General features: G+C 67.5%; 55 protein-coding genes (2 of these 55 running past the window's edge). 20 read left to right on the top strand and 35 right to left on the bottom strand.

The genetic code is table 11. From position 1 onward, the window contains the following. The 5 genes in view from NWF34_RS06215 to NWF34_RS06235 are tightly spaced (at most 1 nt apart) and all read left to right on the top strand, a layout consistent with a single transcriptional unit that may run on beyond the window. Window positions 1-858, top strand: the 3' portion of a protein-coding gene (locus NWF34_RS06215; protein ID WP_024500476.1) for a nitrite/sulfite reductase. It extends 885 nt beyond the left edge of the window; only the last 858 of its 1743 coding nucleotides appear in the window; its start codon lies off the left edge, out of view; the stop codon is at window positions 856-858. Beyond that, entirely contained in the window at window positions 855-1607 is a 753-nt protein-coding gene (locus tag NWF34_RS06220) for a phosphoadenylyl-sulfate reductase (protein ID WP_024500477.1), read from the top strand. The genes NWF34_RS06215 and NWF34_RS06220 overlap by 4 nt, the downstream gene beginning before the upstream one ends. Continuing rightward, window positions 1589-2545 (top strand): sulfate adenylyltransferase subunit CysD, encoded by a 957-nt coding sequence (gene cysD / locus NWF34_RS06225; RefSeq protein ID WP_375295626.1) that lies wholly within the window; start codon window positions 1589-1591, stop codon window positions 2543-2545. Before NWF34_RS06220 ends, cysD begins: the two co-directional genes overlap by 19 nt. Before the next feature lies 1 nt (window position 2546). Then, window positions 2547-3842, top strand: coding sequence for a sulfate adenylyltransferase subunit 1 (locus tag NWF34_RS06230; protein WP_258324407.1), 1296 nt, complete (start codon window positions 2547-2549; stop codon window positions 3840-3842). Further along, a complete protein-coding gene (locus NWF34_RS06235) occupies window positions 3839-4585 on the top strand; it encodes a sirohydrochlorin chelatase (RefSeq protein ID WP_024500480.1) in 747 nt (248 codons plus the stop codon). The genes NWF34_RS06230 and NWF34_RS06235 overlap by 4 nt, the downstream gene beginning before the upstream one ends. An 86-nt stretch (window positions 4586-4671) precedes the next feature. Here NWF34_RS06235 and NWF34_RS06240 read toward each other — a convergent pair whose 3' ends face one another. Beyond that, window positions 4672-4872 (bottom strand): hypothetical protein, encoded by a 201-nt coding sequence (locus tag NWF34_RS06240; RefSeq protein WP_006434857.1) that lies wholly within the window; start codon window positions 4870-4872, stop codon window positions 4672-4674. A gap of 95 nt (window positions 4873-4967) precedes the next feature. On the opposite strand from NWF34_RS06240, the gene NWF34_RS06245 reads away from it, so the two are divergent. Then, entirely contained in the window at window positions 4968-6989 is a 2022-nt protein-coding gene (locus NWF34_RS06245) for a glycoside hydrolase family 15 protein (protein WP_024500481.1), read from the top strand. 33 nt (window positions 6990-7022) lie between these two features. Here the strand turns inward: NWF34_RS06245 and NWF34_RS06250 are convergent, their stop codons facing one another. The 7 genes from NWF34_RS06250 to lepA all read right to left on the bottom strand — a co-directional run bounded on the left by NWF34_RS06250 (window position 7023) and on the right by lepA (window position 15988). Further along, a complete protein-coding gene (locus NWF34_RS06250) occupies window positions 7023-8018 on the bottom strand; it encodes a sulfate/molybdate ABC transporter ATP-binding protein (RefSeq protein WP_243828938.1) in 996 nt (331 codons plus the stop codon). Window position 8019: 1 nt separating this feature from the next. Beyond that, window positions 8020-8958, bottom strand: a complete 939-nt coding sequence (gene cysW, locus NWF34_RS06255) for a sulfate ABC transporter permease subunit CysW (protein WP_024500483.1) — start codon at window positions 8956-8958, stop codon at window positions 8020-8022. Then, window positions 8955-9851 (bottom strand): sulfate ABC transporter permease subunit CysT, encoded by an 897-nt coding sequence (gene cysT, locus NWF34_RS06260; protein WP_258324408.1) that lies wholly within the window; start codon window positions 9849-9851, stop codon window positions 8955-8957. The genes cysW and cysT overlap by 4 nt, the downstream gene beginning before the upstream one ends. Continuing rightward, a complete protein-coding gene (locus NWF34_RS06265) occupies window positions 9848-10978 on the bottom strand; it encodes a sulfate ABC transporter substrate-binding protein (protein WP_024500485.1) in 1131 nt (376 codons plus the stop codon). The genes cysT and NWF34_RS06265 overlap by 4 nt, the downstream gene beginning before the upstream one ends. A 152-nt stretch (window positions 10979-11130) precedes the next feature. Next, complete coding sequence (locus tag NWF34_RS06270) at window positions 11131-12036, bottom strand: cation diffusion facilitator family transporter (protein WP_258324409.1); 906 nt, start codon at window positions 12034-12036, stop codon at window positions 11131-11133. A 13-nt stretch (window positions 12037-12049) separates the two neighbouring features. Beyond that, on the bottom strand, window positions 12050-14101 hold the full coding sequence (locus NWF34_RS06275; RefSeq protein WP_258324410.1) for a M3 family metallopeptidase: 2052 nt from the start codon (window positions 14099-14101) through the stop codon (window positions 12050-12052). After that, window positions 14102-15988 carry a translation elongation factor 4 gene (gene lepA, locus NWF34_RS06280; RefSeq protein ID WP_006434838.1) on the bottom strand — a complete coding sequence of 629 codons (1887 nt, stop codon included), beginning with the start codon at window positions 15986-15988 and terminating at the stop codon, window positions 14102-14104. Window positions 15989-16047: 59 nt separating this feature from the next. Between lepA and NWF34_RS06285 the strand changes: the two genes are divergently transcribed. Both NWF34_RS06285 and NWF34_RS06290 read left to right on the top strand, forming a co-directional pair. Then, a complete protein-coding gene (locus NWF34_RS06285) occupies window positions 16048-16749 on the top strand; it encodes an alpha/beta fold hydrolase (RefSeq protein WP_375295627.1) in 702 nt (233 codons plus the stop codon). A 13-nt stretch (window positions 16750-16762) separates the two neighbouring features. Next, window positions 16763-17227, top strand: a complete 465-nt coding sequence (locus NWF34_RS06290; protein WP_024500489.1) for a type II toxin-antitoxin system PemK/MazF family toxin — start codon at window positions 16763-16765, stop codon at window positions 17225-17227. Here the strand turns inward: NWF34_RS06290 and NWF34_RS06295 are convergent. The 4 genes from NWF34_RS06295 to NWF34_RS06310 all read right to left on the bottom strand — a co-directional run bounded on the left by NWF34_RS06295 (window position 17224) and on the right by NWF34_RS06310 (window position 22093). Then, window positions 17224-18072: a transglutaminase family protein gene (locus NWF34_RS06295; RefSeq protein WP_159405906.1), complete on the bottom strand. Its 849-nt coding sequence runs from the start codon at window positions 18070-18072 to the stop codon at window positions 17224-17226. The genes NWF34_RS06290 and NWF34_RS06295 overlap by 4 nt on opposite strands. Next, complete coding sequence (locus NWF34_RS06300) at window positions 18069-19046, bottom strand: alpha-E domain-containing protein (RefSeq protein ID WP_159405905.1); 978 nt, start codon at window positions 19044-19046, stop codon at window positions 18069-18071. Before NWF34_RS06300 ends, NWF34_RS06295 begins: the two co-directional genes overlap by 4 nt. Continuing rightward, the gene (locus NWF34_RS06305) at window positions 19043-20863 is read right to left on the bottom strand and encodes a circularly permuted type 2 ATP-grasp protein (RefSeq protein WP_024500492.1); all 1821 of its coding nucleotides are present in this window, start codon (window positions 20861-20863) and stop codon (window positions 19043-19045) included. The genes NWF34_RS06300 and NWF34_RS06305 overlap by 4 nt, the downstream gene beginning before the upstream one ends. Window positions 20864-20941: 78 nt before the next feature. Then, window positions 20942-22093 carry a hypothetical protein gene (locus tag NWF34_RS06310; protein ID WP_024500493.1) on the bottom strand — a complete coding sequence of 384 codons (1152 nt, stop codon included), beginning with the start codon at window positions 22091-22093 and terminating at the stop codon, window positions 20942-20944. A gap of 230 nt (window positions 22094-22323) precedes the next feature. On the opposite strand from NWF34_RS06310, the gene rpsT reads away from it, so the two are divergent. Next, window positions 22324-22584 (top strand): 30S ribosomal protein S20, encoded by a 261-nt coding sequence (gene rpsT, locus NWF34_RS06315; RefSeq protein ID WP_006434830.1) that lies wholly within the window; start codon window positions 22324-22326, stop codon window positions 22582-22584. Between the two features lie 224 nt (window positions 22585-22808). Here rpsT and holA read toward each other — a convergent pair whose 3' ends face one another. Continuing rightward, window positions 22809-23777: a DNA polymerase III subunit delta gene (holA, locus tag NWF34_RS06320; RefSeq protein WP_024500494.1), complete on the bottom strand. Its 969-nt coding sequence runs from the start codon at window positions 23775-23777 to the stop codon at window positions 22809-22811. Between the two features lie 188 nt (window positions 23778-23965). On the opposite strand from holA, the gene mgtA reads away from it, so the two are divergent. Continuing rightward, window positions 23966-26590 (top strand): magnesium-translocating P-type ATPase, encoded by a 2625-nt coding sequence (gene mgtA, locus NWF34_RS06325; RefSeq protein ID WP_024500495.1) that lies wholly within the window; start codon window positions 23966-23968, stop codon window positions 26588-26590. Between the two features lie 4 nt (window positions 26591-26594). Here the strand turns inward: mgtA and NWF34_RS06330 are convergent, their stop codons facing one another. The 13 genes from NWF34_RS06330 to NWF34_RS06390 all read right to left on the bottom strand — a co-directional run bounded on the left by NWF34_RS06330 (window position 26595) and on the right by NWF34_RS06390 (window position 39544). Further along, window positions 26595-28151 carry an HD domain-containing phosphohydrolase gene (locus NWF34_RS06330; RefSeq protein WP_024500496.1) on the bottom strand — a complete coding sequence of 519 codons (1557 nt, stop codon included), beginning with the start codon at window positions 28149-28151 and terminating at the stop codon, window positions 26595-26597. A 24-nt stretch (window positions 28152-28175) separates the two neighbouring features. Continuing rightward, entirely contained in the window at window positions 28176-29021 is an 846-nt protein-coding gene (gene mddA, locus NWF34_RS06335; protein ID WP_024500497.1) for a methanethiol S-methyltransferase, read from the bottom strand. Further along, a complete protein-coding gene (locus NWF34_RS06340; RefSeq protein WP_258324412.1) occupies window positions 29018-29764 on the bottom strand; it encodes a hypothetical protein in 747 nt (248 codons plus the stop codon). The genes mddA and NWF34_RS06340 overlap by 4 nt, the downstream gene beginning before the upstream one ends. Before the next feature lie 59 nt (window positions 29765-29823). After that, the gene (locus NWF34_RS06345) at window positions 29824-31212 is read right to left on the bottom strand and encodes a ComEC/Rec2 family competence protein (protein ID WP_258324413.1); all 1389 of its coding nucleotides are present in this window, start codon (window positions 31210-31212) and stop codon (window positions 29824-29826) included. Between the two features lie 4 nt (window positions 31213-31216). Next, window positions 31217-32218 carry a ComEA family DNA-binding protein gene (locus tag NWF34_RS06350; protein ID WP_258324414.1) on the bottom strand — a complete coding sequence of 334 codons (1002 nt, stop codon included), beginning with the start codon at window positions 32216-32218 and terminating at the stop codon, window positions 31217-31219. A gap of 104 nt (window positions 32219-32322) precedes the next feature. Continuing rightward, the gene (locus NWF34_RS06355) at window positions 32323-33183 is read right to left on the bottom strand and encodes a DegV family protein (RefSeq protein ID WP_258324415.1); all 861 of its coding nucleotides are present in this window, start codon (window positions 33181-33183) and stop codon (window positions 32323-32325) included. Window positions 33184-33242: 59 nt separating this feature from the next. Beyond that, window positions 33243-33992 (bottom strand): diglucosylglycerate octanoyltransferase, encoded by a 750-nt coding sequence (gene octT, locus NWF34_RS06360; RefSeq protein WP_258324416.1) that lies wholly within the window; start codon window positions 33990-33992, stop codon window positions 33243-33245. Next, window positions 33989-34702 carry a histidine phosphatase family protein gene (locus NWF34_RS06365; protein ID WP_024500503.1) on the bottom strand — a complete coding sequence of 238 codons (714 nt, stop codon included), beginning with the start codon at window positions 34700-34702 and terminating at the stop codon, window positions 33989-33991. Before NWF34_RS06365 ends, octT begins: the two co-directional genes overlap by 4 nt. Continuing rightward, the gene (gene rsfS / locus NWF34_RS06370; protein ID WP_024500504.1) at window positions 34699-35061 is read right to left on the bottom strand and encodes a ribosome silencing factor; all 363 of its coding nucleotides are present in this window, start codon (window positions 35059-35061) and stop codon (window positions 34699-34701) included. The genes NWF34_RS06365 and rsfS overlap by 4 nt, the downstream gene beginning before the upstream one ends. A 15-nt stretch (window positions 35062-35076) precedes the next feature. After that, the gene (gene nadD / locus NWF34_RS06375) at window positions 35077-35910 is read right to left on the bottom strand and encodes a nicotinate-nucleotide adenylyltransferase (protein ID WP_258324417.1); all 834 of its coding nucleotides are present in this window, start codon (window positions 35908-35910) and stop codon (window positions 35077-35079) included. A gap of 30 nt (window positions 35911-35940) precedes the next feature. After that, window positions 35941-37338 carry a VWA domain-containing protein gene (locus NWF34_RS06380; protein ID WP_258324418.1) on the bottom strand — a complete coding sequence of 466 codons (1398 nt, stop codon included), beginning with the start codon at window positions 37336-37338 and terminating at the stop codon, window positions 35941-35943. Continuing rightward, window positions 37338-38261: a MoxR family ATPase gene (locus NWF34_RS06385; RefSeq protein ID WP_258324419.1), complete on the bottom strand. Its 924-nt coding sequence runs from the start codon at window positions 38259-38261 to the stop codon at window positions 37338-37340. Before NWF34_RS06385 ends, NWF34_RS06380 begins: the two co-directional genes overlap by 1 nt. Beyond that, the gene (locus tag NWF34_RS06390) at window positions 38261-39544 is read right to left on the bottom strand and encodes a glutamate-5-semialdehyde dehydrogenase (protein WP_159405901.1); all 1284 of its coding nucleotides are present in this window, start codon (window positions 39542-39544) and stop codon (window positions 38261-38263) included. Before NWF34_RS06390 ends, NWF34_RS06385 begins: the two co-directional genes overlap by 1 nt. Window positions 39545-39927: 383 nt before the next feature. On the opposite strand from NWF34_RS06390, the gene NWF34_RS06395 reads away from it, so the two are divergent. Then, on the top strand, window positions 39928-40164 hold the full coding sequence (locus NWF34_RS06395; RefSeq protein ID WP_024500508.1) for a DUF2892 domain-containing protein: 237 nt from the start codon (window positions 39928-39930) through the stop codon (window positions 40162-40164). A gap of 113 nt (window positions 40165-40277) precedes the next feature. Here the strand turns inward: NWF34_RS06395 and NWF34_RS06400 are convergent, their stop codons facing one another. Further along, window positions 40278-40568, bottom strand: a complete 291-nt coding sequence (locus NWF34_RS06400) for a metal-sensitive transcriptional regulator (protein ID WP_375295628.1) — start codon at window positions 40566-40568, stop codon at window positions 40278-40280. A gap of 135 nt (window positions 40569-40703) precedes the next feature. Here NWF34_RS06400 and NWF34_RS06405 point away from each other — a divergent pair, with 135 nt between their 5' ends. The 3 genes from NWF34_RS06405 (at window position 40704) to NWF34_RS06415 (ending at window position 43997) form a co-directional block, all read left to right on the top strand. Continuing rightward, the gene (locus NWF34_RS06405; RefSeq protein WP_159405900.1) at window positions 40704-42866 is read left to right on the top strand and encodes an MMPL family transporter; all 2163 of its coding nucleotides are present in this window, start codon (window positions 40704-40706) and stop codon (window positions 42864-42866) included. Between the two features lie 76 nt (window positions 42867-42942). Further along, the gene (locus tag NWF34_RS06410; protein WP_159405899.1) at window positions 42943-43347 is read left to right on the top strand and encodes a DUF302 domain-containing protein; all 405 of its coding nucleotides are present in this window, start codon (window positions 42943-42945) and stop codon (window positions 43345-43347) included. Between the two features lie 44 nt (window positions 43348-43391). After that, window positions 43392-43997: a DsbA family protein gene (locus NWF34_RS06415; RefSeq protein WP_159405898.1), complete on the top strand. Its 606-nt coding sequence runs from the start codon at window positions 43392-43394 to the stop codon at window positions 43995-43997. A gap of 10 nt (window positions 43998-44007) precedes the next feature. On the opposite strand, the gene NWF34_RS06420 is transcribed toward NWF34_RS06415, so the two are convergent. The 3 genes from NWF34_RS06420 to NWF34_RS06430 all read right to left on the bottom strand — a co-directional run bounded on the left by NWF34_RS06420 (window position 44008) and on the right by NWF34_RS06430 (window position 48840). After that, window positions 44008-44796: an HNH endonuclease family protein gene (locus NWF34_RS06420; RefSeq protein ID WP_159405897.1), complete on the bottom strand. Its 789-nt coding sequence runs from the start codon at window positions 44794-44796 to the stop codon at window positions 44008-44010. Between the two features lie 148 nt (window positions 44797-44944). Continuing rightward, window positions 44945-47194, bottom strand: coding sequence for an ATP-dependent DNA helicase RecG (recG, locus tag NWF34_RS06425; protein WP_159405896.1), 2250 nt, complete (start codon window positions 47192-47194; stop codon window positions 44945-44947). Continuing rightward, window positions 47191-48840 (bottom strand): DAK2 domain-containing protein, encoded by a 1650-nt coding sequence (locus NWF34_RS06430; RefSeq protein ID WP_159405895.1) that lies wholly within the window; start codon window positions 48838-48840, stop codon window positions 47191-47193. Before NWF34_RS06430 ends, recG begins: the two co-directional genes overlap by 4 nt. A gap of 276 nt (window positions 48841-49116) precedes the next feature. On the opposite strand from NWF34_RS06430, the gene rpmB reads away from it, so the two are divergent. Further along, complete coding sequence (rpmB, locus tag NWF34_RS06435) at window positions 49117-49308, top strand: 50S ribosomal protein L28 (RefSeq protein WP_004023092.1); 192 nt, start codon at window positions 49117-49119, stop codon at window positions 49306-49308. 111 nt (window positions 49309-49419) lie between these two features. Beyond that, the gene (locus NWF34_RS06440) at window positions 49420-50247 is read left to right on the top strand and encodes an enoyl-CoA hydratase/isomerase family protein (RefSeq protein ID WP_258324420.1); all 828 of its coding nucleotides are present in this window, start codon (window positions 49420-49422) and stop codon (window positions 50245-50247) included. Window positions 50248-50421: 174 nt separating this feature from the next. Here the strand turns inward: NWF34_RS06440 and NWF34_RS06445 are convergent, their stop codons facing one another. Genes NWF34_RS06445 through NWF34_RS06460 form a run of 4 tightly spaced genes read right to left on the bottom strand, consistent with a single transcriptional unit; the run spans window position 50422 to window position 54166 of the window. Beyond that, window positions 50422-51105: a uracil-DNA glycosylase gene (locus NWF34_RS06445; protein WP_159405893.1), complete on the bottom strand. Its 684-nt coding sequence runs from the start codon at window positions 51103-51105 to the stop codon at window positions 50422-50424. A 40-nt stretch (window positions 51106-51145) separates the two neighbouring features. After that, complete coding sequence (locus NWF34_RS06450; protein ID WP_159405892.1) at window positions 51146-51667, bottom strand: gamma carbonic anhydrase family protein; 522 nt, start codon at window positions 51665-51667, stop codon at window positions 51146-51148. A gap of 50 nt (window positions 51668-51717) precedes the next feature. Then, window positions 51718-53082 carry a glutamine synthetase family protein gene (locus NWF34_RS06455; RefSeq protein ID WP_159405891.1) on the bottom strand — a complete coding sequence of 455 codons (1365 nt, stop codon included), beginning with the start codon at window positions 53080-53082 and terminating at the stop codon, window positions 51718-51720. Between the two features lie 58 nt (window positions 53083-53140). Next, window positions 53141-54166, bottom strand: coding sequence for a thiamine-phosphate kinase (locus NWF34_RS06460; RefSeq protein WP_159405942.1), 1026 nt, complete (start codon window positions 54164-54166; stop codon window positions 53141-53143). 229 nt (window positions 54167-54395) lie between these two features. Here NWF34_RS06460 and NWF34_RS06465 point away from each other — a divergent pair, with 229 nt between their 5' ends. Together NWF34_RS06465 and NWF34_RS06470 are read left to right on the top strand one after the other, a co-directional pair. Continuing rightward, complete coding sequence (locus tag NWF34_RS06465; RefSeq protein WP_159405890.1) at window positions 54396-54641, top strand: Lrp/AsnC ligand binding domain-containing protein; 246 nt, start codon at window positions 54396-54398, stop codon at window positions 54639-54641. A gap of 57 nt (window positions 54642-54698) precedes the next feature. Beyond that, window positions 54699-55331: a DUF3515 domain-containing protein gene (locus NWF34_RS06470; protein WP_006434799.1), complete on the top strand. Its 633-nt coding sequence runs from the start codon at window positions 54699-54701 to the stop codon at window positions 55329-55331. Window positions 55332-55340: 9 nt separating this feature from the next. Here NWF34_RS06470 and NWF34_RS06475 read toward each other — a convergent pair whose 3' ends face one another. Continuing rightward, window positions 55341-56348 (bottom strand): NAD(P)H-dependent glycerol-3-phosphate dehydrogenase, encoded by a 1008-nt coding sequence (locus tag NWF34_RS06475; protein ID WP_159405889.1) that lies wholly within the window; start codon window positions 56346-56348, stop codon window positions 55341-55343. 125 nt (window positions 56349-56473) lie between these two features. Between NWF34_RS06475 and cofC the strand changes: the two genes are divergently transcribed. After that, the gene (gene cofC / locus NWF34_RS06480; RefSeq protein WP_159405941.1) at window positions 56474-57223 is read left to right on the top strand and encodes a 2-phospho-L-lactate guanylyltransferase; all 750 of its coding nucleotides are present in this window, start codon (window positions 56474-56476) and stop codon (window positions 57221-57223) included. Window positions 57224-57337: 114 nt separating this feature from the next. Continuing rightward, window positions 57338-57671, top strand: partial view of an RNA degradosome polyphosphate kinase gene (locus tag NWF34_RS06485; protein ID WP_159405888.1) — the start only. The gene runs 1865 nt beyond the window's last position; 334 of the gene's 2199 nt are visible here — the first part of the coding sequence; it begins with the start codon at window positions 57338-57340; its stop codon lies off the right edge, out of view.

Raw genomic sequence — 57671 nt, forward strand, 5'->3', positions numbered from 1 at the left:
GAGGCCGTGGTCTCGATCTTCCGCGACTACGGATACCGACGTCTCCGCGCCAAGGCCCGTCTGAAGTTCCTCATCAAGGACTGGGGCATCGAGAAGTTCCGTCAGGTGCTCGAGGACGAATACCTCGGCCGCAAGCTGATCGACGGCCCGGCTCCGGAACAGCCCGAGCGCCCGATCGACCACATCGGTGTGCAGAAGCTGCGCAACGGACTGAACGCGATCGGCTTCTCCCCCATCGCCGGCCGCGTCTCGGGCACCATCCTGACCAAGACCGCCGAGGCCGTCGCCGCGGTCGGTTCCGACCGCGTCCGCTTCACCCCGTATCAGAAGCTGATCGTGCTCGACGTCCCCGACGACAAGGTGGACTGGCTGATCGACGAGCTCAAGCCGCTCGGCCTGCACGGCCGCCCGACGCAGTGGCGCCGGAATCTCCTGGCCTGCAGCGGTATCGAATTCTGCAAACTCTCGTTCACCGAGACCCGCAAGCGGTCGCAGGTCCTCGCCCCCGAGCTGGACGAGCGGCTCGCGGACATCAACTCGAAGCTCGACGTGCCGATCACGGTGAACATCAACGGCTGCCCCAACTCGTGTGGACGGTCGCAGATCGCCGACATCGGGTTCAAGGGGCAGCTCGTCGAGGACGCCGACGGCAACCAGACCGACGGCTTCCAGGTCCACCTGGGCGGCAGCCTCGGCCTGGACTCGGGTTTCGGTCGCAAGCTGCGTCAGCACAAGGTGATGGGGACCGAGCTCGGCGACTACATCGAGCGCGTGGTCCGCAACTTCGTGGACCAGCGTCAAGAGGGTGAACGGTTCGCGCAGTGGGCCGTTCGTGCCGACGAGGAGGCTCTCCGATGACCATCAGTACCTCTGCCCCGGACACCGGCCGGCGGTACAGCGAGGAAGAACTCCGCGCGATCGCGGCGAAGGGCGCCGCCGACCTCGGCCCCGATGCCACCCCGGAGGAACTCATCCGGTGGACCGCAGAGACCTTCGGCACCAACTTCGTTGTTGCGTCGAACATGCAGGACGCCGCCCTCGTCGACCTCGCGGTCAAGAACGTCGACCGCGAACTCCTCGGCGGCGACCCGGTCAAGGTCCTGTTCCTCGACACCGGCTACCACTTCGCCGAGACGATCGGCACCCGTGACGCCGTCGAGCAGGTGTACGGCGTGGACATGGTCAACCTGACCCCCGAGCACACCGTCGCCGAACAGGACGAACTGTTGGGCCGCAACCTCTTCGCACGCGACCCCGGCGAGTGCTGCCGGTTGCGCAAGGTCGTCCCGCTCAAGGCGGGTCTGGCGGGTTACGACGCCTGGATCACCGGCATCCGCCGCGTCGAGGCGCCGACCCGGGCCAATGCGCCGCTCATCTCGTTCGACGAGGGCTTCGGGCTCGTCAAGATCAACCCGATCGCACCGTGGTCCGACGAGACGATGCAGGACTACATCGACTCCAACGGAGTGCTGGTCAACCCGTTGGTCGACGAGGGCTACCCCTCGATCGGTTGTGCACCGTGCACCGCCAAACCCGAACCCGGATCCGATCCGCGCAGTGGCCGCTGGGCCGGCCGCGCCAAGACAGAATGTGGGCTCCACGCATGACCGTCACCGAACCCGTCCACGACACAACCGTCTCCGCCGAGGCCGACGACTTCACCACGCTCGATGCCCTCGAATCCGAGGCCATTCACGTCTTCCGTGAGGTGGCAGGCGAATTCGAGCGCCCGGTGATCCTGTTCTCCGGCGGCAAGGACTCCACCGTCCTGCTCCACGTCGCACTCAAGGCGTTCTGGCCTGCGCCGCTGCCGTTCTCGCTGCTGCACGTCGACACCGGCCACAATCTGCCCGAGGTCCTCGAGTTCCGCGACAACGTCGTCGAGCGTCACAACCTGCGCCTGCACGTCGCCAAGGTCGAGGACTACCTCGCCGACGGCCGGCTGACCGAGCGCCCCGACGGCGTCCGCAACCCGCTGCAGACCATCCCGCTGCTCGACGCGATCACCGAGAACCGCTTCGACGCGGTCTTCGGCGGTGGCCGCCGCGACGAGGAGCGGTCGCGCGCCAAGGAGCGGATCTTCTCGCTGCGCAACGCCTTCGGCCAGTGGGACCCGAAGCGTCAGCGTCCCGAGTTGTGGAACCTCTACAACGGCCGGCACGCACCGGGCGAGCACGTGCGCGTGTTCCCGCTGTCGAACTGGACCGAGCTCGACATCTGGCGCTACATCGCCCGCGAGCAGGTTCTGCTCCCCTCGATCTACTACGCCCATGAACGTGACGTCTTCCTCCGGGACGGCATGTGGATGACTCCCGGCGTCTGGGGTGGACCCCGTGAAGGCGAAGAGCTGCAACGCCTCTCGGTGCGCTACCGCACCGTCGGCGACGGCTCGTCGACCGGCGCGGTGCTCTCCGACGCCGCCGACAACGAGGCCGTGCTCGACGAGGTGGCCGCGTCGCGGCTGACCGAGCGCGGCGCCACCCGCGGCGACGACCGGGTCTCCGAGGCCGCCATGGAAGACCGCAAGCGCGAAGGATATTTCTGACATGAGGCACGCACCCGACCTTCTCCGCATCGCCACCGCGGGCAGTGTGGACGACGGCAAGTCGACGCTCGTCGGCCGCCTGCTGTACGACACGAAGTCCGTTCTGGCCGATCAGATCGACGCAGTGACCAAGGCGTCGGTCGACCGCGGACTCGAGGGGCCCGACCTGTCGCTGCTCGTCGACGGCCTGCGGGCCGAGCGCGAACAGGGCATCACCATCGACGTGGCGTACCGCTACTTCGCAACGCCCGCACGCTCTTTCGTGCTCGCCGACACCCCCGGACACGTGCAGTACACGCGTAACACGGTGTCCGGCGCCTCCACCGCGCAGCTGGTGATCCTGCTCGTCGACGCCCGCAACGGCCTCGTCTCGCAGACCCGTCGCCACGCCGCGGTGATGGCCCTGCTCGGTGTTCCGCAGCTCGTGCTGGCGGTCAACAAGATCGACCTCGTCTCCGATCAGGCGTCGGTGTTCGCCGAGATCTCGGCCGAGTTCGCCGAGCTGACGCGCTCGCTGGGCTGGTCGGACGAGCAGGTCACCGCGATCCCCGTGTCGGCGCTGCACGGCGACAACATCGCGAACCGTTCGGAGAACACGCCGTTCTACGATGGCCCGACCCTCATCGAGCACCTCGAGACGGTGCCGAACCTCACCGAGCGTGCGCCGGTGGGACTGCGTTTCCCGGTGCAGTACGTGATCCGTCCCCGCACCCCCGAGTACCCCGACTACCGCGGTTACGCGGGTCAGATCGCGGCCGGCCGGGTGTCGGTCGGTGACGAGGTCGTCGTCCTGCCGTCGGGTCAGCGGACCACCGTCAGCCAGATCGACACCGCCGACGGACCGTTGGAGACCGCGCACACCGGACGCAGCGTCACGATCCTGCTCGCCGACGACGTCGACATCTCGCGCGGCGACCTGATCGCGGCTGCGGCTGACGCTCCGGAGCCGGTGCAGCAGTTCACCGCCACCGTGTGCTGGCTCGCCGAGAAACCGTTGCGCCCCGGTGCCCGCCTGCTCCTCAAGCACGGCACCAAGACCACGCAGGCCATCGTCGGCGGGCTCGACGCGCTTTTCGACGAACAGAACCTCGCGCTGGAGCAGGCTCCGGAATCGGTGGAACTCAACCAGATCGTGCGGATCTCGGTGCAGACCGCCGAGCCGATCCCGGCCGACGACTATCAGGTGAACCGCGAGTCGGGCAGCTTCCTGCTGATCGACCCGCAGGGTGGCAACACCCTCGCAGCCGGCCTGGTCGGTGACGCGCTCGCGCCGCTGCACCTCAAAGAGTTGGTGTGAATCCGGCTCTCGTCCTCGTCGCACACGGCAGTCGCGATCCGCGCTTCGGCGCGACCGCACGCCGTGTGCGCGACGCCGTCGCGGCGACCCTGCCGGGCGTCGAGGTGGTCCTGTCCTATCTCGACCTCGACGAGCCGCTCGTCGGCGATGTCCTCGGTCGGACCGGGAACGAAGCCGGCGGGGATGGTACGGGCGGGGATCCTGTTGTGGTTCCGTTGCTGCTGTCCGCGGGTTATCACCACAAGATCGACCTGCCGGCGATCATCGCCGAGCACCGGCCGTTCGCGCATCAGACCGATGTCATCGGAACGCGGTCGTTCACCGCGGCCCTCGCCGACCGTCTGCTCGAAGCCGGCCTCGACGAGCGCGACGGCGTGATCCTGTCGGCGGTGGGTTCCTCCGACGAGTCCGCCGACCGTCACGTCCGGCGGAGGGCCCTCGAGCTCTCGACCCACCTGCATCGACCGGTCGAGGTGGTCTTTGCGACCAAACTCGGTGCCGGTGACCGCGCGGTCGCCTCGGCTGTCCGCCGGCTCCGCGCCGCCGGTGCCGAGCGCGTCGCGCTCAGTCCGTACTTCCTGTCGGCGGGTCTGCTGATCGAGCGGGTCGAGACCGCTCTCGACGCGCTGGTCGAGGAGATGCTCGTGGCCGGCCCGCTCGGCGCGCACCCCGATGTCATCGGGGGCATCTGCAGCCTCTATCGCGCGGCCGCACGGGATCGGGCGGTCACCGCGTCACGGTGACGACTCCTAGATCGTGACGAGCCAGGCGATCACGACGAGGACCAGCAGCGCCAGCAGCGCGAGGGTGACCGGCGAGCGCAGTAGTTTCACAGTCCGGTCCCATCGTCGTCGGCGAAGCGTCTGCGGTCGAACAGCGTCGCCGCCAGATCGACCATGAGACTGAGAACATAGGCGATCAGGATCGCGACCGGAATCACCACGGCGACGGTGACCAAGAGCTGCGGAACGAAGGAAAGGCCGGTCAGCCACTCCTCCACACCGTCCCACCAGGCGAAGAACGCCGTCACCTCATCACCTCGTCCGTCCGATTCGGATCATCCGTCTGCCCGGCCCCGTCGAGGCCGACTGGCGTCGGACAGCGCCCGTCGCAATGATAGATCCCATGTCTGTTGCAGATGACTCCACCGTAACGTCCCTGCCGACGGCGACCTCCGCACCGGGCGCCGGCACCGACGCCGCACGAGTCAGCGTCCCGGGACCGGCGCCGATGCCCCCGACCAACCCGGCGCACGGGAGCGCCTTCCCACCCATCGGCGACTACGCGTTCCTGTCCGACACCGAGACGAACTGCCTGATCGCCCGCAACGGTTCGGTCGAGTGGATGTGCGTGCCGCGACCCGATTCGCCGAGCGTCTTCGGGGCGGTGCTCGATCGGAGCGCCGGCCACTTCCGCCTCGCGCCGTACGGCGTGAACGTGCCCGTCGATCGCCGGTACCTGCCGGGCAGCCTGATGGTCGAGACGACCTGGCAGACCGACACCGGCTGGATCATCGTGCGCGATGCCCTGGTCATGGGCCCGTGGCACGACAACGACCGACGCTCCCGTACCCATCGCCGCACGCCCACCGACTGGGATGCCGAGCACATCCTGCTCCGCACGGTGCGCTGTGTATCCGGCACTGTCGAACTGCACATGAGCTGTGAGCCGGCGTTCGATTACCACCGCGGGACGACCAAGTGGGAGTACTCGGGTCCGGCGTACGGCGAGGCCATCGCCACCGCCCGGGACACCGACGCCGACACCCCGACCCTCAAGCTCACGACCGACCTCCGCCTCGGGCTCGAGGGCCGAGAGGCACGTGCCCGCACCCGCCTCGTCGAGGGCGACAACCGGTTCGTCGCGTTGAGCTGGTCTCGGTTCCCGGCACCGCAGAACTGGGACGAGGCGGCCCAGAAGATGTGGTCCACGGCCGAATCGTGGCGGCAGTGGATCAACATCGGAACCTTCCCCGACCATCCGTGGCGCTCCCATCTGCAGCGCTCCGCGCTCACCCTCAAGGGACTCACCTACTCCCCGACCGGCGCCCTGCTGGCCGCCGCGACCACTTCGCTGCCGGAAACCCCTCAGGGCGAACGCAACTGGGACTACCGCTATGCGTGGGTGCGAGATTCGACGTTCGCCCTGTGGGGTCTGTACACGCTGGGCCTCGACCGTGAGGCCGACGACTTCTTCTCCTTCATCGCCGATGTCTCGGGCATCACCAACGGTGAACGCCATCCGCTGCAGGTGATGTACGGGGTCGGCGGCGAGCGGACCCTCGAGGAGGAGGAACTCACCCACCTCTCCGGCTACGACGGCGCACGCCCGGTCCGGATCGGCAATGGCGCGTACAACCAAGCGCAGCACGACATCTGGGGCACGATGCTCGACTCGGTGTACCTCAACATCAAGTCCCACGAGTCCGTCCCCGAGACCCTGTGGCCCGTCCTCAAGGCGCAGGTCGAGGAGGCGATCGAGCACTGGCGCGACCCCGATCGCGGCATCTGGGAGGTCCGCGGCGAACCGAAGCACTTCACCTCGTCGAAGGTGATGTGCTGGGTGGCACTGGATCGCGGTTCCCGCCTCGCCACCATGCACGGCGAGGACACCCATGCCCGGGAGTGGGCGGCGATCGCCGACGAGATCAAGGCCGACGTCCTGGCCCATGGCGTCAACGACCGCGGGGTCTTCACCCAGCGCTATGGCGACGACGCCCTCGACGCCTCACTGCTCCTCGTACCCCTCCTACGGTTCCTGCCGCCCGACGACTACCGCGTCCGCGCAACGGTTCTCGCGATCGCCGACGAACTCACCGACAACGGTCTCGTACTGCGCTACAAGGTCGAGGAGACCGACGACGGCCTCACCGGCGAGGAGGGCACCTTCACGATCTGTTCGTTCTGGCTGGTGTCGGCACTGGTCGAGATCGGTGAGCTGGAGCGGGCCAAGACGCTGTGCGAACGTCTCCTGTCGTACTCGAGTCCGCTCAAGCTGTACGCGGAGGAGATCGACGCGAAGACCGGTCAGCAGCTCGGGAACTTCCCGCAGGCGTTCACCCACCTGGCGCTGATCAACGCGGTCATGCACGTCATCCGCGCCGAGGAGGCCGAGCACCAGCACACGTTCCAGCCGGCGAATCACTGAGAACCGGCCGGTGTGCTCTTACCGGGCCAGGTCTCAGACCTCGGTCAGGGCAGCGACCTTGGTGGCCCGCGCGTACACGGTCTCGCCGGTCTTCAGGTTGAGGGCGTTCTGGTCTCCTCGGGTGATCTGGGCCGCGAACTCGTCACCCGTCGTCGCGGCGACGAGCTCAACCCGGGTCTCGAAGCCGAGGTTGACCACACGCAGGACGGTTGCCTTGATCACACCGGTGTCGAGGGACGCGTCGGCCGCCGGCGACGCCATCTCCGGGGTACGTCCGATCCGGATGTCGTGTGGACGGACGAGTTCGCCGTTCAGACGCACCGTGGATCCGAGGAACGACGCGACGAACTCGTTGGCCGGTCGGTCGTAGAGGTCGTCGGGAGTGCCGACCTGCTCGATGCGCCCCTTGTTGAGGACGGCGATGCGGTCGCTCACATCGAGCGCCTCCTGCTGGTCGTGGGTGACCAGCACGGTGGTGACGTGGACCTCTTCATGCAGTCGACGTAGCCAGCGGCGCAGGTCATCTCGCACCTTCGCGTCGAGCGCACCGAACGGTTCGTCGAGGAGCAGCACTTTGGGGTCGACGGCGAGTGCGCGGGCCAGCGCCATACGCTGCCGCTGACCGCCCGACAGCTGTGCCGGGAACCGCTGCTGGAAGACGGTCAGTCCGACCACCTCGAGCAACTGGTCGACCTTCGCGTCGATCTCCTTCTTGGACCGCTTGCGGATCTTGAGGCCGAAGGCGATGTTGTCGCGCACCGTGAGGTGTTTGAACGCGGCGTAGTGCTGGAACACGAATCCGATGTCACGCTTCTGCGGCGACTTCTGCGACACGTCGTTGTCGTTGATGCGGACGATGCCCGAGTCCAGTGTGTCGAGGCCGGCGATCGCGCGCAGCAGGGTCGACTTCCCCGAACCCGACGGACCCAGCAGCGAGGTCAGCTGCCCGTCCGGGATGTCGATGGAGACGTTGTCGAGGGCGGCGAAGTCGCCGTAGCGCTTGTTCGCACCGATCACCTGGATGGACATGTCACACGCCTTCCTTGTTGTGGGCGTTCGAGTGGACGACCTGCTTGGCGTCGACGGACTCCGGCCCGTGCGGCGGGGTGAGGTCGACTTCGGTGAGTTCGGCGTCGCCCGAGGTGGATTCACTGGCGTCGACGAGACGGGACTTGGCGCGGCGCTCGATGAGCGACATGAGCACGAGCACCAGGATGGCGACGAACATCAGCAGCGTCGCCGCCGCGTAGGCGCCGAACTCGTTGTAGTCGTCGGTGTAGCGGGAGTGAACCAACAGGGTCAGCGTCTGGGAGACACCGGGATAGTTCGACGAGACCATGGTCACCGCACCGTATTCACCGAGCGCTCGGGCGACGGTCAGGACGATGCCGTAGGTCAGACCCCAGCGGATCGCCGGAAGGGTGATCCGCCAGAAGACCTGCCACGAGTTCGCTCCCAGCGTCGCGGCCGCCTCCTCCTGTTCGGTGCCGATCTCACGCAACACCGGTTCGACCTCACGGGCGACGAACGGCAGGGTGACGAACAGCGTGGCCAGCACCAGGCCGGGGAAGCCGAAGATGATCCGGAATCCGAGACTCTCGACGCCGCCGAACCAGCCCCCGTGGCCCCACAACAGGATCAGCGCGACACCGGCGACCACCGGCGACACCGCGAACGGCAGGTCGACGACCGCCTGCAGGAGACCCTTGCCGGGAAACCGGCCGCGGGCCAGGGCCAGCGCCGTGATCACCCCGAACACCACGTTGAGCGGCACCACGATCGCGACGATCAGCAGACTGAGCTGGAGCGCCGAGATGGCCGCCGGGGTGGTGATCCACTCCCAGAACTGGACGATGCCGTGTTCGAAGGAGCGATAGAAGATGGTGCCGACCGGGACGACCAGCAGGATGAACAGGTAGACCAGCGCGACGGTGCGCAGCCCGTACCTGGTCAGCGGTGAAACCTTCATCGGTCTGCGTCCTCCCGCGTGGACTGCCACCGGCCCGCGACACGCAGGACGAGCAGGGTGACGAAGGCGATCAGCAGCAGTACCACCGAGATCGCGGCCGCGTCGACCGGTGCGTCGATCTCGACCTGCTGCTGGATGTACTGCGACGCCACCTGGGTGTCTCCGGGAATGTTGCCGCCGATGAGCACCACCGAACCGAATTCACCGATCGCACGGGTGAACGCGAGGCCGGCACCGGTCAGGATCGCCGGGAGCAGTGCCGGCAGGACGATCTTGCGGAAGATCGTGGCGTTGTTGGCGCCGAGCACCGCAGCGGCCTCCTCGACATCGACGTCGAGTTCGATGAGCACCGGCTGTACCTGGCGCACCACGAACGGCAGGGTGACGAAGGTCAGCGCGATCACCAGTGCCGGCTTGGTGGCGTTGAGCTGGATGTCGATGGGACTGTTCGGCCCGTACAGCGACAGCAGCACGAGGCTGGCGACGATCGTCGGCAGTGCGAACGGCAGGTCGATGATCGCGTTGACGAATCCCTTACCGGGGAACTCGTCGCGCACCAGCACCCACGCGATCAGGGTGCCGAACACGACGTTGATGAGCGCGGCCACCACGGACACGAGGACCGTGATCCAGATGGCGTCCACCGCGACGGGCGCGGAGATGGCCGCCCAGAAACCGCTCCAACCGTCGTCGAAGGACTGCACCGTGATCGCGGCCAGTGGGAGCAGCACGATGATGCTGAGCCAGAGCCAGGCGATGCCGATGGTCATCGGGCTCACGCCGGCGAACGTCCGCGAGCGTCCGAGGAATCCGCGCGGCGGTCCGGCATCGGGGACCGGCGAGCCGGTGTCCGGGGCCGTGACCGGTGTTCCGACAGGATCGACCGAGGTCACTGCTTACCCCCTGAGTCGTAGATCTTGGTGATGGCGCCCTTTTTCCCGAACAGGGCGTCGTCCACGGCTTTCCAACCCGTCAGGTCCTTGCCGTCGTTCTCCTCGGCGGTTCCCTCCCCGAGTACCTTGCCGAGTTCGGCGATCGTCCACAGCTTCGCGATGTCACCCGGGAACAGGTTCCGGGTCTCGGCGATGACCGCCGGGTCGACGGGCCGGAAGCCCTGCTCGGCCCAGATTCGTTGCGCCTCCGGGGTGAACAGGAAGTCCACGAACGACCGCGCGCCGGCGAGGTCGTCGGAGGTGTTGATCACCGCGACCGGGTTCTCGATCTTGAACGTCTGGGGCGGGATCACGTACTCGACCTCATTGTCCGGACCGGCGGTGGCGTTCGCCCGGTCGAGCATGATCGCCTCGTTCTCGTAGCTGATCAGCACATCGCCCTGGCCCTGCTCGAAGGCCGTGGTGGCTTCGCGACCCGACTTGGGGACCACCTTGATGTGGTCACGCACCAGTTCGGCCACGTAGTCGAGGCCTGCCTGCGGGTTGCGACCGCCGTCGCTGATCGCGGCGTACGGTGCCAGCAGATTCCACTTCGCCGAGCCGGAGCTGCCCGGATTCGGGGTGACCACCTGCACGCCGGGCTTCAGCAGATCCGCCCAGTCGCGGATGTTCTTCGGGTTGCCCTTGCGGACCACCAGCGCGACGACCGACCCGAACGGGGTGCTGTTGTTGGGAGCTTGCTTCTTCCAGTCCTCGTCGACCAGACCCGCCTTCACCAGTCGGGTGATGTCGGGCTCGACCGAGAAGTTCACCACGTCGGCCGGAACACGACGCGCCACCTTGCGCGACTGGTCACCGGACGCGCCGTACGACGCCGAGAAGCCGATGTCACGACCTTCCGGCGTTTCGCGGAAGGCCGGGATGATCTCGTCGAAGCCGATCTTGGGGACTGCGTAGGCGACCAGATCGAGGTGTCGATCACCGCTCGAGATGTCCACTCCGCCGGGTTCGTCGGTCGATCCGCCACCGCAGCCCGCTACGACCACCATCACCGCAGCCAGCAAGGTCACCAGCACAGCGGTGCTCGCCCGACGGATGCCGCGCCGTGTGGCTGGACCAGCGCTCACTCTTCCTCCAAGACTCAACGGGACCGGTCGGTACGGGCTGTGACCGGCGGACCGAACCACGCTAGCAACCAGCGTGATCGTCATCGGATTTCAAATCAGTGAGATCGAAACTCTGCCCAGGCCACACCTGCGGGCGGCCGGCACACGTCGCGCTACTCCAGCCGCCAGTCCTCGTAGGCCCGCGGATCGTTGACCGGTTCGAGGTGTGTCGTGATGTTCAGATCGGGGACCGCGGCATGCAGATCGTCTTCGACGACCTCGGTGAGGTCGTGGGCGCGCTGTACCGACCAGTCCCCCGGCACCAGCATGTGCAACTGCACGAATCTCTGGTGACCGGCCTCGCGCGTGCGGATGTCGTGGAAGACGATGCCGTCGGCGCGGTGCCGGTCGAGCACGTCGTTGATCGCGCTGCGCTGTTCTGCCGGTAGTGCGGAATCCATAAGACCGGCGCCCGACCGCCACACGAGTTGGGTGCCGACGACCATGATGTTGACGGCGACCGCGATGGCGATCAGCGGATCGAGCGGGAGCCAACCGGTCCACGCGACCAGGAACACGCCCACGACGACGCCCACCGTCGTCCACACATCGGTCATCAGGTGCTTGCCGTCGGCCTCGAGGGTCAACGATCGATGTTTCCGGCCGGTGCGGATGAGAATCCAGGCCACCACCGCGTTCAGGACCGTGGCTCCCACGGATATGCCGAGGCCGAGTCCGACTTCCTCGAGCTCACGCGGGTTGATGAGCCGGTCCACCGCGGTTGCCACGATGATGACCGCTGCGACGACGATCAGCACACCCTCGAAGACCGCCGAGAAGTACTCGGCCTTGGTGTGCCCGAAGTTGTGACGCTGGTCCGGCGGTTTCGCCGCGACCCGTAGGGCGACGAACGCACCCACCGCGGCGATGACGTTGACGATCGACTCGAGCGCGTCGGACAACAGCCCCACGGACCCGGTGACCCACCAGGCGAGCAGTTTGAGTCCGAAGACCGCGACGGCGGTCACGATGCTGAGCATTGCGAACCGTGACAGGTTCCGGCGATGGTTGCTCGTCATGATCGGCCCCGACTCAGGCCGCGAGGCCACGACGACGCAGCAGCGGCTCGATCTGCGGCTTGCGGCCGATCAGCGTCTCGTGCGACACGAGCGGGTCGACGCTGTCGCCGCGCGACAGCGTCGCCTCGGCGAACCGCCGGCCGTTCTCGCGCTCCAGGCCGCCCGAGGCGAGGAACCACCGTTCGGTCTCGGCGTCGAGGACCTCCGACCAGATGTAGCTGTAGTAACCGGCCGAGTATCCGCCGCCGAAAACGTGGTTGAAGTAGGCGCTGCGATAGCGGGGCGGGATCAGATCGGTCTGCAGACCCACCTCGGTGAGCGCCTTCGCCTCGAAGGCCTCGACATCGGTGACAGCAGCGGCCTCCTCCACCGTCAGCCGGTGCCAGGCCAGGTCCAGCGACGACGCCGCAAGGTACTCGATGGTCCCGTGTGCGGTCTCGGCGCCCGCGGATTCGCGTGCGGCAGCGGCCAGCTCGGCCGGGATCGGTTCACCGGTCGCGTGGTGCAGCGCGTAACTGGCGAGCACCTCCGGATGCAGCGCCCACATCTCGTTGACCTGAGAGGGGAACTCGACGAAGTCGCGCGGCACGGATGTCCCCGACTGCGACGGGTACTCCACCGACGACAGCAGACCGTGCAGTGCGTGTCCGAACTCGTGGAACAGGGTCGTGAGCTGATCGATGCTGAGCAGACAAGGCTGTCCCTCATCGGGTTTCGTCAGGTTCAGGACGTTCACGATGATCGGCTGGGTCTGCAACACCGACGACTGGTCGACGATGTTGTTCATCCAGGCGCCGCCGCGCTTCGACGACCGCGCGTAGAAGTCACCGAGGAACAGGCCGATGCCGGTGCCGGCGTCGTCCCGCACCTCCCACACGCGCACGTCGGGGTGATAGACGGGCAGGCCGGTCCGTTCGACGAAGTGCAGGCCGTACAGCTTGTTCGCGGCGTGGAAGACGCCCCGTGTGAGCACGGTGTCGAGTTCGCAGTAGTCGGCGAAACCGTCGAGCGGAACCGACGATCTGGCCTGCTTCTCGCGCTCGAGCCAGAAGGTCAGGTCGGCGGGACCGATCTCGACGTCGCCTGCGAACTCGGTGAGCCGCGTCAGTTCCCGACCACCGGCACGCATCGCGGACTCGTTCAGCTCACGGAGCAGGTCGTCGACCGCCGACGGGTCGGGTGCGGTCTGCTCGGCGATCACGAACTCGGCATGGTCGCGGTAACCGAGGAGCTCGGCGCGGCGGGCACGCAGACGCACGATCTCGAGGACGAGGTCACGGGTGTCGTGGTCGTTGCCGCGCGAGCAACGGTTCACCGATGCATCGAAGACCCGTTGACGCACAGCGGGGTTCGTCAACTCGGTGAGCACGGACTGGCTGGTCGGCAGTTCCAGGGTGATCAGGTATCCGCTGTCGTGACCGGCATCGGCGGCCGCTCGTCGGGCGGCCGTGATCTGGCCTGCGGACAACCCGTCGAGGTCGGCCGCGTCGTCGACGAGCACCGCCGACTCGTTGGTGTCGTCGAGGATCTTCTGCGAGAACGTGGTCGTGAGATACGCCAGCCGAGAGGCGATCTGACGCATCTCCTCCTGCTCCGCCGCGGGCAGACCGGCGCCGGCGCGCACCGACTCGCGGTACCGCTTGTCGAGGAGACGACGCTGCGGCTCGGTCAGGTCGAGTTCGTCGGCACGGGAGGCGAGCTCCGAGATCCGGCCGAACAGAACCGGATTCATCGCGATGGTGTTGCCGTGATCGGTGAGCAGCGTCGAGAGTTCTTGGGAGATCTCGTTGCGCTTGGGGTTGGTGTCGGGGCCGACGAGGTTGAAGAAGATTCCCGACGCGCGGGCCAGGTCACGGCCCGACAACTCCAGCGCCTCGACGGTGTTGGCGAACGTCGGCTCCGCGGGGTCGCCCGCGATGGCCTCGACCTCGGCGAGGTGCGACGCCATCGCCGCGGTGAACGCGGGCAGAAAGTCGTCGTCGGAGATCGACGTGAAGTCCGGCAGCTCGTAGGGCAGATCGCTCTGTGCCAGTACCGGATTGGTTGCGCTGTCCTGCCCCGTCATCTATTTGCCCTTCGGTTTGTCACCTGCTGCATCGGTGGAGAGCGCCGCGACGAACGCCTCCTGCGGGACGTCGACACGGCCGATCGTCTTCATCCGCTTCTTGCCTTCCTTCTGCTTCTCGAGCAGTTTGCGCTTACGGCTGATGTCGCCGCCGTAGCACTTCGCGAGCACGTCCTTGCGGATCGCCCGGATGTTCTCGCGCGCAATGATCTTCGAGCCGATGGCCGCCTGGATCGGAACCTCGAACTGCTGGCGCGGGATGAGTTCCCGGAGCTTGAGCGCCATCCGGTTGCCATAGGCGTAGGCGGCGTCGCGGTGGACGATCGCGCTGAACGCGTCGACGGCCTCACCCTGCAGCAGGATGTCGACCTTCACCAGGTCCGCTTCCTGCTCGCCCGCCTCCTCGTAGTCGAGCGAGGCGTAACCGCGGGTCCGCGACTTCAGCGAGTCGAAGAAGTCGAAGATGATCTCCGCCATGGGCAGTGTGTAGCGGAGTTCGACGCGGGTCTCGGAGAGGTAGTCCATGCCGCCGAGCTCGCCGCGGCGCGACTGACACAGTTCCATGATGGCGCCGATGAACTCGCTCGGCGCGATCACGGTGGTCTTCACGACCGGCTCGTAGATGTGGCGGGTCTTGCCCTCCGGCCAGTCCGAAGGGTTGGTGACGACGTGCTCGGAGCCGTCCTCCATCACCACGCGGTACACCACGTTGGGCGCGGTCGAGATGAGGTCCAGGTTGAACTCGCGCTCGAGACGTTCGCGGGTGATCTCCATGTGGAGCAGACCGAGGAAGCCGCACCGGAATCCGAATCCGAGCGCCACCGACGTCTCCGGCTCGTAGGTGAGCGCGGCGTCGTTGAGCTGCAGCTTCTCCAGCGCCTCACGCAGCACCGGATAGTCCGAGCCGTCCATCGGGTACAGGCCCGAGTAGACCATCGGCCGCGGTTCGCGGTAGCCGGTCAGGGCCTGGGTCGCGCCGTGGCGGGCGGTGGTGACGGTGTCACCGACCTTCGACTGCCGCACGTCCTTCACACCGGTGATGAGGTAGCCCACCTCGCCCACACCGAGACCCTGGGTGACCTTCGGTTCCGGTGACACGATGCCCACCTCGAGCAGTTCGTGCGTGGCGCCGGTCGACATCATCTGGATCTTCTCGCGCGGCACGATCTTGCCGTCGACCACACGGACGTAGGTGACGACGCCGCGGTAGGTGTCGTAGACCGAGTCGAAGATCATGGCTCGCGCCGGGGCGTCGGCGTCGCCGACGGGTGCCGGCACCTTGCGGATGACCTCGTCGAGCAGCTCCGACACGCCGACACCGGTCTTGCCCGACACCCGCAGGACGTCCTCGGGCTCACAACCCACGATGTGGGCGAGCTCGGCGGCGTAGCGGTCGGGGTCGGCTGCGGGCAGGTCGATCTTGTTGAGGACCGGGATGATGGTGAGGTCGTTCTCCATCGCCAGGTAGAGGTTGGCGAGGGTCTGTGCCTCGATGCCCTGCGCGGCGTCGACGAGCAGCACCGCACCCTCACACGCCTCGAGTGCGCGCGACACCTCGTAGGTGAAGTCGACGTGGCCGGGGGTGTCGATGAGGTGGACGACGTAGTCGTCACCGTCGAGCTGCCAGGGCAGGCGTACGTTCTGCGCCTTGATGGTGATACCGCGCTCACGCTCGATGTCCATGCGGTCGAGGTACTGCGCCCGCATCTGGCGCTCCTCCACCACGCCGGTGAGCTGCAGCATCCGGTCGGCCAGCGTCGACTTTCCGTGGTCGATGTGGGCGATGATGCAGAAGTTCCGGATGCGCGCCGGGTCGGTGAAGGTCTGGTCGGCGAAGGTGGGAATTGGAACTACTCCTCGAGGATGGACACGGGCGTTGACCACCATGTTCTCATGAGCGCCGCGAATGGTGCCCAGGCGGATGGCGGGGCGCTACCGTGGCAGCCGTGACAGCCGAGTCCGCCGAGTCCGCCGAGTCGAAAATGCCAGGGACCACCATCACCATCGTCGAGACCGACGACGTCGCCGCCGACGTGCATCGTCCCGACGGCACACCGCGCGCCACGATCGTCCTCGCGCATGGCGCCGGCGGGAACCGTTCCGCCGTCATCCTGCGCGCGCTGGCCGACGAGCTGAGTTCGCGCGGGTATGTCGTCGCCCGGATCGATCTCCCCTATCGCCGCCGCCGCCCCAAGGGACCTCCCAGTCCGTCGACCTCGCCGGCCGACCGCGACGGCATCCGCGCCGCCTGCGCGATGTTCCGGGCCGAGTCCGAGGGCCCACTGTTCGTCGGCGGTCACTCCTATGGCGGCCGCCAGGCGTCGATGGCCGTCGCCGAGGACGGGCCGGCCCTCGCCGACGGTCTCCTGCTCAGCTCCTATCCGCTGCACCCACCGGGCAAGCCCGACCGGCTGCGCACCGAACACCTGCCGTCGATCACGGTGCCGACCCTCGTCGTCCACGGCAGCACCGACCCGTTCGGAACCACCGAGGAGATGGCCGAGGCCATCGGCCTGATCGACGGGCCGACGCGGATCGTCGAACTCGAGAAGGTCGGTCACGACCTGAACCCGAAGAAGAAACCGACCGCCGCGCTGACCGCCGACGCGGTGGACGAGTTCCTGATGGGAGAAGCCGGCCTCGGATGAGAGAATCCGGGGCGTGACGAGCCGCAGCCGCCGTTCCCGCCTCCGCCCCACCGCCGAGGTCGCCCGCACGATCAGCTACAACCCCGAACTCGACGGCGACGCCGATCCCGGCGAGATCGTGTGGACGTGGGTCGCCTACGAGGACGATCCCAGCCAGGGCAAGGACCGTCCCGTTCTCGTCGTGGGTCGCAACGCCAACGCCGGGACCTCCGACGACGTACTGGGCCTGATGCTGTCGAGCAAGGACCACCACAACCCGGATTCGTCCCGCTCGCTTCGCTCCCGGCGACGGGACGACGACGACTGGTTCGCCGTCGGGACCGGCACGTGGGACTCCCAGAACCGCCCGAGCTTCGTTCGTCTCGACCGCGTCCTCGTCGTCGACGCCGACGGCATCCGCCGTGAGGGCGCCATCCTCGACCGCCGCCGCTTCGACGCGGTCGCCGACGAACTCAGGACGCGCTTCGGCTGGCGTTAGGCCAGCCGGGTGATCTCCACGACGACGTCGAGATCCGTTGCGCCGCCGCCGGTGTAGACACCCTTGAGCGGCGAGACGTCCGCATAGTCGCGGCCCACGCCCACCGACACGTGCTGTTCGGTGATCGGGGTGTCGTTGGTTGGGTCGTAGCCCCACCAGCCGCCGGTCCACGCCTCGATCCACGCGTGGCTCTGGCCCTCGACCGTCTTGTCGATCGCCGCATTCGGCTTCGGGTGCAGGTACCCCGACACGTAGCGGGCGGGAATCCCCAGGCCGCGCAACATGACCAGGGTGAGATGGGCGTAGTCCTGGCAGACGCCCTTGCGTTCGTTCCAGGCGTCGACGGCGGTGGTGTGCACACCGGTGGTGCCGGGCACGTACTCCATCTCCTGGTGGACGAACCGCGAGATCGCCTCGACGGCCTCCCCGGGTGTCAGACCCTTGGCCACCTTCTTGGCCGCCGAGATCAGCTGCCGGTTCTTCGGCACATAGGTGGTGTTGGAGAGCATCTCGTCGTAGCGATCCATGACGGCCTCGCTGGTGATGACCTCCCATGTCGCCTGGTCTTCCTCGGCCGGACGCTGCCCGGCCTCGGTCTCCACCACCGACATCCCCGACACCTCGAGCTCCTCATGCGGCGCATGGAGATCGAAGGCGGTGACCGCCGTACCCCAATAGTCGGTGTAGCGGTATGACCTGGTCGCGGGGACGGTCTCGACACGATTGACGATCACGTTCTGCCGGGCGTCGCTGCGGGGCGTGATCCGCGCCTCGTTGTACGAGGAGGTGACGGGACTGTTGTACGCGAAACCGGTGGAATGGACGACGCGTAGACGCCAGCTCACAGTTCACTCTCCTCGATGACTTGGCCATCGCTGACGCGGGCGTCGGCCCACGAGACGTACGGCGACACATGGAAGTACTGCTTGGTGACCGCCTCGTTGACGGCCCGGCAGGTGTCCTGCAGATCGACGAGCCGTTCTTGCAGCCCGTCGAGCAGTTCGCCGGGTTCGAGGAACTCCAGCGAGCTCCGTGCACGGCCGAGCAGGAGTTGGGCCTCGGCCTGCGCGCCGACACGGCTGGGCCCCTTCTCGAGCTGCGCCAGATTGCGTTCGGCGACGCTGAGCGCGTGGAAGATCGACCGCGGGAACAGGCGATCGAGCAGGATGAACTCGACGATGTTCTCGGCATCGAGGACGCCGCGGTAGGTGCGCAGGAAGGTGTCGTGGCCACCCGCGGAGACCAGCACGTTGACCCATGCGGGCGACGAGGTGCGATCCCCTGCGCGCGACAACAGCATTCGGATCGTCATGTCGACGCGCTCGACGGAGCGGCCGAGCAGCAGATATCGGTAGCCGTCGTCGTGACTGAGGGTCGCGTCGGCGAGGCCGGCGAACATCGCCGCACGGTTCTTCACATACGAGAGGAACTCGTGCGGGCCGAGTCGACGCGAGCGGCGTTCGGCGGCGTCGAGCCCGTTGTAGGTGGTGTTCAGACACTCCCACAGCTCACTCGACGTGACTTCCCTTGCGCCACGTGCATTCTCGCGTGCCGCACGGATCAGGTCGACGATCGACCCGACCGCGTCGGCGTCGTAGGCGACGCGCTCGGTCAGCGTCCAGACGTCGAGTTCCTCGTCGGTCTCGGGGGCCTCGAGGCCGAGCACCTGGATGATCAGTCGCGCCTGCTGGTCGACGTCGACGGTCGTGTCCTCGAGCAGCTGATGGATCGCGACGTCGAGGATGCGCGCCATGTCGTCGGCGCGTTCCACGTACCGGCCGATCCAGTAGAGGGATTCGGCGTTGCGCGCCAACATCATCGGGGATCACCGCCCTGCTGCTGGATCATGTCGCCGAGTTGCTGACACTGCCCGCCGGACGACTGCGACCGGGATGTCGTGCCCTGCTGCTGCTGCTGGGTCTGTGTGTGGACCGGGTCGGGGGCGCTGTCGGCGGGTCGGGCCGCGGCGACGCCGCTGGAGGTGACCACCTTCGCCCCGGACAGTTCGCGTTCGGCCTCCGACGTCCGGCTGGCCAGCACCCAGGTGTCCTTGGAACCGCCACCCTGACTGGAGTTCACCACCAGCGATCCCTCCGGCAGCGCGACGCGCGTCAGCCCACCGGGCAGGACCCACACCGACTCACCGTCGTTGACGGCGAACGGACGCAGGTCGACGTGACGCGGGCGGATCTCGTCGCCGATCTTCGTCGGCACCGTCGACAACTGCACGACGGGCTGCGCGATCCAGCCGCGCGGATCGTTGCGGACTTTGCGCGCCAGCGTGTCCAGCTCCGCCTTGGTGGCCTCCGGACCGAAGACGATGCCGTATCCGCCCGATCCCTCAACGGGTTTCACGACGAGTTCGTCGATCCGGTCGAGCACTTCCTCGCATTCCTCGGGGAGCCAGCAGCGCAGGGTGTCGACGTTCTGCAGGCTGGGCTTCTCCCCGAGGTAGTACTGGATGATCTCCGGGACATAGGTGTAGATCAGCTTGTCGTCGCCCACCCCGTTGCCGACCGCACTCGAGATGACCACGTTGCCCGCGCGCGCCGCGTTGAGCAGTCCGGCGACACCCAGCATCGAATCGGGGCGGAACTGCATCGGATCGAGGAAGTCGTCGTCGATCCGGCGGTAGATGACGTCGACGCGCTGTTCGCCCTCCGTGGTCCGCATGTAGACGACGTTGTCGCGGCAGAAGAGATCTCGGCCCTCGACCAGCTCGACGCCCATCAGCCGCGCGAGCAGCGAGTGCTCGAAGTAGGCGGAGTTCGCCACACCCGGCGTCAGCACGACGATGTTCGGGTCGGCCTCGTTGAAGGCGGCCGACGCCCGCAGTGCACGCAGCAGATGGCTCGGATAGTCGGCCACCGCACGGACCCGGTGTTTGGAGAAGAGGTCGGGGAACACGCGTGCCATCGCACGACGGTTCTCGAGCACGTACGACACACCCGACGGCGAGCGCAGATTGTCCTCGAGGACACGGAAGTCGCCGTTCTCGTCCCGGATCAGGTCGATGCCGGCGACGTGGATGCGAACACCGTTGGGCGGCCGGATGTTTGCCGCCTGCCGATGGAAATGCTCACACGAGTGGACGAGGCGTTTCGGCAACACACCGTCGCGCAGGATCTCCTGTTCGCCGTAGATGTCGTCGAGGAACAACTCGAGCGCCTGCACACGCTGGGTGATACCCGCTTCGAGCTTGCTCCACTCACCGGCCGAAATCACGCGCGGCACAATGTCCAACGGGAACGGACGCTCCTTGCCGGACAGCGAGAAGGTCACGCCCTGGTCGAGGTAGGCGCGGCCCAGCGCTTCGACGCGGGCCTCGACCACATCGGACTGGTCCTCGTCGGCCATCGCCTTGTAGATGCCGCGGTAGGGCGTACGCACATCCCCCGCGGCATCGAACATCTCGTCATATGCCTTGCCGTACGGGCCTTTTGCGTATCCACCGAAGTTTCCGGTGAAGTTTCCCTCGCCACTCGACTTCGTCGGCTTGGCGGCCGATCCCGAACTCTTCGTCGCGCCGGAGCGGCCCGACGCCGATTTCCCGGACGAGCTCGACGTCGTCGTCTTCGCGGATGCGGACTTACGCGCCGCCTTCTTGGCGGGCGCACTTGTCGATGCGGGGGTCATAAAGTGCCATGGTGCCGCATAACCGCGTAATCGGCACGACGGTTGGCCACCCGTGTCGCGCAGGCACGCGACCGCAGCTCAGCGCGAGCGACGGATCGCGAGAGCGCGGCGCTTGACTCGCCGCAGGACATTGGCCGCGCGGGTCTTGACCGGTGGCCCCACCTTGGGCAGCGGCGCCGCCAGCACCATCGACGCGATCGTGTCCAGTGCCACGTCGAGCACCTCCCGGTCCGACGGCATCGGCGCGTCGGCGGCGCCCTCCGTGGGCACCTCGAGGTCGGCGAGGTCGCCGGCGACGTCGTATCCAGCGTTGCGCACCGTCTCCACCATCGTGGCCGCCTGGGCAGCGGCCCACCGCCGATGTTCGACGGTCAGCCCCTGCGGCGCGCCCGACCGCGCTTCGAACAGGATCTCACCGATCAGCTGTCCCTTGATGATGCGTTCGTAGCGACGCCATTCGATGGTCTCGGGCTGGAGGCGCTGGTTGAGACCGCGCAGGAACTCGGCCTGAGCGGCCGACAACGAACTGTTGAGACTCGGCACCGGGATGTTCAGCGGTGTGGGGTCGACGTTCATGACCCGGAGGAAGCGATCCCACAGGGTGTCGCCCGTCGCCGGCCGGCCGCGCGGCACGGTCACCACGTGCACCCGTTCGGGCCCGACGAACTTCGCCCATTTGGCGAGGATGCCGACGTGGTCCTGGAACTCCCAGAACGGTTCGTCCTCGACGAGCGGACCGGCGTCCTCGGTGGCCGTCTCGCCCACCGAGTTCGACTCCGCCGCGAAAGCCACCGCGTCGACGAACTCGTCGAAGGAGGCACGACGCTGATTCTTGACGTTCTCCTGCCACACCGAGGGGAGCTGCCTACCGAGGTCGCGGACGGTGGCGATCACGTGGACCTCGTCGGCGAACGACAGATCGGCCAGCAGCCGCTCGATCTGCTCGCTGGTTGCGGTGCTGTACAGCTCGTGGGACAGCAGTGACGTCTGCGGCCAGGCCCGCATCTGCCCGAGCAGCTTGGGCCACACGCCGGCGAAGGCCGGGTCGGCCCAGTCGAGGTAGCGCTCCGGCTGGAGGTGGACCGCGGCGTGGAAGTGATCGGAGATCACATTGCCCGGATAGAGCAGCCCCGACGTCTGCAATGCCAGGTCACGGTTGCGCCAGAGTCGATCCTGCAGGTGCGTGGTGCCGGTCTTGGGGAGACCTATGTGTACGTAAACGACGGACATGATGACTCGAGCCTAGACTTTCACGCACAGTGATTCTTTCCGGCGTGCGTCGCGCGCGCAACGGATTTTGGGCTGGCCGAACCCGGCTGGTAATGTGGTGCGCTGTTGCGGTGACGCCGTGAAGATACTTCACGCGCCGACACCGCGCGGGGCGAGCCCGGACCACCCGGTCCGCCGCCCCGACCCAGAACAGACAGTCATATCCACCAGCAACGACAGAGGTAACACGCGTGGCGAACATCAAGTCTCAGATCAAGCGCAACCGCACCAACGAGAAGAACCGGCAGCGCAACGTGTCGGTCAAGTCGGCGCTGCGTACCTCGATCCGTAGCTTCCGCGAGGCCGTCGAGGCCGGCGACAAGGCAAAGGCTGCCGAGCTCGGCCAGGCCGCGAGCCGCAAGCTCGACAAGGCCGCCAGCAAGGGTGTCATCCACGCCAACCAGGCCGCCAACAAGAAGTCGGCCATCGCTCTCGCGGTCAACAAGCTCTGAGCTGACCCACTCCGACCTCCGGGTCGCCTCGGCGCGACGCGCCGCCATATCCTCATACGTACGATCACCCCGGCAGCATCCACGCGGTTGCCGGGGTGATCGTCGTTCTCTCAACCGGTTAGGTCGCTCCCCTTCGCTGGTTGAGCCGGCCACGAGCGCAGCGAGAGCCGCTCCCCTTCGCTGGTTGAGCCGGCCACGAGCGCAGCGAGAGCCGTGTCGAAACCTCAGTTACGCCGACGCCCGTCCGGCCGGAGATCCGCGACCGCGGCCACGGCATGAGTCAGTGCGTAGTCGGCGTCGGCGGCCTGGCCCTTGACGTCGCCGTTGAGTTTGGCGACCACCCCGACCGCGCGGGCGATCGACTCCGAATCCCAGGCCTTGGCCTTGGCCTGCACGCTCTTGACCCGGTTCGGCGGCATACCCAGTTCCGACGCCGCGGCGAAGTGGTCGATCGAACCCATCGGGCGAATGCGGGCGATGGCATGTACGGCCTCGGCGAGGGCGTCGGCCAGCAGCACCCTGGGCACACCGTGGTGAAGAGCCCAGGCGAGTGACTCGAGCGCACCCGCCCGGTCACCCGTGACGGCCTTGTCGGCGACCTCGAATCCGGTGACCTCGGAGCGGCCCTGGTAGTAGAGCTGCACGGTCTCGCGGTTGACCTTGCCGCCGGTGTCGGCGACGAGCTGGGCGCAGGCGGCGGCGAGTTCACGCAGTTCGGAACCCACACTCTCGACGACCTGCTCGACGACGTCGGCGCTGACCTTCACACCGAGGGATCGGAACTCGTTGCGGACAAAGGTCATCCGGTCCGACGGCCACTTGGGCGCCGCGGTCGCATGCTCCTGTGCGCCGGCTTTCTTCAGCGCCGGAACCATCGACTTGGCGCGTCCCCCACCGTGGTGGATCACCATCAGGGTGATGCCCTCGGGCAGCGACGTCGCGGTCGCGGCGATGAGTGCCGCCGGTTCTTTGCCCGCGTCGGCGGCAGCCTCGACGACGACGATGCGCTCCTCGGCGAACAGTGAGGGACTCAGCAACTCGGCGAGTTCGTGTTCGCTGACGTCGCCGGCACGCACACGGGTCACCGGGACCGGGGCGCCTGCTTCCTTCGACGCCGCCTCGGCCACCGCGGAGATCACCCGGCCGGTGAGAAAGTCGTCGTCTCCGAGAAGCAGGTGCAGGCGATCGGTCACGTGATCATCGTGCCAGATCAGGCCGACACCCCGGCGCGCGCTGCCACGGGCGGACGACGATTCGGCGACTGCGATGCCGCCGAAGCCGACGCACCCGAATCAATCGATTGGTGATAATTTCTCGTCAAGGTGCCCCACCACTTACCTAGGACTGTCATGCGCAACCATCGCAACGGAATCCACCCACGGTGACCACCACACCCGACGAGGTGGTGAGCGCGCGGAGCGTCGCGTCCGCCGAGATCGACGATGTTCTCGCGCAATTCGGGACATCTCGGGCCGGCCTGACATCGCAGGAAGCTGCCAGGCGATCTGCCCTGTACGGCCCGAACGCGGTGCGGTCCCACCGCGTCAGCGCCTGGGCTGTCCTCGGCCGGCAACTCCGCAGTGCGATCCTCGTGCTCCTCGCTGTCACCGCAGTCATCTCGTTCTTCCTCGGTAGCAGCACCGACGCCGTCGTCATCGGAGTCATCCTCACCGCGAGCATCGGTCTGGGTTTCGCCAACGAGTACCGCGCGGAGCGGGCCACCGCGGCACTGCATTCGAATCTGCGTCACCACGCAACGGTCATGCGCGACAACCGGCCGACCGAGGTCGATGTCGCCGAACTCGTCCCGGGAGACCTCGTCGACGTGGTCCTCGGCGCCGTGGTCCCCGCCGATGTCCGACTGATATCGGCAACGGGACTCGAATGCGACGAGAGCGTGCTCACCGGCGAGTCCGAGGCCGTCGAGAAGCACGCTGCACCCGGCGCTGCCACGTCTCCGGGTGCCACTTCTGCGGGGGCCACGGACTCGGGACTGGACACCTGTGTGTTCATGGGCACGATCGTGCGGGCGGGCACGGGCACCGGGGTCGTGTTCGCGACCGGAGCGAAGACAGCGTTCGGGGACATCGCCGCGGGACTCGGCGAACGCCATCCCGACACCGACTTCCAGCGTGGTCTGCGCAAGTTCTCGAATCTGCTCCTCCGGGTCGCGATCGTGCTGATCTCCATGATCGTCGTGATCAATCTGCTCCTCGATCGCCCGTTGCTCGAATCCCTCTTGTTCGCCCTCGCCATCGCCGTGGGCATCACTCCCCAACTGTTGCCCGCGGTCGTCAGCACGAGCCTGGCCTCCGGGTCCCGGCAACTGGCCAAACGCAAGGTGCTCGTCAAACGCCTCGTGTGCATCGAGGACCTCGGCGACCTCGACATCCTGCTCACCGACAAGACCGGCACCCTGACCGAGGGGCGGATCAGTTTCGTCGACGCCGTCGACCCGTCCGGTTCGACGAGCCGCGAGACGTTCCTCTACGGACTGCTGGCGACGGAATACACCGGCGGAACCGAGCAAGTGGTCGCCGCCAACGCAATGGACTCGGCGCTGTGGGCCGCACCGGGTGCCGCGGAGGCCGGGGCGCAGCGATATGAGCGACTCGCTTCATTACCGTTCGATCACACCCGGTGCATGACGTCGGTGCTCGTCGCCGGCCCGAACGACGAACATCTGCTGATCGTGAAGGGTGCCCCCGAGAAGGTTCTGGCGCGATGTGTCGGCGTCGGGCCAGAGGCCGATGAGACGCTCACCGGCTTGTTCGCCGAGGGTGGTCGCGTCGTCGCGGTGGCCACCGCGTCGACGACCGGCAAGGCGCATATCGATCCGGCCGACGAGAACGGCCTGACCTTACGAGGCTTCCTCGTCTTCCTCGACAAGCCCAAACAGGCTGCCACCGAATCACTCAGAGAGTTGGCCGCGCTCCAGATCGAGGTCAAGATCGCGACCGGTGACAACCCGTTGGTCGCTGAGCACGTCTGTGCACAGCTCGGATTGGCCTCCGGCGGCACGATCACCGGAGCCGAGCTCGAAGGGCTCGACGACGAGGCATTCGCCGACGCGGCACAGCGTTTCACCATCTTCGCCCGTGTCCTGCCCGAACAGAAGTCACGGCTGGTCAAAGTCCTTCGGCAACACGGGCGATCGGTCGGTTTCCTCGGCGACGGCGTCAACGACGCACTCGCCCTGCACTCCGCCGATGTGGGGATCTCGGTGGACACCGCGACCGATGTCGCCAAGGACGCCGCCGACATTCTGCTCCTCGACAAGGATCTGGGCGTGCTCGCCGGCGGCGTTGCCGAGGGACGCCGGATCTTCGCCAACACCATGAAATACGTCCTGATGGGTACGTCGAGCAACTTCGGCAACATGTTCAGTGCCGCGGCCGCCTCCGCGGTGTTGACCTTCTTGCCGATGCTGCCCAGCCAGGTCCTGTTGAACAACCTTCTGTACGACTCCAGCCAGCTGGCGATACCGACCGACAAGGTCGACGACGAGCAGGTGCACGCACCATCCCACTGGGACATCGCGTTCATCCGCCGTTTCATGCTCTTCTTCGGACCGGTCAGCTCCATGTTCGACTTCCTGACGTTCGGCATCATGATCGGCCTGTTCAATGCCGGCCCGGAACTCTTCCGCACCGGCTGGTTCCTGGAGTCGATCGCAACCCAGACGCTGATCGTGTTCGCCATCCGAACACGCCGCGTGCCGTTCCTGCGCAGCAGGCCGAGTGTGCCACTGGTGCTCGCGGTGGCGGCGGTGGTAGCCGTCGCGATCGGCCTGACCGTCTCGCCGCTGGCCCATGACCTCGGCTTCACCACGCTCCCGATCGGCTTCTTCCTCGTCCTGGTGTTGCTGGTCATCGCCTACCTGGTGATCGTCGAACTCGCCAAGTTGCTCTTCTACAGCGAGCCGATACACCCGGCGCCATTCGTCCGGAAACGCGGTCTCACACACCGGATCCATCGGCGCGCGGCGCGCTTCAGCGCCGGGTAGGGCGTCAGTCGCCGAACGCCAGCCCGTTCTGCAACGCGTACAGGCTCGCCCCGACCCGATTGGACACGCCGACCTTGGCGTAGGTCCGCTCGACGTGGTTGCGTACCGTCTTCTCGCTGAGCACGAGCTTCGATGCGATCTCCCGGTTGGACAGCCCTCGCGCGACGAGTCCGAGGATCTCCCTCTCGCGCGGCGTGAGGGCATCGGTGCGTCGTGTCCGGCCGGTCGTCTGTCCTGCGGCCGTGAGAACGGCCTCGACGCAGTCGGTGTCCAGTTCGCCGCGGTCCGCCCGTCGCACCAGACGATCTGCAGCCTGCCGGGTCGTCATGGCCTCTCGGTACGGTCGCGGCTCGATCGCCGATCGATAGGCGAGCGCCGCCGCGAGAATCCGGTCGGGTCGTCCGAGGGCCTGACTCGTCAGTCCCAGCGGGTAGCCGGTTCCGTCGAGGTGTTCGTGATGGCTTCGGGCGATCTTCGCGACGTCACCGAGACCGGTGATCCTTGTCAGGACGCGGTCGGTCAGGTACGGGTGCATGCGTACGCGTTCCCATTCCGCCGAGGTCAGATCGTCCGATTTCGACCAGATCCGGCTCGACACACCGATCCGTCCGACGTCGTGGAGGTAACCCGCGCGACGGACCGCGTCGACTTCCTGTTGATCGAGACCCAGATGTCCCGCCGCAGCCTCCGCCAGGTCGGCGACACCACGTGAATGTCCCAGCGCGAAGGGACATTTCAGGTCGACGAAATCGCCGATGGCCAGCAGCAACCGATCCAGCCCGGCGTCGTCGAGGCGCACCTCGGCATCGGGCGCGATGGACAGCGCCAGGTCCCATGGATCGTCGGCGTCGTCGGGGAACAGCGCCTCCGGATCGATGACGAACGCGTCGACGACGGCGGGGTCGAAATGTCCGCCCCGGCGGCTGCGCGCCATGGCGATCGCCCCCTCGAACCCGTACATGCGGTGGTGGACTTCGGCCATGTCGGCCAGTTGCGCCACCCGCATCTCCACGGGGATCTCTGTGCCGGAGACGCCGGCCGGCATGCCTCCCCCGTCAAACCTCTCGAAGGTGTACAGGATCGCCCGCTCGACGTCGGCTCCGAGACCGATGTGGCCCGCGAGCGCGGCGGCGGACAGGCAATGGGAGTGCACCAGAGTGGTGATCTGGCCGCGCGCATCGCGGAAGAGCTCTGCCATGGTCTTCATGCGGTGTGGAAGTGACTCTCCCCGACCCAGATTGCCGAGGAGGAAGCGCAGATACGGCAGGCCCGACCAGTCCACGAGATAGGCATCGCGCCGGACGGCGATGTCGTCGCCGAACCAGCGCGCGTACTCCGCGGAGTCGGCGTGGCACCCGATCCACATCACGAGCGTCGCATAGTAGACGGTGTCCTGCGCCGAGCGGTCGAGGCCGAGCCGCCGCGCCAACCTCGTGGCGATGACCGCCGACCGCAGCATGTGCTCGACCGGTTGGCCGAGCCCCAGGTCGATCGCGACCGAGAGCCCGGCCAGCACCTCGACCCGCCGCGGCAGTACCGTCTGCGCGCTCATGGCGTTCATTGTCGCGCTCCTGGCTCGGCCGCGTCAGCCGACCGACACTTCCCGCGACCGGACCGAACGACGCACATGGGTTCCCGGTAGCAGCATCGGTACTCGCCCGCGGTACGCGATGTAGTCATCCCCGAACGAGCGGATCAGGTCCCGTTCCTCGAGGTGAATGCCTAACAGGACGTAACCGGTTGTGGCGCAGGCGAACAGCAGATGCCCGACGGTCATGGTCGGGGCCACCCAGAACGCGATGAGAAAGCCCAGATAGATCGGATGGCGGACGATCCCGTACCAGAGCGGCGTGATGAACCGGTACGGTTCAAGCGTGCGACCCTTGGCGTTGGCGACCACCTGCCGCAGACCGAACAGGTCGAAATGGTTGATGAGGAACGTCGAGGTGAGAACCAGAACCCACCCGAACAGCGACACGGCGACGAGGAATGTCCGCGCGGCCGGCGCCGAGACATCCCACACGGTGGCGGTGATCGGATGCCACCACCACAGGACGGCTGCGAGGCACGCGGTCGCCGCCGCTACGTAGGTGCTGCGCTCGATCGGGGTGGGCACGATCCTCGTCCACCGTTGTTTGAGACCGGCGCGCGCCATGACGCTGTGCTGCGCGGCGAAAAGTGTCAGTAGTCCGAGGTCGATCGCCAGCGCGGTCACCACCCACGCCGACGGCCCTCCCCGATCGATGGTCCGCGGCACGATCTCCGCGCCTCCGATGACGATCGAGGCGTTCTCGACGAAGGCGATGGCCCACAGGAACACCACCAGGAAGGCGACGTAGGCCGCCAGGCCGTAGGCGAGGTAGCCGACGCGCGTGAGAATGCTTGTGGGCGGGGCGGTTTCTGCTGACGAAGGGGCGTCTCTAGTGGTCATGTCTGTACTCCCATGTCGGTGAGATGATGCTGGGTGTTGTCGGTGGGTTCGGGTGTGTCGAAAGCCGATCGGCCGACGAAGAACAGACCGCGTTGCGGAAGCGGGATGTCGCCGATCCGGATCTGCTCGTCGAGTGGTCCGGGAGCGCCGAGAGTCTCGCCGTGGAGCGATGCCCGGCTGTCGGCGACGCGCCAGATGTACAGAGATGTTCCCCGGAACTCGGGCCCGTTGGGGGTCCGTGCACACATCCGGACTCGGCCGGCACGCAGCATGATGGTTGCCATCGGTCCCACCGCGTGCAGCACCGTCCGGCTGCGCCACGCTGCTGCGGGCGTCGCACCGCTCAGCGCAGTCATCAGGCGCGTCGTGGGTGACGAGGTCAGCTCGACCTGCCAGGTGAGGGTGTTGCCGAGTGTCACCTCGAACGTATGGTCATCGGTCCACCCGACATCGATCGCCGGAACCTGACGGGTCGTCGCGCCCGCATCGAAATACCGCGGGCAGCTCCGCTCGGGTTCGGTCGTCGTGTAGATCGTCCAGTGCCCGTTCGGATCCCGATGCCAGACGGACCGGTATGCAGGTCCGATGGAACTGGCGATCATGTCGCGCAGGGCCAGATAGTGACCCGACGCGAACGGCAGTCCCATGACGCCGCATCCGGCGAATCGTTCGTCGTTTCCGTCCGCAAGGTGTGGGTGTGTACGCAGGTCGGCGACGACCTGGCGGGGTGTTTGTGTGTTCATGACCCCAGCGTCGTCCGCGACGCGCCTCATCGGCGTGGGGCATCTGCCTCAACTTCAGCTCACCCGAACACCTCGACACTCGCCCATCCCAGTCCGCCGAGGGTGTGGGCGCACCAGATCATCCACCACAGTTCCGGCCCGAGTGCGCGTACTAGCAACTCGGCAAACCCGGCACCGAGGCCGTCGGGCGGACCGAGTGCACCGATGAGCGCCGCAACGGTACCGACGACGCTGATGATCGCGACGACGGGCGCGACGAGCAGGTTGGCGACGATCCCGACCACGGACAGCTGACCTGTCACCAGCACGACGATCGGTGCGGTCACCACTTGCGCGGTGATCGCCATCGCGATCACCTCGGACACTCCCGGCGGACAACGCCACGCCCGCAACCGGTCCCGGAGACGCGGCGCCCACAGCACGATGGCGCAGGTGGCCGCTACCGACAGCGCAAAGCCCGGCTGCAGCGCCAACTCCGGCCACCACAGCAGACCACCGATCACTGCGGCCCCCAGAGCCGGCAGCGACTGCGAGCGTCGCGACGCGAACAGGGCCAACACCCCGACCCCACCCATCAGCGCCGCGCGCAACACGCTCGGTGTCGGCCGCACGAGCATCACGAACCCGACGATCACCACGAGTCCGATGACCGCCGCGGCGCGCGGCGGCACCCCGATGCTGCGGACGATGAGAAGCGCTGCGCCGCAGACGATCGCGAAGTTCGCTCCGGATACCGCGGTGAGATGACTCAGGCCCGCGGCCCGGAAGTCATCGCGGAGTCCCTCGTCCACCCCGCTCTCGTCGCCGAGCACAAGACCCGGCAGCAGACCCGCGGCCTCCGGGCCGAGGGCGCGGGTCGCCACCAGTTGTAGGCGTTGCCGGATCGATCCCGCGACGGTCTGATACGCGGGCGGCCCGCCGACGAGCTTCGGGGAAGACGCGGTCAGCGACGCGACGACAAGAGTTCGGTCCGGTGGTGGCCGCACCTTCACGACGGCGACGACTCGTTGACCGGGCAGCAACCCGGCCCATGCCTGCGTTGCACCACGAAGGTCTCCCGGCGCGGTCGAGACCCGCTCCGTACCGACCTGTTCGACGTCGACGCGCGCGCGGATGCGTCCCTGCCCCTTCGGTCCGATCGGCAACGGATCGCTGCGAAGGGTCATGACCACCGTCGCCTTACCCGACACATGCGACAGCGGATGATCGGCACGGGCCTCCTGCCGGAGCGAGAGAGATGTCGCACAAGCCGCGGCCAAACCCGCTCCTACGACGACCAGCCCCACCGCCTCCCAGCCGAGCCGGTGAGTACCGCACGCCAGCACCCCGGCGAGGGCAACCACCGCCGAGACGATCGCGACGCCGACGCTGACACCGACCGGGGCCACCAGCCCGCACGCCGTCACCGACCACACCATCACCGCCGGTACGAGCAGCCGGAAGTCCATCGCCTCAGACCGTCACGAGGTTCGCCAGCTTCGCCAACCGGGCCGGACCGATCCCGTCGACTTCGGCGAGCTGGTCCACAGAGGTGAAGCGGCCGTTGCGTTCTCGCCAGTCGAGGATCGCCTTCGCCGTCACCGGACCGACGCCGGGGAGCGCATCCAGCTCGGTCTCGGTCGCCGTGTTGAGGTTGACCCGACCGCCCGGTTCGGCAGCCGACGATGCCGGTGGCGGACTTCCCCGGCCGTCCGACGGGCCCGGCGCAGGCACACCACCTTCCGCTCCGACCACCGCACTACGCAGCGACATCTGACCCTCACCCCCGGCATAACCGACGAGGATCTGATCTCCGTCGCGCAGAACTCGAGCGAGGTTGAGCGACAGCAGGTCCGCGCCCTTGCGCGCACCACCGGCCTGGTCGATCGCCTCGGCGACCCTGGCTCCCGGAGCGAGACGCACCAGTCCGGGTTTGTTCACCAGTCCGACGACGCTCACCACCAACCGGGCCGGCGTCGTACTCGGTGGCGCGCTGACCGGAGGCGCCGATGCATCCGGCATCGACGACGAACCGGCCGTCGCGCCGAAATCCACGACTGGTGCGGAATCCGTTCCGCGGAACAGTCCGAATCCGGCCACGACACAGGCGATCACCCCTACCGCGATCAACGCGATCGCCGCGGGTGGTGCCACAGCGAAGCGTCGGCGCGGAACGGGATCCTCGTCCTCGTCCCGGTCCTCACCCGACCGATCGTCGTCGGGGTCGAGCACATCGTCGAAACGCCCACGCGTCGGCGACGTGGGCGGCGGCGCATCCAGCCACGTCGGCATCCCACCGATCCCCCACCCCGGATGCTCGGGCTCCTCGACCGCGACGGCAGCCGCAGCAGGGTCACCGGCACCCGGCGGTGGGTCGGAGCCGGCCGCGGCCGGCGGTGGGTCGTCCCGGCGCGCCGGCTGCTCGACGACCGGCCCCAACCGGTCCAGCGGATTCCGCCGTCCTGATGCGCTCATGGCGTCACACGTTAGGAGTGTTCAGAACCGATCACGTGCGCTGTGGACGCCGACCACGAGATCTGTGGACAGGAGCACGGCTGTCGACAGGAAACGGGGCGCCGTCAGCCCTCCTCGAGCCCTTCGATCGGTTCGAGATGCGACGCGATGACGACGCCCACCGCTCCGGGACCCACGTGCGAGCCGAGGATCGGTCCGAGGTCGACGGTCAGCTCGGAGGTCACCATCCGCAGCCGGTTGCGCAGGGTCGCGAGGAGGTCCGCCGCCACCTCCGGGGTCTCACAGTGCTGGATGCCGACGGTGACCGCGCGCCCGCCCGCCGACTCGACCGCGGCCTCGACCATCTTGTCGAGCGCCTTGGAGAAGGTGCGGTGGCGCTCCTTCAGCTGGAGCGTGCCGTCGACCATGTGCAGGATCGGCTTGATCGACAACGCGGACCCGAAGAGCTTGCCTGCCGCACTGATCCGACCGCTGTGACGCAGGTTGTCGAGCTGCTGGACACACAGCAGCGAGTCGACGGTCGCGGCCTGCCGGATCGCCGACTCGTAGACGCGATCACGATCGGCGCCGTCGGCGGCCGCCTGCGCCGCGGCGATGGCCGTGAAACCCACTGCGAGACCGACAGATCGGGAGTCGACGACGCGAACCTGCCCCGAGAACTTCTCCGCCGCCAGCCGCGCCGAGCCCCACGTGCCCGACAGCTTGCGGGACATGTGCACGGCCACCACGCCGGCGCCTTCGCTGGCCTCCAGAGCGGCCTCGAAGTACTCGGTGAGCTCGCTGGGATTGGCGCCCGAGGTGGTCACACCGGGTGTCGTGACGACGTCCTCCGGGATGTAGTCGATGCCCTCGCGGTAGTCCTTGTCCTCGACCGTCACGTGCAGCGGAACCTGCCGGATCCCGTAGTGCTCGGTGACCGACTCGGGCAACCGAGAAGACGAATCTGTGACGACGACGACAGGCACGCGTCTACGTTAGCCGGTTCACCGGCCAGACCTCACATGGGAGTCGCGAGGTCCGTCGGCTAGCTGTTCGCCCTGCTCTTCTCGACCACCGGCGTCACCACGTCGGCGATCTGACGATGGCACGAGAAGCCCCAGTGGATGCCGTCCGGATTCATCTCCGCGGCCGGATCCTCGAAAGCGTCCCGGGTCACCGGATAGAAGTCGACACAGGGCAACCCGTGGTGCTGCGCCCACCGCGCGATCGCCGCCGTCGCCGGGATGCGGCCCGAGTGCACGTAACCGTAATACGGGCTGCGATGGGTCGGCGGCAGGCAAACGACAATCGGCAGATCCGGTCGGAGCTGCGTGAGGGCCTCACGGATCTTGTCCAGGTACTCGACGGTCACCTTCGGCGGCAACGCCAGCGGCCACCCCAGTCGCGACCCACGTGGCTGCACCCACGAATACGCGTCACGCACCCACTGCCGCAGCCGATTCGGCCGGACGTACCGGATCTGCTCGCGCAGCGCCGTCGGCAGCGGCGACGGCAGCGTGTCCATCCCGCCGAAGGCCAGCACGACGACCTCGGCATGCGGAACGGTCGCCCAGATGTTCGGGTCCTGGGTCAGCGCCCACCACACGTCGCGGCTCGTCCAGCCGATCCGGCCGAACAGACGAACCGGCAGACCGACGTCGGCGCCGACCAGCGACGGCCAGATCCGCGGATCGTTCGCGGGCAGCCCACCGACCGGGCCGTAATAGGCCAGCGAGTCGGACAACACCAGTACGCAGCGTTCCTCCGTGGGAGCGCCGGAATCCGGATCGCTCACTGCACGGCGGGATCAGAGTCCTCGGCCGACGCATTCCACACGTCGAGCCGCCAGCGCGGAAGGTCGCCGGGCTTACCGTGCCCCGACAGCTGTACCCAGCTGGTGTTGGCGAGTCCACCGAAGACCGGCCAGTTGTCCACCGGCAGCCCGAGCAGCGCCGCGGTCATCGCCGCGATGACCCCACCATGGGCCACGAGCACGACCGGCGCCTCGGGATTGTCGCCGACACCCCATTCCGGCAACTGCTCGATCAGCTCGTCGACCAGAGGCGTGGAACGCTTCGCCACGTCGACGCGGCTCTCGCCACCCGGCGGGGTCCACGTCGCGTCGTCGCGCCACACGACGCGCGCCCCCGGCATGACCTCATCGACGTCGAGATGAGTCAATCCCTGCCACTCGCCCAGATGCGTCTCACGAAGGCGCACATCGGTTGTCACCGAGAGCCCGGTTCGCTGGGCGAGCGCCTCCGCGGTGTCCCGGGCGCGCTTCAGGTCCGACGACCAGATCACCAGGGGTTGCCGCTTCGCCAGTTCGACAGCCGCCGAATTCGCCTGCCGCACACCGAGCTCGGAGAGATCGGTGTCGAGCTGACCCTGCATGCGGCTGCCCGCGTTGTATTCGGTCTGCCCGTGGCGCAACAGGATCAGTCGCCGGACGACCGGGGTCAGACGCTCGACCGAGGTGTCGTGGGTATCGGGACCCCCGCTCACGAAAGCCCTTCCACCTCGACGACCGGGCAGTCCTTCCACAGACTCTCCAGCGCGTAGAAGCGTCGCTCGTCGGTGTGCTGGATGTGCACCACGATGTCGGCATAATCGAGCAGAGCCCAACGCCCCTCACGGGTGCCCTCACGGCGCACCGGCTTGTACCCGGCCTCCCGCAGCTTCTCCTCGACCTCGTCGACGATCGAATTGACCTGTCGCTCGTTGTCCGCCGACGCGATGACGAAGGCGTCGGTGATCACCAACTGTTCCGACACATCGATCACGGTCACCTCATGGGCGAGCTTCTCCGCGGCCGCCAGAGCGGCCACCTTGGCCATCTCCAACGCTTCAGCTGACGCAGTCACACAAGTCCTCTCGATTCACTTACCGCTCGACGCCACAGACGCTCCCGGCGCGGGATCAACTCCGCCCGCTCGCTCCGCTCCCGGCGCGGGATCAACTCCGCCCGCTCGCTCCGCTCCCGGCGCGGGATCATTACCGCCCGCTCGCTCCGCTCCCGGCGCGGGATCATTACCGCCCGCTCGCTCCGCTCCCGGCGCGGACACCCCGGGCGACGACGCCCGAGGCGCACGATACAGCTTCCTCTTGGCGATGTACTGCACGACGCCGTCGGGCACCAGGTACCAGACCGGGCGGCCCTCCGCCGCACGCGTGCGGCAATCGGTCGACGAGATCGCCAGCGCCGGGATCTCCAGCAGATGCAGCGTGTCATCCGGCATCTCCGCGAGATGCTGCGCCAGATGGGTGGCATCGAGCTCGTAGCCGGGCCGGCTCACACCCACGAACCGGGCGAGGTCGAACAGCTCCTCCCAGTCCTGCCACGACAGGATCGACTCCAGCGCATCGGCACCGGTGATGAAGTAGAGCTGCGCGTCGGGCAACTGCTTGCGCAGGTCTCGCAACGTGTCGACGGTGTAGGTGTCGCCGTCACGGTCGATGTCGACGCGGCTGACGCTGAACTGCGGGTTCGACGCCGTCGCGATGACCGTCATCAGGTACCGGTCCTCGGGCGGGCTGACCATCGTGTGCTCGCCCAGCTTCTGCCACGGACGCCCCGTCGGGACGAAGATCACCTCGTCCAGCTCGAAGCGATGAGCGACCTCGCTGGCCGCCACCAGGTGCCCGTTGTGGATCGGGTCGAACGTGCCACCCATGACGCCGATGCGGCGCGCAATATGGCGGTCGGTTGACATGGACGGTCAGTCTACGCGGTGGCGCCGGGATCAGATCGGCAGCAGGTCGGCGATGACGGTTCCGAGCTGCGTCGCGTTGCGGCATTCGAACATGTCGATGACCTCCGCATAGTCGGTGGCGACCGAGTCACCGGTCCCCCAATGCTCTTTGGCCTCGGGGTTCAGCCAGTACGCGTGCCGGGCGCGTTCGACCAGTTCCGCGAGCGCGTCGGCGTGCGTCTCGTGGTAGTTGTTGCGTGCATCACCGAGCACCAGCAGCGCTCCCCGATGCGTCAGCGTTTCGCCGTACTCGCCGACGAAACCGGCGAGCATGTTCCCGTAGTCCGAATGTCCGTCGCGCGTGGAGATCCGGGCGGTGGAGATCATGTGGTGCATCGCCGCACCGAAATCCTCTTCACCGTGGTCGAAGAACTCGGTGACCTCGTCGACGGTGTCGACGAACGCGAAAACCCGCACCTTGGAGAACTGTTGGCGCAGTGCGTACACCAGCCGCAGCGTGAACTGGCTGAAGCCCGCGACCGACCCCGACACATCGCAGATGATGATCAACTCCGGGCGTCCGGGACGCGGCTTGCGGTGACTGAGTTCGATCGGGACACCGCCGGTGGACATCGACGCCCGCAACGTCTTCCGAACATCGACCGCCCCGCGATGGGCACGACGCCGCCGCGTCTCGAGCTTGGCGGCGAGCAACCGGGCCAGTGGCTCGATCGTCTTGCGGATCTCCACCTGCTCCTTGGCGCCCGCGGAGAGGAAGTTGACGTTCTCCGGCAGGGGCGGCACCGCATACGCGCCGACCTTGTCCCGGCCGTTGCGATCGGCCATCCGACGCTGCGTCTCACGCTCGATCGCGGCCCGCAGGTCGGTGGCCTTCTGACGCGCGGCTTGCCGGTACAGCGGCTGGGTGCCCGGTCGGCCACCGTCGCCGTCACCGTCGCCGCCGGCCATCGCCGCGGCGATCTTGGCGATCAACGTCTGTGGGCTGACCGCGGAGATCGCCTGATACGCCGAGAAGGCCTCGCCCTTCGTCGACCCGTAGCGCCCCAGCTCGTCGACGATCATCGCGATCGCCTGCTCGAGCCGCCCGTCACCGGCCGCCGCGTCGTCGGCCAGCATCTCCGCCAGCGCGTCCCGCACCGCCTCGACGTCGAGGTTTCCGTCCTCGTCACGTGGCAGATCCTCGGTGACGGTGCGCATTCCCGCGCCGACCGGGAACCACAGGTCGAAGACGCGGTCGAAGACCCCTCGATGCGCATGGTCGACGAGCAGCGTCGTCGCCAGACCCTCACGGAGACGGGACCGCTCGAGCAGATCGAGCACCTCCATCGCACTCGCCGCGTCGATCAGCGCCGACGGCCCGACGACGATCCCGCGACGACGCAGCTCATCGACGAAATCGGTGAGGTGCGCGACGAGCGGAGTCGTCATCAGCCCAGCTTGAGTTCTTTGAGAGCCGTCTTCAGATCGGGCCGGTGTTTGAGCACCACACCGAGGGTGCGGGCGATGAGCCCGTCGTCGAGGCCGCCGCGCCTGGCGTCGGCCTGTTCTCCCGCACCGAGTGCGAGCAGCGTGTTGGCCCAGTCGATCGTCTCGGCCACCGACGGTTTCTTGCGGATGTCCAGCGTCCGCAGCACACCGACGATCCGGACCAGTTCCGCACTCGGCGATGCCGACAGGTTCGGCACCCGCGAGGCGAGGATCTCCTTCTCCCGCTCGGCGTCGGGAAAGTCGATGTAGAGGTACAGGCAGCGACGCTTGAGCGCCTCGGACAGTTCGCGCGTGGCGTTCGAGGTGAGGAGCACGATCGGTCGGCGCTGCGCGGCAACGGTTCCCATCTCGGGGATGGTGATCGCGAAGTCGCTGAGCACCTCGAGGAGCAGCCCCTCCATGTCGACGTCGGCCTTGTCGACCTCGTCGATCAGCAGCACGGTCGAACCCTCGCGCGAGATCGCCTTCAGCAGCGGCCGCGGCAGCAGGAACTCGTCGGAGAAGATGTCGGTCTTCGCCTCTTCCCAGGCGCGGTTGCCCGTCGCCTGGATGTGCAGGATCTGCTTGGCATGGTTCCACTCGTAGAGCGCGCGGGCCTCGTCGATGCCCTCGTAGCACTGCAGGCGGACGAGCTCGGCGTCTGTGGCTGCGGCGATCGACTTGGCCAGTTCGGTCTTGCCGACACCCGCGGGCCCCTCGACGAGCAGCGGCTTGCCCAGCCGGTCGGCGAGGAAGGTCGACGTCGCCGTGGCGTCGTCGGCGAGGTAGCCGGTGTCACGGAGCCGTGCGACGACATCGTCGACGGAGGTGAACGACGGCACGACCTGTGGTCCGGAACCGGTGTATTCCGTGGAGCTCGTCATCAGGCCGGCCGAACGTGGCCGTTGCCCCAGACCAGCCACTTGGTCGAGGTCAGCTCGGGCAGGCCCATCGGGCCGCGGGCGTGCAGCTTCTGGGTCGAGATGCCGATCTCGGCGCCGAACCCGAACTGCTCGCCGTCGGTGAAGGCGGTGGAGGCGTTCACCATGACGGCGGCGGCATCCACGCGGCGGGTGAACTCGTCCGCGGCGGCGAGGTCGGTGGTGATGATCGCCTCGGTGTGACCGGTGCCGTAGGAGTCGATGTGGGAGACGGCGGCGTCGAGGTCGTCGACGACCTTCATCGCGATGTCCATCGACAGATACTCCTTGGTCCAGTCGTCCTCGGTGGCCGGTTCCATGCCCGGCTCGTCACCGTGGATCACGACACCCTGGGACTGCAGGACCTGGGTGATGCGAGGCAGCGCATCAGCCGCCACCGCCTTGTCGATCAGGACCGTCTCGGCGGTGTTGCAGACACTCGGCCGGCGGGTCTTGGAGTTCAGGATGACGCGGACGGCGACGTCGAGGTCGGCGAGAGCGTGCACGTAGACGTGGCAGTTACCCACGCCGGTCTCGATGGTGGGGACGGTCGCGTTGGAGACGACGGCCTCGATGAGACCGGCACCGCCGCGCGGGATCACGACGTCGACGAGCCCGCGGGCGCGGATGAGCGCGGTGACGCTCGAGCGGTCCTCGCTGGGCAGCAGCGACACGGCATCCGCGCTGACGCCCTTGGCGGACAGGGTCTCTCGCAGGATGCGGACGAGTTCGGCGTTCGACGACGCGGCCGACGACGAACCGCGGAGCAGCACCGCGTTACCCGACTTGAAGGCGATCCCGAAGACGTCGACCGTGACGTTGGGCCGCGCCTCGTAGACGATGCCGACGACACCGAGGGGAACTCGTACCTGTCGGAGCTGAAGTCCGTTGGGCAGGGTCTTGCCGGAGACGATCTCACCGATCGGATCGGGCAGGACCGCGACCTGACGAAGACCGTTCGCGATGCCGACGACACGGGATTCGTCGAGACGCAGGCGATCGAGCAGGCTCGCCTCGGTGCCCGCCTCCTCGGCGCGCGCGATGTCCTCGGCGTTGGCGGCGAGGATCGTCTCCGACGCGGCTTCGATGGCGTCGGCCGCCGCGAGCAGAACCTCGTTCTTGTCCGCCGTCGTGAGACCACCCAGTGAGCGGGATGCCGATTTCGCCGCTCGCGCGAGTCCGAGGACGACCTTTTCGGTTCCGGACTCGCCTCTTGCGACGGAGGGCTCTGCGGTGGGTGCGCTCATCAACATCCTCGACTTCGCGGGTGGTCGCCGCGACGATGCCGCCGCGGGATATATGCCGCCCTCAAGAGTAGCGCCGGGCCGAGCACGTCCCCAAAGAGCTATCCGGTCCGGTCAGGCTCTGGACCACCACTTCGAGCGCTGGGACGGCGCCTGCTTGTGCCCGTCGCACCACTGGGAGTCGGGAACGCGGCGTTTGAGGGCGTCGACATGACGACCGCACCCCGACCAGGTCGTCTTGCCGCACGTTGGGCACTTCACCGGTGAACACATGCTCTCAGTCCTTACGTTCGAGTTCGAGACAACGACGTCACTATACCCCAGGGGGTATACTGTGGTTGCCATCGATCCCGGGCGTTCACACGTCCCCAGCAGAAGGAAGACCCATGACACGCGCAACCGGTACTCACGAGCCCCGATTGACGGTGGAAAGAATGGTGCCCGCGCTCGCGGGCGTGATGGTGACGATCAGCGTCATCCTCGTGCTGACAGTGTCCCCGTGGTGGACCGTGCTCACCCTCTTCGTGGCCGCCAACCTGCTGCTCTACAGTGCCGTCGGATGGTGCCCCGCGAGCCTCCTCATGTCGAAGGCGGGACTCCCTCGCGCCACATGCCCCCGCTGAGCGCCCAGCTCACCCACCCACCCACGAAATCACCCATATCCACGAAAGAGGGGGCCGATGTCTCGGCCCCTCTTTCGTTCGCTCCTACTCGGCCACCGGCTCCGGACCGCCCGTCACGCCAGCGCGAGGAACAGCTTCTCCAGTGCCGCCTCGGACAGCGGCGGCTGCTCACCGTCGGCAGTCTCGACACACTGCCGCATCCCCGACGCCACGACCTTGAAGCCGGCTCGGTCGAGCGCTCGCGACACCGCCGCGAGCTGGGTGACCACGTCCGTGCAGTCCCGGCCCGCCTCGATCATGGCGATCACCCCGGCAAGCTGGCCCTGAGCGCGCTTCAGCCGATTCAGAACAGCCCCCATCGCCTCTTCCCCGACGGTCAAGCGCGGCCTCTCGTCTGCGGCCATGGTGATTCCTCCTCGTGTTTGACCACCCACAGGTCTCGGTAGCCGAAGCCGTGGATCCTTGACGCCACCATACCCCCCGGGGTATCTTCTACGCCAGATCCAATACCCCTAGGGGTATCAGACGAAAGGAATCTCATGGCGCCGAAGACGGCCCTCTCCGAAGACGAAGCAACACCTGACCCAACAGGTTCCGCAGCCGGAATCCTCGGTCGCTGGGGCGCGACGATGGCCGGCCGCGCCCGTTGGGTGTTCGGTGTGTGGGTGCTCCTCCTGGTGGTTCTGGGAGCGGCGGCACCCTCGGTGTTCTCCTCACTCGCCGGCGCCGGATGGCAGGCGAACGGGTCCGAGTCCGTCCAAGTCCGCGAACTGGCCCAGCAGCACTTCGGCGGCAACTCCTCGGCCGCGGTGCAGGTGGTCGTCCATTCCGACCGCGATCGCGTCGAGAGTCCCGCGGTCCAGGCCGTCGTCGGAAAGATCACCGAACTCGCGGCGACCGATGACCGATTCGCCCAGGTCGTGCCACCACAACCGGGAATGTCCATCAGTCCCGATGGTCACACCGGCATCGTCATCATCGGTGCTGCCGCCAACACCGACGACATGGTGCGGGCAGTCGACGAACGCAAAGACGAGCTGACCGGGCTGTCCGGGAACGGTGTCGAGGTCTACCCGACCGGTGCGTCCGCATTGTGGAGTGACTTCAACAAGGCCAATCACGACGCGATGATCAAGGCCGAGCTGTTCTCCTGGCCGGTCACTTTGACGATCATGGTGCTGGCCTTCGGGTCGCTGGTCGCGGCCGGACTTCCCTTGCTGCTGACCATCGCCGGACTCGTCGCCTCCGCCGGCGGACTGGTCCTGCTGAACCAGGTCACGCCGATCTCCGTGTGGGCGATCAACTTCGCCATGATGTTCGCCCTGGCCCTGGGCATCGACTACGCCCTGTTCATCGTGTCGCGCTTCCGCGATGCCATGCGCGGTTACGGCGACGACATGCGTGCCGCGGTCGCCGAGACCATGGACACCGCAGGAAAAGCGGTGTTGCTCTCCGGCATCACCGTCCTGGTGAGCCTGTCCGCAGTGTTGCTGGTTCCCGCACCCGCGGTGCGAACGATGGCCGTGGGCATCATGCTCGCCGTCGTCTTCGTCCTGGCGGCAACCCTGACACTTCTGCCCGCCGCACTGGGCAAGCTGGGTCCCCAGGTCAATGCGGTGTCGATGCCGTACGCCCGCCGTCAGCAACACCGTTCACCGGTGTTCGCCCGCTGGGGACTCTTCCTGCACCGCCACCCGTGGACCGTCGCCGCCGGCTCCCTCGCCGTTCTCATCGCGTTGGCGATCCCGGTCTTCGGTCTGAAGGTCGCGATGCCGTCGATCACCGTCGTCCCCGAGGACGCACCAGTGCGTCAGGGCTACGAACTCGTCCAGTCACAGATGGGCGAGGGCGCACCCGGGATGTTGCAGATCGTCGCACCCGCCGACGAGGCGCAGCAGACCGCCCAGGCCGCCTCTCAGTCCCCGGGAATCCAGATGGTGACTCCCCCGATGCCCGCCGCAGACGGCTCGGATTACGTTCTCATGCAGGCACTTCCGTCGGTCGACCCATCCAACGAGCAGATGGGCACGATCGTCGACGACCTGCGCAGCACCCTGCCCGACGGTGCACTGGTCGGTGGCGCGCCCACTGAGAACCTGGACCTCCAGCAGGCCCTGAACGACTACTTCCCGCTGGTTGTCTCCGTCATCCTCATCCTGGGCTTCCTGTTGCTCCTGGTCTCGCTGCAGGCACCTCTGATCGCCCTGATCGGCACCGTGGTCAGCCTGTTGTCGACGGCAGCTGCCTTCGGCGTCGCAAAGCTCATCTTCCAGGACGGGCACCTCGCGGACCTGTTGGGCTTCACACCCCAGGGCTTCCTCGACGGGTGGGGACCGGTGTTCTTCTTCGCGATGATCTTCGCGATCGCGATGGACTACACGGTCTTCCTGCTCGCCACCGCGAAGGAGCACTTCGAGCGGTCCGACAACGCCACACAGGCACAGATCGACGGGATGGCGCACTCCGGCCGGATCATCTTCGCCGCGGCAGCGGTCATGGTGGCGGTGTTCTTCACCTTCGCCCTGGCCGAACCTCTTCCCCCGAAGGAGATGGGGATCATCCTCGGTGTCGCCGTTCTGCTGGATGCCGTCCTGATCCGTCTCACACTCCTTCCGGCGCTGTTGCGGATCACGCGCCGCGCGGCATGGTGGTCGCCCGCCTGGTTGCGCCGCATCCTGCCCAAGATCAGCTTCGCGCACTGACAACCCGAACCGGATTCCGTCCCGGGCCAGCGGACAACCGTCTGGCCCGGGACGGGGCCGAAACGAAAGGAACACAATGTCCCTCGCACTGAACACCACGCTGACCATCCCCTTCGACGAAGCGGTCGAGCGCACCCGCGCCGCACTCGCCGACCAGGGATTCGGTGTCCTCACCGAGATCGATGTCCAGGCCACCATGAAGAAGAAGCTCGACGAGGACATGGAGCAGTACCTGATCCTGGGCGCGTGCAATCCGCCTCTGGCACACCGAGCACTCGGGGTCCAACGCCAGATCGGACTGCTGCTGCCGTGCAACGTCGTCGTCCGGTCGGACCCGGACCATCCCGGCACGACACTCGTCGAGGCGATGAATCCGGATCTGATGGTTCAGGTCTCGGGTGAGCCCGAACTCGAGTCCGTCGCACGTGATGCCGCCACGAAGCTGCAGGCCGCGATCGACGCACTGTCGAACCAGTCCTGACCCGCCGATCCCAGAACAGAATCCCTGACACGACAGGAGTTGTCATGAATCGCTTCGACTTCTACTTCGATCCGGTGTGTCCCTTCGCGTGGGCCGCATCGCGGTGGCTCGCCGACCAGGCCGGGAGACACGATGACTCGGTCGACTGGCACGTCATGAGTCTGGCCGTCCTCAACGAGGATCGGGAACCCGCATCGGACCAGCAGCGACGGCAACTGGACACCTCCCGCCGGCTCGGCCGGGTGTTCATGGCCGCCGTCGCGAAGAACGGCGTGGACGCGATCGGGCCCCTCTACTCGGCGGTCGGCCGGCGTTTTCACCACGCGGGTGACGAGATGACCCCCGCGGTCGTCTCGGAGATCCTCGTCGAGGCCGGACTCCCCTCCGAACTGGCCGAGGCGATGGACGACGACTCGTTCGACGATGCCCTGAGGACAGCGCACCAACGCAGTCAGGATGTCCTGGGCGAGACCGGCGGCAGCCCGATCACCGGGATCAACGGAACCCACTTCTTCGGCCCGGTGCTCTCCGACATCCCGACCGGCGACGAGGCCGTGGCCCTCTACTCCGCGATCGTCACGCTTGGGGCCACGTCTGCCTTCTCACAGCTCAAGCGGCCCACCGGAGGGAAACCGACGTTCTCGGCCTGAGCTCGCCGCCTCACTGTCCGCACCGCAACGCGTCGATCAGCACCCCACGCGATTCGGCATCGACCGTCAGACCGTATGTCGCACTGACCATCACGAACTGGATCGCGTACTGACACCAGAACCCGCGGGCCGGTGGCATCCACCGGGCCGGTTCGGAGTCGCTCTTGTCCTGATTCGACGGGCCGTCGACGGCGACGAGGTTGGCCGGGTCGTTGGCGAAGCTCAGTCGTCGGCCGAGTTCCCACGACCACGCACCCATGTCCCAGGCGTAGGCCAGCGGCACGATGTGGTCGATCTGCACACTCGACGCGTTGCGGTCGCGGCGGAACACCACGAACTCGCCGCTGTACGGGCTCCGGAACTCCCCCGCGAGAACCGCCCGCGGACAGCTCGACACCGGTCCCGCCCGGATGTCCTGTAGATCTCGGGCCAGGATGTCGTTGCGGGTGTCGCATCCGTTGCCACCACCGGCCACGGCCACCGCGTCCGTCCACGCCGCGCCGAATGCGCTTCGGTCGTAGTCGTCGCGGTCGGGACGCTGTGCGTGCACGGGGATGGACGCCAAGCGCGCCAGAGCTTCTCGCGCCAGCGTCCGTACTCGCGGGTCGATGTCGGACTGCGGACCGAATCCACCGGATCCCACCGCGACCACGATCGCCGTGACGACCGCGAAGACCAGCAGCGACCACTGCCGGGCCGACCACGACCCCCATGCCGATGTTCTCCAGACGATCCACCGCACCCGCATGCGGAGCCGCCGGAGCGTCGGCGATCGGAACGTCGCGTCGCGGAGGACCATGGGACTTAGACGCAGCGCCGGGCGGCGAGGTTCCAGGAAAATTGAAACCTGTTCCCGCGCAGCGGTTCACCCCGCGATGGGCGGTTTCCTTCGCGCGGACCGGATCTGCTCGGCGTGAGGGAAACACGACGGCGGGATCAGCCGACGGTCAGGACTTGTCGAGATACGCGATCTTCTGCGGCACCAGAATCCCGTCGACGAGATCCGCGAGCGGGCGGTGGTGCAGAAGCGTGATGTCCTCGCTCACCACGTCCTCGGCGAGTCCGCGCGCATCCTCGATGACCTCCACGTCTTCGAGCAAGGACAGGAATCGCAGCGAGGTGTTGACGCCGGACTGCAGCGACCCGAGCAAGTCACCTTCGCGGCGTTGTTCGAGATCCACACGGGCCAGTTCGAAGCCGTCGTTGGACCCCGCCACGGCACGCAGACGCTGCATCGATTGGGAGATGTCCTTGCTGTGCGTCATCAGCAGACACAGGCCGGCGTGCTGGCCACGACCGACACGTCCACGCAGCTGATGAAGCTGGCTCACACCGAACCGTTCGGCGTCGACGATCACCATCGTGGTCGCGTTCGGCACGTCCACACCGACCTCGATGACGGTGGTGGACACCAGGACATCGACCTCGCCGCGTCCGAACGCGTCCATGATCGCGTTCTTCTCCTCGGGCGCCAGGCGACCGTGCAACATCTCGACTCGCCGATGCGCGAACGGACCGGCCACGAGAGCCTCGTACTGCTCGACGACCGACGTGGTCTTCGGACCCTTCTCGTCGTCGGGTGCGGGTTCCGGGGCGTCGTCGTCGCCGATGCGCGAGCACACGACGTAGACCTGTCGGCCGGCGTCGATCTCCTCGTTGGCACGGGACCACACCCGGTCGACCCAGTTCTGCCTGCCCATCGGGACCACCGACGTCGAGATCGGCTGGCGGCCGCACGGCAACTCGCGCAGGACCGACGTCTCGAGGTCGCCGAAGGCGGTCATCGCGACGGTGCGCGGGATCGGCGTCGCGGTCATCACCAGGAAGTGCGGGATACGGCCGTCACGGCCCTTGCCGCGCAACACATCACGCTGTTCGACACCGAACCGGTGTTGTTCGTCGATCACCACGAGGCCGAGGTCGAAGAACTCGACCTTCTCCTCCAGCAGGGCGTGCGTACCGATGACGATGCCCGCGGAGCCGGTGACCACGTCGAGCAGCGTCTCGCGCCGGCCTTTGGTCTTCATCGATCCGGTCAGCAGGGCGATACGGGTTGCCCCCTCGGCCGCGGTCAGCTCACCACCCTCGGCCAGGTCGCCCAGCATCTTCTTCATCGTCCGGTGATGCTGCGCCGCAAGCACTTCGGTGGGTGCGAGGATCGCGCACTGGTATCCGTTGTCGACGACCCGCAGCATCGCCAGCAGCGAGACGAGGGTCTTACCGGAACCGACCTCACCCTGCAGCAACCGCGACATCGGTTGCGCCAGAGCCAGGTCCTCGGCGAGTTCCTCCCCCACCGCGAGCTGCCCCTCGGTGAGCGTGAACGGAAGACGCTCCCGCAGTTTGTCCTCGAGACCGCCGGGCACATGCGGGCACGGCGGAGCCGCTTCACTGCGGCCCGCGAGCCGCCGCTGTGCGAGCACCGTCTGGATCGCCAGCGCCTCGTCGAACTTCAGCCGATGCGAGGCGACCTTCACATCGTCCTCGGAGTCGGGGAGGTGGATCTTGCGGATCGCCTCATCGGTGGAGACCAGTCCGCGTTCCCGCCGCTGCGCGTCGGTCAGTGCGTCGGGGATCGGCGCGCAATGGTCCAGCACCCGCCGCACGGCGCCCAGGATGTCCCAGGTCTGCACCTCTTTGGTGGCCGGATACATCGGGAGGATCTCGCGGTCGAACATCGCGACCAACGGATGCGCACCGCCATGCTCCCGGGTGACCTCCTCCTCGATCGCATACATCTCGGTCAGCATCTTGGAGCCGACGACGTGATCGATCTCGGGATCGCCGTCGGGCAGGATCATCCACTCCGGATGGGACAACTGGATCTGCTCGCGGAAGTACTTGACCGTGCCGGCCATCATCACCCGGGCACCGGGGCGCAGCTGGTGCCTGATGAACTTCGGATTGAAGAAGCTCGCCTCGTAGACCTCGTTCTCGTCGGTGACCTTGACCTTAAGGAACTGACCACGGCGGCTCTTCATCTGGATCAGGTCGGACTTGGTGATCCGGCCGACGATGGTCAGCCACTCACCGGGTTCGGGCCGCTGATGGTCGGCCACGAGACCACGGCGGATGTAGCGACGGGGCGTGTAGCGCAGCAGTTCGCCGACGGTGGTCACGCCGAGTGCGGCGAGCTTCTCCGCGGGCTTGGGACCGAGAACGTCGGACAGCGAATCCGCCAGCGCCAGCTCGGTCACTCGACACCCACCTGGAGCAGATCGCTGCGCTGCCCGGTGCGGTAGACCGCGAGTTCGATACCCGGGTAGCTGCGGCGCATCTGTTCCGCGACGGCCTCCAGCGCGGACTCGTCGACGTCGGTGCCGGCGAGCACGGTCACCAGCTCACCACCGGTCGCGAGCATCAGGTCGATCAGGGCGGTTCCAGCCGAGGTCTGGTCGGGCGCCACCACCAGGACGTCGTCGCCGATGAGCCCGAGGACGTCACCGACGTCCGACATCCCGGCCAGCGTCATCATCTTCGTGGTCGCGAGCTGCAGCGACCCCCACCGCGCACCGGCGGCGGCCTCGGCCATCGCATAGGCGTCGATGTCGGGAGTCTCACTCGGATCGTGCACCGCGAGCGCCGCCAGGCACTGGGTCATCGACGACGTCGGGAGCATCAGCACCGAACGCTGCGTCGAACGCACTTCGGTGGTGACGGTGACGAGATCCTGAGAACTCAACGCGCCGTTGGCCATGACCACCACGTGGGCACTGTCGGTGTCGCGGATCGACTGTCCCAAGGCCTGTGCGGTCAGCCCGTCGTCAGCGCGCAGTACGGTCGCCCCGGCCTCGGCGAAGAGGTCGGCGGCACCGTCGCCGAGCGCCACCGCCACCACGGCACGCTTGTGCCGCGGCGGAGGTTCGCTCGAATCGACTTGTGCGCGAATGGCATCGAGCGCGAAGCAGCTGATGCGGACATCCGAGAGCCGGCCGAGTCCCGCGCCGGCCTCCACCGCGGCACCGGGCTCACAGGTGTGGACGTGAACGGAGAAGCGCTCACCCTCGCCGCTCGAGCTGTCGCCGACGATGACCACGGCGTCGCCCAGTTCGTTCAGACGCTCGCGGAGTTCGGCGATCTGTTCACCCGCCGCGCCGTCGAGCAGGTACATCACCTCGAAGTCCTGATCGCTGCTCTCCACGCAGGCGTCGTCGACCCCGTGTCCGAGGGTCGCGCTGTCGGTGAGGATGCCCCGGTAACGGCGCCGGCGGTTGGCCACCCCGGTGATCACCCGGACCATGGCATCGACGATCACGAGGAACCCGCGTCCGCCTGCGTCGACGACCCCCGCGGAGGCGAGGACCGACAACTGCTCCGGCGTACGCTCGAGCGCCTCGGCGCAGTCGTCGGCGACGGCGCGGACGATGTCGGCGGCGGTCTCCTTCTCATGTGCGGCGGCCGCCTCGGCGGCCACTCGAACCAGGGTCAGCACGGTTCCCTCGCGAGGTTCGCTGACCGCGCGGGTCGCGGCGAGCGACCCGAGGCGGAGGCCGAGCGTCGCCAGATCACCGAAGGTCAGGGATTCGGTGTCACCGAGGATCTCGGCGGCGTCGGCCAGGCCGACGAGGACCTGCGACAGGATGATGCCCGAGTTGCCGCGTGCCTGCGCCACCGCACCGTCGGCCATCGCACGGGCGACCTGCGGCAACGACGCGTCGTCCGGTGCGGCCTCGGTGGCCTCCGCAGCCGCCCGCATGGTGAACAGCATGTTGCTGCCGGTGTCCGAGTCCGGGATCGGGAAGACGTTGAGGTCGTTGATCTCGCCTCGCAGATCCTCGAGCTGGTCGACACAGACACGAGCCCAGTCACGCAGCAGCTGCGGGTTGATGGTGCGGGCGATCACGCGGTGACTCTTTCTCGCTCTGACGTGGGCATACGACGGGGCTGCGCCGCGGGCCGAGGGGACGGTCCGGAAGGATGTGTGCAAGGTTACTCGGCGTCCCCGACGACCCGGAGACGTCCGCGCCTCGAGGCGGGACACTGCGACCCGGATTTGGCCACGCCCACCCGAGCTGGTTATCCTTGCAGGGTTGCCTTTCGGTCCACGCGCACACTTCCGGTGGTGCCGATCCGCGAGGCTGACCACGAGACCATATTCATCTATCAAGGGAGTTCGACGATGGCTGCCGTCTGCGACATTTGCGGCAAGGGCCCGGGCTTCGGCAAGTCGGTGTCTCACTCGCACCGCCGTACCAACCGCCGCTGGAACCCGAACATCCAGTCTGTTCGCGTCGAGGTCGCCCCGGGCAACCGCAAGCGCAAGAACGTCTGCACCTCCTGCCTGAAGGCCGGCAAGACCGCAGCTGTCTGATCGTCGTCACCCGTACGCGGGTGATGGGGTTCGAGAGCACGAGACCCGATGCCACCGAGCGTAAGCTCCCCGGCGTCGGGTCTTTGGTGTGTGCGAGATAATGTTCCGCGCATGACTTCCACGCAATCCCCCACCACCGAAACCCCCCAGCCCGACGCGTCGGCTCCCGTGAGTGAGGCCAACGGCGTCCTGACGATCGCGGTGTCGGCTGCGGGCGCGGGCAACTCACTCGACGACGACGGGATCGCCGAGGGCACCCAGGCGCTGCGCGAGGTGGCACGCGGTCGTCGCGACGTCGGCGCGGTGCTCCTCGTCGGTGCGGGCAAGAACTTCTGCGCCGGCGGCAACGTGCGGGCCTTCGCCGCCGCCGACGATCGACCCACCTATCTGCGTCTGATCGCCGACAACTTCCACGCCTTCGTCAACGCCCTCTACGAGGCCGAGGTCCCGGTCGTCGCCGCCGCCAAGGGCTGGGCTGCCGGTGCCGGCATGTCGCTGGTCCTGCACGCCGACGTCGCCATCGGCGGCACCTCCTCCAAGCTCCGTCCCGCCTACCGCGGCATCGGACTCACGCCCGACGGCGGGCTCACCTGGACCCTTCCCCGCGCGGTCGGCGCCGCTCGGGCACGCCAGATCATCCTCACCGACCGCGTCCTCTCCGCCGACGACGCGCTGAACTGGGGAATCCTGTCGGAGATCGTCGCCGACGAGGACGTCGAGACCGTGGCCCGTGCCAACGCCGAGACGATCGCGGCGGGGCCCCGTTCCGCCGACTCCGGCACCAAACACCTGCTGGCCGTGTCGTCGGAGAACTCGCTGATCGAACAGCTCACCCTCGAGGGACGTTCCATCTCCGAACGGTCCGGCCTCGCCGAGGGCATCGAAGGCGTCGACGCGTTCGTCGGCAAGCGCGCGCCGGACTTCGGCAAGACGCGCTGATCTTCTCGGCGTACTGAATACGCCACCGCTCCCTGAGGTGCGAGCGGAGCGAGCCACGAGGGCCACGCGATCCGTCGTCGCCGTGCCCCTCGTGGCTCGTCGCTGTCGCTTCTCGAACCTCAGGCAGCAAGGGGTGGTTGTTCTCCCGGGTTCTCTCGGAGGCGAGAGCGGAACTCAGGGCAACCGCCAGTCCACCGGATCGGCGCCGAGATCGGCGAGTTCTTCGTTGGCCCGGCTGAACGGCCGCGAACCGAAGAAGCCGCGCGACGCCGACAGCGGCGACGGGTGTGCCGAGACGATGGTCGGGACGTCCGGCAACCACTCCTGAAGCCCGGCCGCATCCTTGCCCCACAGGATCGCGACGAGCGGTTCGTCACGGGCGACGAGCGCCTTGATCGCGCATTCGGTGACCGTTTCCCAGCCCTTCTTGCGGTGGGATGCAGGCTCTCCCGGCGCGACCGTCAGCACCCGGTTCAGCAACAGGACGCCGTTGTCGGCCCACGGGGTGAGATCTCCGTTGGTCGGCATCGGATACCCGAGATCCGAACAGTACTCGGTGTAGATGTTGGCCAAGGACCGCGGAATCGGACGCACGTCGGGGGCCACGGAGAAGCTCAGGCCGACAGCGTGTCCCGGGGTCGGGTACGGGTCCTGCCCCACGATGAGCACCCGCACGTCGTCGATCGGCCGGGTGAAGGCCCGCAGGATGTGTTGCCCGGCGGGCAGATAGCGGCGGCCCTCGGCGATCTCGTTGCGCAGGAACCGGCCCATCTCGGTGATGATCGGCTCGACCGGGGCCAGGGCCTCGGCCCAGCCGGGGTCGATGATCTCGGCGAGCGGTTTGGTCGGTGCGGTCACTCCGGTCTCCCCATCAATCCCATCGGTGCGATCATGTGTGTCAGTCGAGTCGCCGCAGCGATTCGCGGTAGTACTTGGCGTTCTGGAAGTACATCTCGCTGTTGAGTTCGGTGTGTCCCTCGGGGACCTCGTAGTTCTCCCGTAGTCGCGCGGGCACACCGAGTGCCATACGACGAGGCGGCACGTCGAACTTGAACGGGACGACGGCTCCGGCCCCGACGATCGAACCGCTGCCGATCGTCGACCCGTTCAGGACCACCGAGCCGGAGGCGATGAGACAGTCGTCGCCGATGGTCGCACCCTCGATGTGCGCATTGTGTCCGACCACGCACCGCGCGCCGATCACGGTCGGCTCGAAGACTGTGCAGTGGATGACCGTGCCGTCCTGGATGTTGCTGCGCTCACCGATGGTGATGGTGCCGTAGTCGCCCCGCAGAACGGCCCCCGGCCACACCGAGACGCCGTCGCCGAGCGTGACGGCTCCGATCACCACCGCGTCGGGGTGGACATAGGTCTCGTCGCCCAGGACGGGCACGCGGTCGTCGAGTGCGTAGATCGCCATACGGAGACTCTAGCCACGTGCAGACACCGGCCCGTGCCCACCCGCGCCGGTCACACGCTCCAGGCCAGCCGGAACCGCTCGGTCAGTGTCTCGGGGGTGTGATCGGGGAAATGGGTGACCTCGTATCGACGGACCGCCACGAGTGCGTCGACCGCGGGGTCGCCCAGGATCCCGCGAAGCAGCGGGGACACCTCCATCCGGTCGACGACCTCACCTTGATCGGTGGACAGCGGCCTCCGCTCACCCGGTGGGCGAGTGCGGGGATCGACGCCGACCTCGGGCGGCAGAGTGGCCCCGCGTTCGATCCCGGCCGCGGCCGCGCCCAAGATGGCTGCGGTGGCGAAGTAGACGTTTGCGGACGGGTCGATGATCTTCACCTCGACATTGGCGCCCCGACCCCGCATTCCCGGAGCATCCTCTTGTGTGCCAACGCCACTCGCGATGTCCACCGTATCCGCACAGACCAGTCGCACCGCCGCTTCGCGGTTCTCCACACCCCAGCAGGCGTGGGCGCCGGCCCACTGTCCGGGTAGCATGCGCAGCCCGGACACCACCGATCCACACAGCACACCCTGCAACTCGAGGATCGCGTCGACGATGCCCGCAACCGCGTGCTCGCCGTCGGGCGTCATCCCGGCGACCCCGGTTCCCCCGGTCAGCAGCGGCCGATCACCGCGGTGCAGCGAGATGTGTTGATGGGCACCGCATCCCGCCTCGTCCACGAACGGTTTGGGTGAAAAGCTGGCACGCAGACCGTGTTTGCGGGCGAGTCGTCCGATCAGGATTCGGGTGAGCACGAGTCGATCGGCCGCGGTGATGGGGTCGGACGGACCGAGGGACACCTCGAACTGCCAGCGCGCGTGTTCGGGATGAAACTGTTCGACGACGATCCCCGCGGCCCGACACGAGATGAGGACATCCCGGACGAACCCCTCGAGTTCGACGAGCCCGGCCGCACCGTACGGCGTCCACAGGGCGGACGGCAGCGGCGTTCCGTCCGGTGCGACGAGCACGAACTCGAGTTCGTGACCCACCATGGCGTGCAGTCCGGCGTCGGCGAGATCGGCGACGACGCGACGCAGTGTGCCGCGAGCGCACTGCGGCACCGGATCACCCGTGAGGCCGAAGAACTCTCCGGGTGCCCAGCTCAAGGTCGGGTCGACCACCATCCGGGCGTCGAGATCGATCCGGATGCGCTGATCCCCCACCACTCCGACCTCGTCGCTGAACGCGATCCCGGTCTGATCGATCGCGAACGCATGCCAGGACGGGCTGGCCCCGAGACCCGCCGATGCGAACGCGGGCACTCGTTCGGGAGTGACCGTCTTCGCCAGCGTCAGTCCGGCCGGATTGACGACGGTCGCGAGAAGGATCGACGACGCTGCGTCGTCAACGGCATCCGATCGCGAGACCATGTCCACAGTGTCATGGAGCGGGGCGATTCCGGTGGCGGAACCGCACGGATCCGCCCCATCATCCGCGCGGAACGGCGAACGACTGCCACCCGTGCAGATCGGGCCCGTCCGGTCCGCCGACGCGCCGGCCGTCGACCCACACCTCTGGTGTCGGCGAAGAGGCCTCCCGGACCGACCCGATCACCGTCCAGCCCTCGGGCACGGACGTGACGTCGAAGGCGGCGAGAAGGTGGTGATCCTCACCCCCGGTCAGCACCCATTCGTCCACCTCGACACCGAGTTCCGTGGCCAGTGGCGCCAGATCGGGACGCCGTGGCACCGCGTCGGCCTCGACGGCCATCGCCAACTGCGCGGCACGCGACATGGTGATCAGTTCTTCGACGAGCCCGTCGGAGATGTCCGTCATCGCATGCGCTCCGGCCGCGGCCGCGACGGGCCCCTGGCTCAGGTCGGGCATCGGAACACGATGCAGAGCAACGACTTCGGACCACAGTGACTCGTCGATGCCCGGCGTCGACAACACCGCGAGACCGGCTGCACTGGCGCCCAGCGGACCACTCACCGCGAGGACATCGCCGCTGCGGGCACCGCCCAGCGAGACCGGCCGGCGACCTTCGAGCGCCCCGACGGCGGTGACGCTCACCACCACCTGTTCCGCTGCGACCAGGTCACCACCGAGAACCCGTGCGCCCAGGGCATGTGCGGCGCCCACGACTCCGTCGTTGAGGTCGAGGACGACGCTCACGGGAGTAGCGGACGGGCAGGCGATGGACACGACGAGCCCGGTCGTCCGGCCGCCCATCGCGGCGACGTCGGCCGAACTCTGGACCACCGCCCGCGCCCCGACCTGCTGCGGCGTCGACCAGTCGAACCGGAAATGCCGTCCTTCGACGACCGTGTCGGTGCTGATCACCGCCGACCCACCGATCTCGAGGACGGCCGCGTCGTCGCCCGAGCCGATCACGATGTCGTCGGCGGGTCCGGCCGCGGTCGCCGCTGCGGTGAGCGCGGCGATCACCGCCCGCTCACCGATCTCCCCCACGGTGTCGGGGTCGACAGAATCGGTGTGGTCGGTGTCGACAATGTCGGTGTGATCGGTGTCGACAGTGTCGAGGCGCTCGGTGCCGACGTCGTCGGAGGTCACTTGTCCGGTCTCACTCTCGTCGGGTCCCCGTCGAGTCGCGCGCGAACGGGATTGTCGGTGACAATGTGTGCCACAGTGTATTGGGCTCACGGCGAACGGTGTTCGCCGCGCAGCGCCCACTGCCGCCGGATTCGACCCCGTGTCGGCGATGGGGGCACAAACGGAGAGGATGCCCGTGGTTCAGGCGTACATACTGATCCAGACCGAGGTCGGTCGGGCCGCCCTCGCGGCGGCGACCATCGCCGAGATCTCGGGGGTCGCCTCATCCGAAGAGGTCAGCGGACCTTATGACGTGATCGTCCGGGTGGATGCCGCCGATGCCACGCAGCTCACCGAGAGTGTGGTTCCCCAGATCCAGAAGGTCGCCGGGATCACCCGCACCTTGACCTGCCCGGTGGTCGGCCACACCCGCTGAATCGGGTTTGCCGGTCCCGGCTTCGGCCAGGACGCGGCCGGCTCCTAGTGTGGTGGCGTGACGTCAGCAGGTTCGGATGACACCCCGCAGGATCCCGAGAACGACAAGGCGGACGACCCGGCGGCCGGTGACCTTGCCGGCCCGGAGGACCCTGCGGTCGACGAGCGGTATGGTGCCGGCTCCCGCCTGAGTCCTGCGCTCATCGCGACTCTCGTCGCCATCCCGGTGATGGTGATCGCGGGCTTCATCGCTTTCGCCGCGTTGCGGCCCGAGACGGTGAACCCCGTCGAGTCATACGCCTCGGACGGCAGCGCGTCTGCGGACTGCACGCGTCTGCTCGACGCGGCGCCCCAGCGGTTCGAAGGATTCGGCGACAAGGAGATCTCCGGGGACCGCGCGACCTGGCCCGCGGAAGCGTCCGGCGACGACCTGACGCTGCGCTGCGGCGTGACGCGGCCGGCCGAGCTGTCCCCGACGAGCAACCTGCAGGAGATCCACGCGGCCGGCCGGGCCGGTGTGCAGTGGTTCATCACCGACACCGTCGACGGTTCCGGACAGGCCTACGTGAGCGTCGATCATCGTCCCTACGTCGCACTGTGGGTTCCGTCCAATGCCGGGAACGGTCCGATCACCGACATCTCGGGCCTCATCGACCAGACGCTCGAACGCGGTCCGCTCGACTTCGGCTGACTCTTCAGGTCAGTCCCGGTAGATCTCCGGCTTGGCGCTGCGGCCGAGCAGGGAGTTGATCGCGTCGGCGACCGATTGCCCGTCATGGCACACCTTGTGCACCGCGTCGGTCAGCGGCATCGGCACCTGGTGCTTCTCGGCGAGCGCGCGCACCGACGAACACGACTTCACACCCTCGGCGACCTGTCCGTTGGTGGCCGCCTGGGCTTCGGCCATCGTCGCGCCCTCGCCGAGTCGGGCTCCGAAGGTCCGGTTCCGGGACAGCGGCGACGAGCAGGTCGCGACCAGATCGCCGACTCCTGCCAGCCCGGCCAGGGTCTCGATCTGTGCGCCGACGGCCACCCCGAGACGGATGGTCTCCGCAAGGCCGCGCGTGATGATCGTGGCGAGCGTGTTCTGACCGAATCCGACTCCGCTCGCGATGCCGCAGGCGAGCGCGATCACGTTCTTGGCCGAGCCACCGATCTCGCAGCCGATGACGTCTGTGTTGGTGTACGGCCGGAAGTAGCGGGTGCTGAATGCGCTCTGCAGGGTGACGGCGCGGGACTCGTCGACGCATGCGATGACGGTCGCCGCCGGCTGCCCCTCGGCGACCTCATGCGCGAGGTTGGGTCCGGTGAGCACGGCAATCCGGTCATCGGCGACGCCGGTGACCTCGGCGATGACCTCACTCATCCGCAACAGCGTGCTGGTCTCGATGCCCTTGGCCAGCGACACGAGCGATGCGTCGGAACCGATGTGCGGGGTCCACTGCGTCAGGTTCTCCCGCAGGGATTGCGACGGCACGCCGCACACGACGATGTCGGCACCTGTCAGTGCGTCCACCGCGTCACTGGTGGCCGTCAGCTCGCCGGGCAACGTGATGTCCGACAGATAATTCGGGTTCACGTGTTCGGAGTTGATCGCATCCGCCAGTTCCGGGCGTCGTGCCCAGATGATCGTCTCGGTTCCCGCATCCACGAGGACTTTCGCCACCGCCGTACCCCAGGAACCAGCACCCATGACCGCCGCGCGCACCGCACTCCTCCTGCCCCGGGTCCGTCTCTTCGGACCGAACGACTACCTGCCCACCCTAATGCCACGCACCGGCTGACCGACCCGGAATGTCACCCACCATCGCGCGGTGCACCATGATGGTCAGCATGGACCACAGCGCCGTCGACATGAGCGTCGACCTCAGCGCCGCCACGGGGAGCCCCGCGGCCGGCGGGGCGACTGTCGCGGCCGTGCTGGCCGTCAAGAGTCTCCAGCGCGCGAAGTCGAGGCTGGTGGCCACGCTGTCGGCCGCCACCGGCCACGACGAACCGACCACGCGGGGCTCTCTTGTCCTGGCGATGTTTCTCGACACCGTCGAGGCCCTTCGAGGTGCCGGCGTCTCGAGAGTGGTGGTCGTCAGTCCGGACGACGAGGTACTTGCCGCGGCGCGACGGGCGGGCACGCACGGACTACCCGAGGTGGACTCGCCCACCGCCGGTTCGGGCCTCAACAGCGCCTTCGGCCACGGTGCGCGGTGGGCCCGTGAGACATGGCCGGATTCGACGCGGCTGGTGTTCGTGCAGGCCGACCTGCCGGCCGCTACCAGCGATTCGCTGCGCGCGGTCCTGCGGGAGGCGCCGGCACACCGTCTCAGCTTCCTGACCGACCGCGACGGTACCGGCACGGTTCTCCTGCACGGCAATCTCCTCCCCGACGAGACCGGCGCTCTCGACGACGCACCTCGATTCGGCCCGGGTTCGGCGGCTGCGCACCGGGCTGCCGGCGCCGTCGAACTCGACCCCGCACACACCCGGTGGATCGACCTGCGCACAGACGTCGACACCGCAACCGATCTCGTCGCCGCACGCGCACTCGGCATCGGCCCCCACACCGCCGAGGCTCTGCGTCGTCTGTGACTGCCGCATGACTTCGCTTGTCGTGTGACGGCGACAGGGACATCGTGCCGTGGACGACGGGGTTCACGGGTCCTGCTCATGCCACGGGCTCCGAGTATGGGTCATCATTGATGGGTGAGCCCTGCCGACGACACCTCATCGACGACCGCCACGGTCACGACCACGCCGATCCCCAATGCCCCGCCGGCCGCAACGCTCGTCCCCGACGAGTCCGCGGACCTGCCCGACGATCGGTATCTCAACCGAGAATTGAGTTGGCTCGACTTCAACTCCCGGGTGCTGGCACTCGCCGAGGACACCTCGCTGCCGTTGCTCGAACGCGCGAAGTTCCTCGCCATCTTCGCCTCCAACCTCGATGAGTTCTTCATGGTCCGGGTCGCGGGCCTCAAACGCCGCGACGAGACGGGCCTGTCGGTCCGATCGGCAGACGGACTCTCCCCGCGGGAGC

The organism is Gordonia sp. GONU (assembly GCF_024733855.1).
Classification (GTDB): Bacteria; Actinomycetota; Actinomycetes; order Mycobacteriales; family Mycobacteriaceae; genus Gordonia; species Gordonia amicalis.

Excerpts from the sequence above, each read along its gene's own strand:
- NWF34_RS06465 (WP_159405890.1), top strand. The coding sequence starts at position 54,396 with ATGCCCGTGGTTCAGGCGTACATACTGATCCAGACCGAGGTCGGTCGG.
- NWF34_RS06350 (WP_258324414.1), bottom strand. The coding sequence starts at position 32,218 with ATGAGCGCATCAGGACGGCGGAATCCGCTGGACCGGTTGGGGCCGGTC.
- lepA (WP_006434838.1), bottom strand. The coding sequence starts at position 15,988 with ATGGTGGTCAACGCCCGTGTCCATCCTCGAGGAGTAGTTCCAATTCCC.
- cofC (WP_159405941.1), top strand. The coding sequence starts at position 56,474 with ATGGACCACAGCGCCGTCGACATGAGCGTCGACCTCAGCGCCGCCACG.
- NWF34_RS06450 (WP_159405892.1), bottom strand. The coding sequence starts at position 51,667 with ATGGCGATCTACGCACTCGACGACCGCGTGCCCGTCCTGGGCGACGAG.
- NWF34_RS06245 (WP_024500481.1), top strand. The coding sequence starts at position 4,968 with ATGTCTGTTGCAGATGACTCCACCGTAACGTCCCTGCCGACGGCGACC.
- rpmB (WP_004023092.1), top strand. The coding sequence starts at position 49,117 with ATGGCTGCCGTCTGCGACATTTGCGGCAAGGGCCCGGGCTTCGGCAAG.
- NWF34_RS06330 (WP_024500496.1), bottom strand. The coding sequence starts at position 28,151 with ATGAACGCCATGAGCGCGCAGACGGTACTGCCGCGGCGGGTCGAGGTG.
- cysW (WP_024500483.1), bottom strand. The coding sequence starts at position 8,958 with ATGAAGGTTTCACCGCTGACCAGGTACGGGCTGCGCACCGTCGCGCTG.
- NWF34_RS06415 (WP_159405898.1), top strand. The coding sequence starts at position 43,392 with ATGAATCGCTTCGACTTCTACTTCGATCCGGTGTGTCCCTTCGCGTGG.
- NWF34_RS06455 (WP_159405891.1), bottom strand. The coding sequence starts at position 53,082 with ATGGTCTCGCGATCGGATGCCGTTGACGACGCAGCGTCGTCGATCCTT.
- NWF34_RS06300 (WP_159405905.1), bottom strand. The coding sequence starts at position 19,046 with ATGATGTTGGCGCGCAACGCCGAATCCCTCTACTGGATCGGCCGGTAC.
- NWF34_RS06270 (WP_258324409.1), bottom strand. The coding sequence starts at position 12,036 with ATGACGAGCAACCATCGCCGGAACCTGTCACGGTTCGCAATGCTCAGC.
- NWF34_RS06440 (WP_258324420.1), top strand. The coding sequence starts at position 49,420 with ATGACTTCCACGCAATCCCCCACCACCGAAACCCCCCAGCCCGACGCG.
- nadD (WP_258324417.1), bottom strand. The coding sequence starts at position 35,910 with ATGTCAACCGACCGCCATATTGCGCGCCGCATCGGCGTCATGGGTGGC.
- NWF34_RS06400 (WP_375295628.1), bottom strand. The coding sequence starts at position 40,568 with ATGGCCGCAGACGAGAGGCCGCGCTTGACCGTCGGGGAAGAGGCGATG.
- NWF34_RS06390 (WP_159405901.1), bottom strand. The coding sequence starts at position 39,544 with ATGAGCGCACCCACCGCAGAGCCCTCCGTCGCAAGAGGCGAGTCCGGA.
- NWF34_RS06340 (WP_258324412.1), bottom strand. The coding sequence starts at position 29,764 with ATGAACACACAAACACCCCGCCAGGTCGTCGCCGACCTGCGTACACAC.
- NWF34_RS06345 (WP_258324413.1), bottom strand. The coding sequence starts at position 31,212 with ATGGACTTCCGGCTGCTCGTACCGGCGGTGATGGTGTGGTCGGTGACG.
- NWF34_RS06310 (WP_024500493.1), bottom strand. The coding sequence starts at position 22,093 with ATGTCCGTCGTTTACGTACACATAGGTCTCCCCAAGACCGGCACCACG.
- mddA (WP_024500497.1), bottom strand. The coding sequence starts at position 29,021 with ATGACCACTAGAGACGCCCCTTCGTCAGCAGAAACCGCCCCGCCCACA.
- NWF34_RS06250 (WP_243828938.1), bottom strand. The coding sequence starts at position 8,018 with ATGTCCATCCAGGTGATCGGTGCGAACAAGCGCTACGGCGACTTCGCC.
- cysD (WP_375295626.1), top strand. The coding sequence starts at position 1,589 with ATGTGGGCTCCACGCATGACCGTCACCGAACCCGTCCACGACACAACC.
- NWF34_RS06380 (WP_258324418.1), bottom strand. The coding sequence starts at position 37,338 with ATGACGACTCCGCTCGTCGCGCACCTCACCGATTTCGTCGATGAGCTG.
- NWF34_RS06395 (WP_024500508.1), top strand. The coding sequence starts at position 39,928 with ATGACACGCGCAACCGGTACTCACGAGCCCCGATTGACGGTGGAAAGA.
- NWF34_RS06230 (WP_258324407.1), top strand. The coding sequence starts at position 2,547 with ATGAGGCACGCACCCGACCTTCTCCGCATCGCCACCGCGGGCAGTGTG.
- NWF34_RS06220 (WP_024500477.1), top strand. The coding sequence starts at position 855 with ATGACCATCAGTACCTCTGCCCCGGACACCGGCCGGCGGTACAGCGAG.
- NWF34_RS06275 (WP_258324410.1), bottom strand. The coding sequence starts at position 14,101 with ATGACGGGGCAGGACAGCGCAACCAATCCGGTACTGGCACAGAGCGAT.
- NWF34_RS06385 (WP_258324419.1), bottom strand. The coding sequence starts at position 38,261 with ATGACGAGCTCCACGGAATACACCGGTTCCGGACCACAGGTCGTGCCG.
- NWF34_RS06420 (WP_159405897.1), bottom strand. The coding sequence starts at position 44,796 with ATGGTCCTCCGCGACGCGACGTTCCGATCGCCGACGCTCCGGCGGCTC.
- NWF34_RS06405 (WP_159405900.1), top strand. The coding sequence starts at position 40,704 with ATGGCGCCGAAGACGGCCCTCTCCGAAGACGAAGCAACACCTGACCCA.
- NWF34_RS06305 (WP_024500492.1), bottom strand. The coding sequence starts at position 20,863 with ATGACCCCCGCATCGACAAGTGCGCCCGCCAAGAAGGCGGCGCGTAAG.
- NWF34_RS06410 (WP_159405899.1), top strand. The coding sequence starts at position 42,943 with ATGTCCCTCGCACTGAACACCACGCTGACCATCCCCTTCGACGAAGCG.